The sequence below is a fragment of the Paludisphaera sp. genome, from assembly GCF_037189885.1.
GTDB lineage: Bacteria > Planctomycetota > Planctomycetia > Isosphaerales > Isosphaeraceae > Paludisphaera.
In genome coordinates this window covers 57672-115342 of sequence record NZ_JBBCIR010000030.1, presented here as the reverse complement: position 1 = coordinate 115342, position 57671 = coordinate 57672, and the positions used below count along the sequence as shown (strand labels likewise).

Genomic DNA, 57671 nt, shown 5'->3' with positions numbered 1-57671 from the left:
AAGTTGGCGAGCTGCCTCGCGGTCTCCCCGTCCCTGTGGCGGATGCGCTGGAAGAGCCCGTCGGGCCCGGCGAAGAACCGCGGTGCGTCCTCGTCGGCGTCGTCGCCCCGGGCAGCGGGCGCGACGTCCACGTCAGGGAGGGCCATCAGCTCATCGACCGAGCGGCCCGCGGCCAGGAAATCGTCGAGCCCGACCTTCTGCCCGCCCGGGCCGGCCGCGAGCCCGAGCACGCGGACCGCCGCGCCTCGCGCCTCGAGGCGACGCTTGAGGCGGGCGGCTGCGGCGCGGACCTGGGGATTGAGGGCGACGTCCGAGTCGAAGACGATGCAAGCGGGCCGGCCGTCGAGCGGGATGCGATCCCAGAACTCCTCGTGGGCCTCTTCCTTCGGCCCCCAGACGCCGATCAACCCGAGGCAGCAGAGCCCCCGGCTGATGGCCGAGTCGGCCTTGCGTATGCCCTCGGTGACGAACAGCGGCACCGACGCATCCAGGGCCTCCGCGCGGATGCGGGGCAGCACGTCGATCGCGAGGCGGGAGCCGGCGGGCGTCTCGTACTTGATCGCCTTGCCGTCCTTGTAACGCGGACTATCGGGCCGGACCTGGAAGGTAGGCTTCCCGTCGAGGTCATGGGAAGGCACCAGGAGGGCGGGGGCGAGGAGGCCGCTGAGGTCGCGGCTGAAGCCGAGCCGGCGGAGTTCCGCGGGGCTCTCGACGGTCCGATAGCCCCGCTCCGCGATGACGTCTACGGAGATGGACGATGCTTCGAGCAACCGTCGATGGGCTTCGGAGAGATGAACGGGACGAGACTCGTCGGTGGGCATGAGACTGGTTCCTCCTGTTGCGGACTCGATGCGATGTCGGGGGATGTGGATGCAGCGGGGAGGTCGGACTAGACGCCGGGACGCCGGCGCCTCGAAGATCTCGTGGAACGTGTGAGGGTGGCTCACGAGCCATGGTCGTGCGGGAGCCGGCCGGCCGCCGGTCGTTGCTGGGGCGCGTAGCCCGGCCGCCCGGCGCCGGGTAAGCAGCGATCCGGGAGCGATGACGGGAGCTGGATGTCAGAGGCCGTTGCGCTCAAGCTCACAACGGACTCGGCGACGCCGCTCGGCGAGGTTCGAAGCGGGCGCGGCCGTGGGGGGAGCCGCGTCGCGTCCGGATGTTTCGCCAGGCGAAGCACGCCGGTCGAGCTCGGACATCCGGCGGATGAAGGATTCGAGGCTCGCCATCGACGTGAAACGCTGGTTGCCGATGCGGACGCATCCCAGCACGACGCCCCGATAGCCGGTCGTCCACCAGCGGTGGACGGTCGCGACGTGCAGCTTCCGGCCGCGCCGTCGGCGAGGCAGGATCTCCGTCACGTCGCGTGCGGAGAGGAGCCGATCGGGGGCCGGCGAAGTCCGGGCGTCCGGTTCACGAGGGTCGATGAGCGCGGATAGGGGCGGGGTCCCCGTTTCGGGGATGGGTTCGCTGAACATGGGCGGATTCTCTTCGCGACGCCGGGGGCGGGAAGAGTATCTTGCACGGCGATGGGATGGCCCGATCGGACGCCCCGTCGCGGCAAGACCCTCCCCGCGTCCCCGTTAAGGGGTGGTGGGGGAATTGGGTCATGCCGTGCCAGCGATTGGGGCATCGCCGCGACGCGGCTCCCACTGGGCGACGATCTCGTCGCCCTCGGGCAGCGACCGCCTTGGCAACCGCGTCGATCCGACTCGACGGGATTCCACGCGCGAATCCTCGGGCCGGCCCGGAAGGTCCGTTCCCGACGCGTTACAACGGTCCAGTTGAGAGGTCGATTTGGGAGGATGCCCGCCGAAATCGGGACGAAGGAAAGTTTCCCGTCGACCTCGCCAGTCATCTTCGGGAGGGCCCGTCGATTCGTCAAGCACAAATCCGGATCGGCGTGGTCAGCTGACGTCCCGAGTGGTTCGCTGTCCCGAAGATCAGGATACGGTCGAAGAGCGGAGAGGGGACCCGGCTGGTTTGCCCGCCATGGGGAGCGTCGCCATCGACCGATCGACTACGGGGGGCTGGATGGCAAATCGGGAACGCTCGGCATCCCGGCCTTCCAGGTCCCGCAGCTCGTCGCCTTGGCAGGGGTTTTGAACTACAGGCCGCCGACGGGCTCGGTTCAGCGCATGAATTAGTCAAGAAACATCGCCGATGCCGAATGGGCGTTCGTCGCGCCTTGCCTCCCCCTGCTCCCCGGGTACGCCGCCCCGCGCGTCCTCGGCCTCGGAGACGCCCTCGACGCGGTCCGCTGGATCGTGCGGAGCGGGGTGCCGTGGCGGGCTCTGTCCATCGGATCCCCCCTGGCGTAAGGTCTACCTGAGGACGAGGACGCGGCGCTGGCTGGCAGCCGGCCGCTTCGAGGCGATAATCCACGACCTCCGCGCCCTGCCACGGATGGCCGGAGGCCGCGACGCCGAGCCGACGGCCTAGGAGCGCAAGCGGGAGTCCAAGATCCATGTCGCCCTGGACACGGCGGGGCAGATTCTGGCGCCGCGCGTCTCGCAGGACGACGAGCAGGATCAGCCCACGTCGGCGCGCTTTGCCAGGCGGTCCAGCGGGCGGGCGGCCAGTCGGTGGAGGTCGCGTTCGTCGACCAGGGCCACACCGGGGACGACGCCGAGGCCGACGCGGCGAGCGAGGGGATCCACGTGGAGGTGGTCAAGCTGCCGGAGGCGAAGCGGGGCTTCGTCCTGCTGCCGCGGCGCTGGGTGGTCGAGCGTACGTTCGGCTGGGCCTCGCGGTTCCGCCGCCTGGCGAAGGCTTACGAGCGGCTCCAGTCCGTCCCGGCGGGCATGCACTACGTCGCCTTCGGCCTGCTCATGCTCCAGAAGGCGAAGACGCACCTCCCCTGCATATCACACCATCCTTTAAGTCTCGATCCTTCGATACGAGATAGCACAAATGAAGGCCTGAATTCGGGGGGCATGTGGGGAAGACTCGCGGCACTTCGTCCCCCCGGATGCGAGGCGGTCCTGTTCGCAGTGCCCTCGCGCGATGCGACGCGGGCCGCCAGCTAAGCACACGGGTTCGGAGCCGGGGAAATTACACACACGCCCATCGGCGAGCCAAGACCCATCAACGTCGCCCTGTTATGGTCCCGACTGCAGTCGGCACGGAGGACCTGCCGATAGAAGCATCGAGAGCCTCGAAGTGGTGGCAGTCGCTCGACTGCCGGAGGTTGACGCAACCTCGTCGTCCCTTATGATGAGAGAAGGTCCGGTCTTTCGCGTGGAGAGCCCTGCGTGCGTGCGTTCTTGACAGCGATTCTGGCGTTCGTGATCGCGTCCTGCCCGGTTCTCTGTGGCGCGGACGAGATTGGCCACAGCGCGCACCATGAACGGGCTGCGGATACTTCGAACGATCACGGTTCTCAGGACAGCTGCCCTGATAGCGCCGATAATTGCGTCTGCCGCGGAGCAGTCCAGAGGACCGACGGAAAGCCTGTCGTACCCGACCTCGCCTACGCCGTCCACCTCTTCCACTTTGCGCCCCCGGTCCACCTCCCGCTCTCTCTCTGCAGCCTCACGTCCCAGGGTTCGCCCAACGACCTCGCTAGTTGGGGAGATTCCCTGACCATCCGCGCGCTGCTCCAAAATTTCCGCTGCTAAAGAAACCCCTCCTCACACGGTCCCTGCTGGGTGCCGCTGCGCGCCCGCGGAAGTGATCGCTTGCGCCCGTCATCGGGCCGCCAATCCCGACCACAGATGATATTACGTTCGCAGGGCCGGCTCTCGATGCCGGCCCCCGCGCGCCCATCTCCCGGGTAGGAAGGGGTTACTCTTGAATCGCTTGATCGCGCCTTCTGCGGCCGCCGTCGCCGCTATAGTCATTATCGGCGCGGCCGTGGCCGTGGCCCGTCCCGAGTGGCTGCCATCCGCGCTCCACGGCCAGATCGGGCTCGCTCCCGAGTCGGCCCCGGCGGAGGCGGGGCTCTTCTGCAAGGAGCACGGGGTGCCCGAGAAGTTCTGCACCCTCTGCCACGAGGAGCTCAAGGAGAAGCTCCTCCTCTGCGCGGAGCACGGCGGCATCCCCGAGGACATCTGCACGCTGTGCCACCCGGAGGTGAAGGACGGGCTGAAGATCGTCGTATGCGAAGAGCACGGCCTGCCAGAGTCCTTCTGCGCTCAATGCGGCAGGGGGCCTTCGGCGTCCTCCGACGCCCTCGACGACGGCTGGTGCGCCACGCATAATAAGCCCGAGTCGTTCTGCCTGGAGTGCCAGCTTGACCCGGAGGCTCACTTATCACCCGGTGCGAAGGTTTGTCTTGAGCCGCTCCCGATCGTGAGGCTCGCCTCGGCCGAACTCTCGAGACAAGTCGGGATCGAGACGGCGCTGGCCACCGAGGTCACCCATGCTCACAAGCTGACATTCAACGCCGAAACGGCCTACGATGCGAACCATTACGCAGAGATTGCCCCCCGAGTCGTTGGCTTCTTGCACGACGTGCGCGTTGATCTTGGGCGGGTCGTGAAACAGGGAGAAGTGCTCGCGGTTGTCGACTCGGCCGAGGTGAGCTCCGCGAAGGCCCAACTGATTACCGCCAGGGCTTCCCTCGACCTCGCCCAGGTCACCTACGAACGTACCAAATCGCTCTCTCAAACCGGTGCAATAGCGGTGAAGTCCGAGCTCGAGGCGCGGACGGCGCTCAACCAAGCCAAAGCTTCCTCGCTTGACGCGGAGCAGAAGCTCAGGAATTTCGGTTTCGACGACGAGCGACTCAGCCGGATCGTCGAAGACCAAGATACGAAGTCCCTTCTCGACGTCGTCGCACCGCTCGACGGTCAGGTTGTGATGCGGCACGCCGTGAAGGGCGAGCCTGTCCAGGCTACGGATCCCATTTTTGCCGTAACGGACACTTCGACACTGTGGCTATGGATCGACGTCTACGAGTCCGATCTCGCGGCGCTTAAGCCCGGACAGCCTGTGACCCTCACCGTATCGGGCGGCGACGACGAGACGTTTTCGGGTCGATTGAATTGGATCGGCACCGAAGTCAATCAGCAGACGCGCACCACTCGGGTCCGCGCCGAGCTCGAGAACCGGGGCGAGAAACTCCGCGCCAACCAGTTCGGCCAGGCGGAGATCCAACTCGGCGACGAGCACAAGGCCGTGGTGGTGCCGAAGCTCGCCGTGCAGCGGAAGGACAATGTCGACGTCGTCTTCCTCCCCCAGGAAGAGGGCGGCGTCTACCGCCCGCAACGGGTCACGACGAAGCCCGCCGATAAGCGAGACGCCCTGGAAGTGACCTGGGGACTAAAGGCCGGGCAGCGCGTCGTCACGAAGGGTGCCTTCTTGCTGAAGACCGAGATCATGAAGGGCGCAATCGGCGCCGGGTGCTGCGAATAAACCCGACGCCGCATGGAGGATCCGCGATGCTCACCGCCCTGATCGATTTCAGTTTGAAGAACCGGTTCGTCGTCCTGCTCATGGCGGGCATCCTCGTCACCCTCGGGGTCCGGGCGGCCACGCGCCTGCCGCTCGACGCCTTCCCCGACACGACGCCCGTCCAGGTGCAGGTCAACACGAACGTCCCGGAGCTGTCGCCCGAGGAGGTCGAGCGGCTCATCACCTTTCCCGTCGAATACGCGATGGGGGGGCTGAAGGGCCTCGAAGAGGTCCGCTCGGTCTCGAAGTTCGGGCTCTCGCAGGTCGTCCTCATCTTCTCCGACGACACCGACGTCTACTTCGCCCGCCAGCAGATCAACGAGCGGCTCGGCGAGGTGGAACTCCCCGAGGGGACCGCCCGCCCGACGATGGGCCCGGTCGCCACGGGGCTCGGCGAGGTCTACCACTACCTCCTGTCGAGCGAGAACCCCGAATACGGCCTGACCGAGCTGCGGACCCTGCAGGACTGGGTCATCCGCCCCCGGCTCCGGCGGATCCCGGGGGTCGCCGAGATCAACCCCTGGGGCGGGCTGGCCAAGCAGTTCGAGGTGCTCGCCGATCCCATAAAGCTCGCCAAGTTCGGCCTGACCCTGGACGAACTCGCCCTGGCGCTCCGGGAGAACAACAAGAACGTCGGCGGCGGTTACATCGTTCGGAGCGGCGAGTCGAGCCTCGTGCAGGGCATCGGCCGGACCACGACGCTCGACGAGATCTCCTCGGTCGTCATCAAGGCGGTCGACGGGGTGCCGATCCGCGTCAAGGACGTCGGAGAGGTCGCCGTCGGCCACGTCATCCGCCGGGGCGGCACGACCGCCGACGGCAAGGGCGAGGTGGTACTGGGCCTCGCCTTCATGCGGATGGGTGAGAACTCGCGCGACGTCACCATCGCGCTCGACGAGGCGATGGACGACGTCAAGCGGGCGCTGCCCCCGGGCGTCACGATCGACGTGGCTTACAAGCGGACCGACCTGGTCAATCAGGTCCTCCACACGGTGGAGAAGAATCTCTTCGAAGGCGCCATCCTGGTCATCGCCGTGCTCTTCGCCTTCCTCGGGAACTTCCGGGCCGGGCTGATCGTGGCGAGCGTCATCCCGCTGTCGATGCTGTTCGCGGTGACGATGATGGAAAAGGTAGGCATCGCGGGAAGCCTGATGAGCCTCGGCGCCATCGACTTCGGGCTCGTCGTGGACAGCTCGGTCGTGATGGTCGAGAACTCCGTGCGGCACCTCGCGCACGACCGTAGCGACCGCCCGAAGCTCGACGTCATCCGCGACGCCGCGGTCGAGGTGAGGAAGCCGACGATGTTCGGCGAGCTGATCATCATGATCGTCTACCTGCCGATCCTCACCCTCCAGGGCGTCGAGGGCAAGCTCTTCCGGCCGATGGCGCTCACCGTCGTCTTCGCGCTGCTGGGTTCGATGGTGATGTCGCTGACGCTGATTCCGGTGCTCGCCTCGGTCGGCCTCTCGCGCCGGGAGAAGGACAAGGAGACTTTCATCGACCGGATGGCCCACAAGATTTTCCAGCCGATCCTCCATCTCGGCCTCAAATTCCCGTGGCCGACGCTCGTCGTCGTGGGGGCGATCACCGTCGGCGCGACGATCCTGGGCCTCGGCTTGGGGTCGGAATTCGTCCCCCGGCTCAACGAGGGCTCCATCGTCATCAACACCGTGCGCCTGGCGAGCGTGTCGCTCGAGGAGTCGCTCGAGTACGGGACGCATGTCGAGGCCATCCTGAAGGACGCCTTCCCCGACGAGATCGAGTCGATCTGGAGCCGGACCGGTACCGCGGAAGTCGCGACCGATCCGATGGGTTTCGAAGTCAGCGACGTCTATGTGATGCTGAAACCACGCGAGGGGTCGTACTTGCTCGAAAGGCCGGAGCTCCTAAGCACCCCCGCTGCGTGGTGGCGTTACTGGACCCAGGAGCCGGTCGGCGGCTGGAAGAAGGCCGAGACGCAGGACGAGCTGGTCGCGGAGATGGCGGAGGTCACCGAGAAGCTCCCCGGCATGCGGGCCGTCTACAGCCAGCCGATCGAGCTGCGGATCAACGAGATGGTCGCCGGCATCCGGGCCGACCTCGGGATCAAGATCTTCGGGCCCGACCTCGAGGTCTTGAAGGAGAAGGCGGCCGAGGTCGAGCGGGTCGTGAAGGAAATACGAGGTGCCGCCGACGTCTCGTCGGAGCAGATCACGGGCCTGCCGGTGTTGCGCGTCGTGGTCGACCGCCAGGCGATCTCACGCTACGGCGTCTCGGCCCGCCAGGTGCTCGACGCCGTGTCCGAGGCCGGCGGGATGAAGGTCGGCGAAGTCATCGAGCTCGACCGCCGCTTCCCACTCGCCATCCGCCTCCCGGAGGAGTACCGGGACGACCCTCGCGCGCTGGAGAAGATCCTCTTCACCACGGCCTCCGGACAGCGGCTGCCGCTCACGCGGCTCGCAAGGCTCGAGGAGGTGACCGGCCCGTCGACCATCCAGCGCGAATGGGGGGAGCGCCGCATCATAGTCCAGTCCAACGTCCGCGGCCGAGACATCGGGTCGTTCGTCGACGAGGCGCAGGCCAAGATCGCCGCTCAAGTGAAGCTCGATGGCGAGTATCGCATCGAGTGGGGCGGCCAGTTCGAGAACATGCAGCGGGCCGAGACGCGGCTCCTCATCGTCGTGCCGCTGGCGCTGGCCCTGATCCTGAGCCTGCTCTACCTGACGTTCCACTCCCTCCGCGACGCGCTGATGATCTTCAGCGGCGTCCTCTTCGCCCGGGTCGGCGGCGTCCTGGGCCTGTGGGTCATGGGCCTGCCTTTCACCATCTCGGCGGGGGTCGGGTTCGTGGTGCTGGCCGGAGCGTCGATGCTCGAAGGGCTCATCCTCGTCAGCTACATCCGCGACAAGATGGCCCAGGGCCTGCCCAAGCGCGAGGCCATCGAGGCGGCCCGCCTCGCCCGGCTCCGGCCGGTCCTCATGACGGGCACCGTCGCGTCGCTCGGCTTCGTCCCCATGATGCTCGCGACGGGCATCGGGGCCGAGGTCCAGAGGCCGCTCGCGACCGTCGTCGTCTTCGGCATGGCCTGCGACACGTTCCTGACCATGCTCGCGTTGCCCGTGCTCTATCTCCTCTTCGGGAAAGGCCCTAGCGTCGCGGCCGGTACGCGGGGCGACGACGGTCAAGGCCCCGGGCCCGAGCCTCCGCCGGCCCCGGACGTTTCGCCCGGCACCGTTAAGCGCGGCGAGAACCTTCAGGCACTGGAAACGATACCGGTCTAAGCACCTTTCGCAAGACACGGTGGTCCCGTGAAACGACCAGGAGGGTACCATGCGGTTCACGAGTCAACGCGCGTTGTCGGGAGTCGTTGTGTCGGCCGGGCTGTTACTGACCGGTGCCCAGGCTCGCGGCCAGGGGGCTGCGGCGCTCGCCGACGACATCGTCGCGATCTCCGCGGGCCGTCGAGCCCAGGAGCGGGCTCGCGACAGCACGTTCCTCGGCCCGGTGCACGGCATCGCCGAGCGCCCGTTCCCCAGGATCGCGGGGGCGGACGAGCCCAGGCTGGGCGGGCGCTCCATCTCCCCGAGGCCCATCGACGTCCTCTCGGCGGCATCCAGGCCCGATCTCGCCGGGGGCATCGGCGATCGCCGCCAGGGCATTCTGCCTCCCGCGATCCCGGAGACGTCCTCGGCGACGATTCCGCTCTATGGGCCCCTGGAGCTCCCCGCAGTTGATGATGAGGGCCCCGAAAGCGGTCTGACCCTCGAGCAATCGATCGCGGGAGTCATCAGCTCGAACCCCGAGCTCGCGGTCAAGTTCCAGGAGCTACCGAAGGCCGAGGCCGACATCCTGACCGCAAGCCTCTGGGGAAACCCGCTAGTATTTGCGAGCGCCGACAGCGCCCCGTACGGGAAATACTCGCCCCAGCGGCCCGGCTCAAACAGCTACGGCGTCACAGTCGTCCAACCGTTCGACGTGAACGGGAAGATCAGGGCGCGCACCCGACTCGCCGTGACGGCTAGGAGCGTGCTCGAGGCGCAATACCAGGACGCCGTTCGGCTCGAACTCGAGAAGCTCCACGTCGCGTGGACCGACGCGTTGGCCGCCCGGACTTCGGTTCAGTATTTGAAGACGAGCCTCTTGGGCTACGAGACGCTCCTGCGCACGATCGAGGAGCGGGTCTCCAAGGAGGTCGCGCCGGAAACCGACCTCGACACGGCGATCATTCAGCAGGAGACAGCCACGGTCGCCTACGAGGAGGCCGTCACGCGCTACCGGCAGGCAAAGCGCGCCGTGGCCCTGCTCTTAGGAATTCCCTCCGCCCAGGCCGACCAGATCGAGCTGCGCGGCACGATTCGAGACGTCGCGCCGCCCGCTCCGCCTCCGGAGGAGCTCGTGCACGTGGCGCTCACACACCGGCCCGACGTCGTTGCGACCCGGCTCGGGGTGCGCTCGGCGACGGCGAACGTTGACGTGCAACGTCGCGAGCGATTCCCGGACGTCTTCGCGCTCTACACCCCCTACGGCTTCGACGCGAATAACGACACCCCGGGGGCGAAGGGGGCGACGTCCTGGGGCGCGGGCGTGTTCGCCACCGTGCCGCTCTTCAATCGGAACCAGGGCAACATCCGCCGCGCCGAGCGGAACGTCCACCAGACCCAGCTCGAGCTCTCGGGGCTTGAGAGGCAGGTCGTGGCCGAGGTCGAAGGCGCTTCGCTCGAGTACGAATCTTCCCGGTCAGCCGTAGCCCGCTTCGAGAGGGTCGTCCTCCCGCGGTCGAAACGTCTCCGAGAGGAAAAGTTCCGCCTGTACACGTCCGGCCAGGAGGGCCTCCTCACGTACTTCGAAGCCCAGCGGGAATACAACGAGGCGATCCGTCAGTACCGGGACATCCTCATTCGCCACCGCAAGAGCATGCTCGCGCTCAATACGGCCGTCGGTCGAAGGGTGTTGCCGTGAGGAGGGCGTCGAGTGTCGCGCCCTCCGCATCGTCACTTAAAGAATGGCCGCGTCTCGCGGAATTCGTAGCTAAGGCGATCGGCACTCCCCCAGTAACCCGATGCCGACTTCTCGACGATCGCTTTCAGCGCCACGTGCCGGGCGGCCGAGACATTCCCGACGAAACGCCTCTCGTCGATCCACCCGGCATCGTTCTCGAGCCCTTTTGTGTCCTTTAACGAAGCGGCGATCAGGAGGGGCCCGAACGCGTCTCGGTTCTCACGCGCCTCGCTCGATGGCCTCCGCATCCCGAAATCCCGACCAATACCAGGAGCATAAGAGCGATTCTGCTTTGACCGTGGCGGTCGATCCGCCGGCATCGCCTATGTAAGGGGCTCGGTTTCACAGGTCGGTGCTGCATTATGATCGTCCGTCCATGGTCGTCGGCCAAAGCGATTTCGCCGACGCCGGAGTTGCGGAAGTCCGGCCAAACCGAGAGCCGGATTCCCTCCTTTTCGACTGTTCCGATACGTGACGCCGCTGGCACAGCGGTTCTGACCTTCGTAGCCCACGGAATTGAGCATCCGTATCGTGATGGTCGAGTGCCGATCGAGGTGGTATCTCTTCGAGACTGGATCGCCGCATGAAGACCACGACCATCGACCTGCCCATCCTCCTTCCCGACGTCCCCGACGAACACGACGCGTGCGTCAAGCGCCTCGAGGTTCTCCTACGAGGGTGCCCGGGGGTCGGCCAAGCTCATGTCAGAATGAACGAAGCAGGGAAACCGGTCCTCTGCCTCCACTACGACCCGGACGTCGTTGCGCTCGCGCAGGTCGAGCGACTCGCGAGGACTGCAGGTGCCGACGTGACCGAGCGGGTGGGGCACGTCCTCCTCCCCATTCACCTCGTAGCAGGGGAAGATGCAGCACGCAGAGTCGAGGCCGACCTCCGCCGCCTGGATGGGGTTCTAAGCGCCTCGGTGAGTCTGCCCGCTCAAGTCGCGCGGGTCGAGTTCGATCGTGCGAAGGTCTCTCGGGATAAAATCATCGTCGCACTCGACCAGGTCGTTCGACCCGGTGCAAGTCCCGCTCCAGCACGACTGAACGATGGCTGGTACGCGCGGCACAAAGAACTCGTTTGGAGCCTAATCGCGGGCATCCTGCTCGGCACAGCCTGGGCGGGCGAACGAGGGCTGGGCCTCCCCCACTCGGCGGCACTCGCCCTCTATGTCGCCTCCTATGGCTTTGGGGGCCTTGATCTCCTCGGCCATACGGTGAAGTCGCTCAGAAAAGGCCGCGTCCACCTCGACATCGACCTTCTCATGCTGCTCGCCGCCCTCGGAGCCGCCGCCCTCGGCGAGTGGGCCGAAGGGGCATTCCTCCTCTTCCTCTTCTCGTTCGCACACGCGCTAGAACATTTTGCCCTCGACAGGGCGAGGGGTGCCATTCGCGCGCTCGCTGACCTCGCTCCTCCCCTCGCACGCGTGCTGCATGACGGTATCGAGGCGGAAATTCCTGTTGGAGAGGTGAAAGCCGGAGACATCATAGTTGTACGTCCCGCCGAGCGGATCCCAGTCGATGGCACGATTCACTCCGGCCGGTCGGCCGTCGACCAGGCGCCGATCACGGGCGAGTCGGTGCCGGTCGAGAAGGAGCCCGGGGCCGAAGTCTTTGCAGGGACCATCAACGGACAAGGGGCGCTCGAGATCGAGACCACGCGCGCGGCCGGCGACAGGACGCTCGACCGCGTCATCAAGCTCGTCTCCGAGGCGCAGACGCAGAAGGCCCCGACCCAGCAGTTCACGGAGCGCTTTGAATCGGTTTTCGTCCCGACGGTTCTCGTGAGCGATCTCCTCCTCATCGTGGTTCCTCCGTGGCTCGGACTCTGGGACTGGCACACGAGTTTCTATCGAGGGATGGCGCTCCTAGTCGCGGCATCCCCCTGCGCCCTCGCGCTCGGCACGCCCGCCGCAGTGCTCGCGGCGATCGCACAAGCCGCACGCAAGGGCGTCTTGATAAAGGGCGGGGCGCATCTCGAGAACCTCGGATCGCTGAGGGCCATCGCGTTCGACAAGACGGGCACCCTCACCGAGGGGAGGCCCGAGGTCACCGACCTCGCCCCCGCTGCCGGAGTTGCGGAAAATGAGCTTCTTCGGATCGCGGCGAGCGTCGAGAAGAGGAGCGAGCATCCGCTCGCCCAGGCCGTCGTGCGGTGTGCCGAAGCGGGCAGACTTGAGCTACCCGAGGCCGGCGACCTAGAGAGCGTGACCGCGCGGGGCGTACGCTCGGCGGTTGATGGCGCACGGGTCGAAATCGGGACGCTTCGCTTGTGGGAAGCGGGCGAGGTCCCGAGCGAAATCCGTGAGAAAGTCGACGAGCTTCAGGCGGCGGGTCGGAGCACCATGGCGGTCCGGCACGCCGGGAGGTGGCTCGGAGTCATCGGAGTCGCCGACCGCCCACGGGGGGGCGTTAGGGGGGTCCTACAAAGGCTCCGTGGCAAGGGAATAGGCCCGCTCGTCATGCTCACCGGCGACAACCGCGGCGTCGGAGAAGCGATCGCGAAAGAAGTAGGTCTCGATGAGGTCAGGGCGGACCTGCTCCCTGAGGACAAGCTCACGGCGATACAAGAGATGCTCGCAGCGCACGGCCTGGTCGCCATGGTGGGCGATGGCGTAAACGATGCTCCCGCGCTAGCGTACGCTACCGTCGGCATCGCGATGGGCAGAGCAGGAACCGCGGTGGCGCTCGAGACTGCGGACGTTGCCTTGATGGGTGACGACCTCGAAAAGCTGCCGTTTGCGGTGGGATTGAGTAGGGCCGCGAGGGGCGTGATCCGCCAAAACCTCTACATCTCGCTTGGCGTGATAGCCCTCCTCGTCCTTGCCACCACCACGGGCTACATCGGAATCGGCCCGGCCGTCTTCGCCCACGAGGGTAGCACGCTCGTGGTGCTCGGCAACGCGCTGCGGCTGCTCGCCTACCATGAGTCGTGACGGCTGAGCGAGTTGCTGAGACGACCACGTTCCTCGGCCCGCCCTCGTTCGAGCCCCCTAGAAACAGGTCCTCGCCGCATCTTTCCCGACGCACGCCTTGCCCGTGCCGAAGTTCTGGCAGAAGCCCGACCCTTCATCGTGCTTCCAGGAGTGGCGGTCGGCGTCGCGCCCACGCATGTCCCCGTCCTTGTCGATGGTGGTGTCCCACGTGGGCCCGGCGTTAAATTTACACAATTTGATTCAATTACATGTGTTTTAGCTCTCTTTGAACAGCGTTGACAACCTTTACGCTGCCGGCGCAAGCGCGGCGAAGAGTAACTCGCGGATGGGGGGCGGGAGTTTCTGGATGGACGGGCCATCGGGGCGTGTGCAAAAACCCTTCCAACACAAATCCAGCGTCGGACGGCCGCCAGGGCGTCGGAGAAGGTAGCGACCGTCCTACCCGGCCAGGCTTTGGCAGCCTCGCCCCCTCGACGCGCGGGCGACCCAGGCCGCCGTAGGGCGGCGGGGACTCGAAGACGTTGGCCTTGTGAAGGAGCTTGCTCACCAGCGTCAGCCGCCCGCGGCGGCGATCCGCGAACCGGACCGGTTCGTGCGTCCCACAGGCCGAATCGCCGACGAAGACGAACCGACGGCCGGAGGACGAGTGGAGCATCAACCGCGGCAGCCGATCGCCTGCTGGACCGGCGTGCGATGGCGGCGCTTCGCGCGACGGTCGTCGGCCGGGTCGCGAGACAGGGCGACGAGCACGTGCAAAGCCCAGGGCCTCGCGGCAAACGGGAAGCGCGCCAGGATCGCGAGCACGACCCAATTGTGACCGGAGCGCCAGGCGGTGAAGGCGTGCGACGAGCGGACCGGGTCGCGATGCCGGGCCTCGCCGGAGACGCGCCGCCCCGGCTGGGGAAAGACGGTGTCGTCACCGGCCAGGACGATCTCGGCGTCGGCCGGGAGGAGGGCGACGACACGCCAGGCCAGGGCGCAGGCCAGGCGGAGCGGCGACCACCGGGCTTTCGAGAAGACGCGTCGGTAGCTGGAAGAAGCCCCGGCGGCCAGCGACCCTGCCGTCCGCGGCAGGTCGGCGACCGTGCGGCGGCCGACGGTCAGGATCGCCGACCCGAGCAAGGTCAGGAATCGGCGGAAAGTCGGCCGCGTGAAGATCGGGGCGAAATCGTCCCAAAGCCCGCGGGGAGTCTCGGGCAGGATGGCCACGAGTCCGTCCTCGGCCGGTGGGATCGAGAAGGTTGTTCAACCCCTCATCGTACCGCCCGAGGCGGGCTCAGAAACTGCACAAGCCGAGCTGATCCGCACGGGTCCGAGTTGTCCATTTGTAACTATAGACACATTTTGTCAATTTTCCGTCGCCGTAAGTTGGCAATCCCCAGCCTCCGCCCCCCGGTTCCAAGAGGATGTCATCTCTTTAAAATTCACGGTGGTCGGGCGAGGGCTGGACGGCGTTCACGGGAAGGGAGAGGGGCCGATGAAGGTACGTGAGAGCGGCATGCCGGACGAGACGTACTGGAACACGTTCTTCAACCCCGGCTGCATCCTCGAAAGGTTCGACTGTGCGGGGTCGAGCCGGGGGCTGGTCGAGTTCGGATGCGGCTATGGGCTCTTTACCCTCCCCGCCGCGCGGCTCGTTCAAGGGCAGGTCTTCGCCCTCGACATCGACCCGGAGATGGTGGCGACGACCGAGAAGAAAGCTCGGGACCATGGCCTCACGAACATCGTCGTGGAGCGGAGGGACTTCATCAAGGATGGCTGCGGGCGACCGGATGCGAGCGTCGATTACGCCATGCTCTTCAACATCCTCCACGTCGAAGACCCCGTTGGCCTCCTGCGGGAAGTTTTCCGGGTACTCGCCCCCGGCGGGAAGGCTGGCGTCATCCACTGGAGGTCCGACATCGAGACTCCCCGAGGTCCGTCCCTGGACATACGCCCCCACCCCGAGCAATGCCGAAGCTGGGGGCAGCAGGCCGGGTTGAGCTTCATCCGCTCCGAGGCCCTCGCCTGCTGCTCATACCACTTCGGGCTTCTTCTGGAGCGTCCCATCTCCTGAACGGCGTCGGTGAGGATTAGCGGGAAGACCGCCGGGGGGTCGTTGTCGGGGTTCGCGAACTCGATGGACCACGGACCCATGCCGTGAAGCTGGACGACGGTCTCCCCCTTGACCCAGACGAAGTGTTTAATCCCGGCGGGCCAATGGCCGAAAGTACCGGCGGGCATCGCCCGGCCCGCCTTCTCGTCGGACTTGGCGACCAGGCCGATGTTGAAGGTGACCTAGATGACCGCGACCCGCTCGGTCTCGGGATGGATGTGGGGCAGATTTCGGCAGCCGTCGGGCACCTTGACCCGGAACACGGACGGGCCTTCTTTGCCGAGACCGCCCCCCAACACGGCGATCAAGGCACCCTTCGGCAAGGACGGTGGGCCGACCTTCCATTTGATGTCAGCGGCGGCGAAGAGGTTGACTTCGCCCATTCTTTGGACGACAGCGTCAGGCCACTCATCCTGCAAGAGTCAGTAACAGATGACGCTTGCGGCGAGGACGGTCCAGCCCGCTTGGATGACCAACAGGCGGTCGTAGCGGCCTCGCATCCGTCAGCCAGCCGATGGTCCGCTCGACCACCCAGCGGACCTTCCCCAGGCCGCTGCCGTGCGGCGTCTTACGCCTGGCGATGTGGGGTTCGATCCCCGGCCGACGCAGCAACTCGCGGGTCGTCTCCGAGTCTTAGCCCCGGTCGGCGAACAGATCGTCGGGGAGTTCATCGGGCCGGCCCGGCCTGTCGCCGATCTTGGGATATTCCGAGGACCAGGGGGATGATCTGCCGATGATCGGAGGCGATCGCTCGGGCCGTCCGGACGGGCAGCAGCACGCCCCGGCGGTCGACCATCAAGATGCGCTTCGTCCCCTTTCGGCCGCGGTCGACAGGGCTGGGGCTGGTCGCCTCGCCGCCGCCGAACCCCAGAGCCGTCACGCCGTCGACGACCGTCGAGCGCGAATGCGCCAAGCTGGCCCCCGGGGGCGTCCGCCCAGGCGTCTGGGAGGGGGATGGCGGCGGCATGCGAGGCGACCGGGCTGGTCCCGATCGCCATCGACGGCAAGTCGGCACGGCCAAGCGGAATGCATCCACGGGTCGCCTGCGCGTGGTCGCGGCCTGGGCCGCGGAAAACCGCCTGGTCCTCGGTGCCGTGAGCGTCGCCGACGGCTCCGACGAGGTCGCCGCGATCGCCGAGCTGCTCCGCGCCCTGGACCTGGCCGACGCGTTGGTGACGATCGACGCGGCCGGGTGCCAGGCCGAGAACGCCCGGATCATCCGGGGGCAGAAAGGGCGCTGTCTGCTGGCCGTGAAGGACGATCAGCCGACGTCGCGGGCGGCCGTCGAGGCGGTGATCGGCCGGGCGTGCGAGGCCGACTTCGGGGGAATCCGACGCGACCGGACGGCATCGAGTCGAAGGCGGCCCAGGCTCACGTCGCCGCGTAGGGTAGGATTACAGGGGGACGCGCCACGTCGACGGTTAAATTGCGGGAGGCGAATCATGCGGCTTCGGTGCTCCAAGACTCTTGTGGGTTTCGCGATCGTCGTAAGCTCCCTCGCATGCGCCCCCGGGGCGAAGGCCCAAGACCTCTACTCGAGCGGAGGGACCGTCTACGTGCCGTATGCCGGGGGAGGCGCGGGTTTCCTGCCCTACACCCCGGGCCCGGGGGGCGGGCTCGGAGTCCAGGGTTCCTCATCCCGGCCGCTCGGCCGGCCCTCCGCGCCTCCGAGCGCGCGGAGCATGGCGGGGCCCGTGGACCCCGGCATGGCTTCGGGACTCGGCTCGCTCCGTTCGACGCTCACGCCGCTCACGCCGATCCGCGCCGGCGGAATGGCAAGGGGCATCGGGGGCTCGCTCCTCCGTCGCGAGCCGTCGGGGGGGATGGGGCGGCCGACGCGCCCGCCCGTCGGGAGCTACCCGTTCCGGCAACCCTCGAGCTCCGGACCGGCCGGCGCGGGCATGGGGATGCAGTGATCGCCTTGCCTCACGGCCGATTCGCCTCGGGTCTCGGGGCGTCCGGCAGGGGTTCCGGCTCATCGACGCCGCGGGGGGCCGTTTCGTCCGCCTCGACGCCGCGGCTGAATGGACCCGGCTGGGTCGGGGGGACCGGCTCGGGGATCTCGAGCGGAGTCGCCGAGAGGTCCGCCGGCGGATGCTCGCTCAGGGCGGTCCCCACGGCCCGCTCGAGTGCGGCGATGCTCTTGGCCAGGTCGCTTTCAACCTGGGCCACCTCAAGCCTGACCTGGAGGAGGTTGCGCTGGGCGGTGATGAGGGCGAGCGCGTCGACGTTGCCGGCCGTGAATTCGCTGCCCGTGAGCTTCAGGATCTGCTCGGCGTTCGGCAGGTTGGTCGTGTTGAGGATCCCGAGCACTTCTTGCAGCACCTTCGCCTGGGAGAAGAGCTCCTTGATGTCCCGATGGGCCTGGTCGCGCTCGGCCTCGTACAGCCGGGCGTCGGCGGCAGCCCGCGCCTGGGCCTCCTGGACGCCCGCGGCGAGCTTCTTCCGGTAGATCGGGAGGTTGAAGCCGACGAACATGCCGACGTTGGGCATCCCGCCCGCCATCGGCGACTCGGCGTTGGTGCGTTCCATGATCTGGTAGGCGAAGCCGAGCGTCACGTTCGGATAGTAACGCTTCCTAGCGAGCTCGATCGCCCTTTGGTCGCGAGCGATCGCGGCCAGCCTCGCCCTGAGGTCGGGGCGGCTCGCGGCCGCGAGCTGGTAGAGCCGCTCGATCTGCTCCGGCACCTGGACCGCGCCCTCGGTGAGCAGGGCCGCGAGGTCGGACTCGGGGCTCACGTGGAGCTCTCGGGCGAGCGTCGCCCTGGCCGTCGCCAGGGCCCCGCGCACGGCCGAGAGTTCCCGGTCGATGTCGCTCCGGGCCGTCTCCGCCTGGAGCACGTCGATTTGGCTGGCCGTCGCGGTCCTGGCCCGCTCGCGGGCGAGCAGGAGGAAGTCCTCGGTGAGGTCCCTGTTCTCCAGCAGGAGCGCCTCGGCCTTTTGGTTGAACGCCAGGTCGTAGTAGGCGCGCTTCACGGCCGAGATCGTGTCGAGCTGTGCGGCGGCCAGCTCCATGAGCGCGATCTTGACCTCCTGCTCGGCGGCCTGCCCGCGGACCCGGAGCGTGCCGCACCAGGGGAACTGCTGGGCGATCATGACGTCGTAGGGCATGTAGCCCATGAGCGAGTACTGCGGCGCAACCGAGGGGATGGGGAAGATGGAATTCGAGACGATCGGATCCTCGAGCGAGGTGACCTGCGGGATCCTCGACTCCATCGCCATCACGTTGAACTGGGCGGCACGGACCGTCCGGTTCTCGGCCAGGGCGCGGTGGATGAACGCCTCGACGGGCTGGGGCCCGGAGAAAGGCGACGCGCCCACCTCGGGCTCGACGGCCATGGCCATGTTCGGCCCGCCCGGCGGTATCCCAGGTTCGTGGTGAGACGCCGCCACGACCGCCCCGTCCCTGGCCGTCGGCCAGTGAAGGAGCCGGGACGTCGCGACGGGGGTCGTTTGCGCGCAGCCCGCGGCGGCGAGCAGCAAGGCGGCGGGGAGGAACGCGGTCCGTCGTCGTGACATCCTGGGCCTCGTGAGCTGGAGGCTCCTCCGAGCGGGGCGCGCACCGATGACGCCCCCGGCGGAGCCGTTTCCTAATGAGCCCGGGCGTTAGATCGGTCGTGCGGGATGCGCGGCTCCTGCAAAAAGCAGCCCGCCAACCGCACCCACACCTGGAAGGCGAACAAATTGGTTGCCCGGAGCGTAATAAACCAAGCCTCTTGAAGCGGCGGCGAAAGCTCGGCTTGATGTCAAGGGGCGGTGGGGTATAATTGTATCAGGCGGGCTATTCCGCCCTATCACACCAGGCCAGGGTTCGATTTCACATGTCCTCCAGCATTCCCAAGTTCCGGTTGCCCGTGATCGCCGTCATGGCGGTCGTGGGCGTCGCGTTCCTTGGGCAGGGGACGGCCCAGGCCTGCGGAACAAACCCGGTCGCACAGAAGAAGGCATGCTGCACTGGCGGCCCGACGATGGGTTGCGCCGGCTGCTGCGACGCCGGTCCCGCGCGGTCGAACGACTCGCAGGCTTCTCACGAAGAGACCCTCGACGGACGATTCGCGCCGAACGTCACCGTCCCGGCGAGAAACTGCGAATGCCGTGCGGAAGCCCCGGCCGCGCCTACCTCCAAGCGCGAATCCGAGAATCGCACGAACCGTGGCGATAAAGGCCGGGCGGAACTCGTCTCGCTCGCCTCCATGGACGCACGGCTCGTGCCTCCATCGCCCTGGTTCGATCTGCATTTCCCTCCGCAGCGCACACCTCTCTACTTGCGCGTCTCGCGACTCCTCATCTGAGGCACTCCTTGCGCCGGGCCCATCTCGGGGCCTGACTTGTGGGCGGCTGCTCCGTCGCGTCGGGCGTCTTTACGCCCAGACGCCGGCCACGCACCTCGCCCCATCCGTCATCACCCCGCGTGCGACGGTTCTTGAGTGAGCGCCTGTGACGCGCCGTCTGGCTTGCCGAGCCATGCGGCGCGAGGAGTGTCCGTTATGTCCACCGACGAAGCGAGAAGCCCCGTGGGGCTGGCGAGCGACCGTGCGCCTGGAGAACCCCTGACGCGGCGACAGAAGATCCGGCTGGTCGTGAAGGTCATCGAGCTGCGCCTGCGATTCATCGCGCTCATGGCCGCGACCGGGGCCGTGTTCGCATACTGGGACACGCTCTGGAACTACTACGAGAAGTGGACTCGCCCGCCGGGCGCGGTCCATGTCGCCGCGAGCGAGTTCGAGTTTTTCTGCCCGATGCACCCGACGGTGGTGCAGGGCGAGCCCGGGAGCTGTCCCATCTGCGGCATGCCGCTCTCGAAGCGCAAGAAGGGCGAGAAGGAATCGCTCCCGGAGGGGGTGACTTCGAGGCTCACGCTCTCGAGCGAGCGGATCGCGCAGGCGGGGATCGAGACGGTGGCGGTGGACTACCGGCCGCTCACCGAGACGGTGACGACCGTCGGCTCGGTCGCGTTCGACGAGCGGAGGCTGGCTCGGATCTCATCCAAGACGCGAGGGATGGCGCGGGTCGAGCAGCTCTTCGTGAACTTCACCGGCACCAGGGTCGAGGCCGGCGAGCCCCTCGCGGAACTGTACAGCCCCGAGCTCTACCAGACGATCCGCGAACTCCTGATCGCACAGCAGTCGGCCCAGGAGCGCTCCCGCCTCCAGACCCCCGCGGCGCGCCAACTCCTGAACGGCGGCGACCTCGTCGGCCTCGCCCGCGAGAAGCTCGCCCGTTGGGGGATCACCTCCGAGCAGGTCGACGAGATCCTGGCCAAGGGGAAGGCCGAGTACCGGGTGCCGATCCTCTCGCCCATCTCGGGCGTGGTGGTGCGGAAGAACGTCGTCGAGGGCCAGTACGTGGCCGAGGGCGAGTCGATGTTCGAGGTGGCCGACCTCTCACGCGTCTGGATCCTGGCGAAGGTCTACGAGGATCGGCTGGGGCTCGTCCAGGTCGGGCAGGCCGTCGAGGCGACCGTCAGGGCATACCCGGGCGAGGTCTTCAAGGGCACGGTGGCGTTCAAGGCCCCGGCCCTCGATCCCACCACTCGTACGCTCGACGTCCGCTACGACCTCGACAACCCCGACGGCCGGCTCCGGCCGGGTATGTACGCGACCGTGACGCTCAAGACGCCCGTCGCCGACATGCCGGCGTTCCGCGCGCGGCTGGCCGCCGGGCGATCCCAGGGCGACCTGGGCCGGCTCGCGTCGCTCACGGTCGAGCAGCAGGAGCGGTGCCTGGTGACCAACGCCAAGCTCGGCTCGATGGGCGACCCGCTCCCCGTGAAGGTCGCGGGCAAGGGGCTCTGGATTTGCTGCGCGGGGTGCGAAGCCAAGCTCGAAGGGGACCCGACCAAGTACCTCTCGAAACTCGCCCCCGCGCCCAAGGACGGCGTGCTCACGGTCCCCGAGTCGGCGGTGATCGACACCGGGACGAGGCAGGTCGTCTTCATCGAGGCCGAACCGGGGGTCTACGAAGGGAGAGAGGTCGTGCTCGGCCCCTCTTCCGGGGACCTCTACCCCGTGCTCGAGGGCCTTGCGCCGGGCGACAAGGTCGCCGCGGCCGGGTCGTTCCTGCTCGACGCCGAGACGCGGCTCAAGGCGTCGTCCGGCCCGGAGCCGGCGGCGGAGCCGACCGCGCCGCACGAGGCCGACCGTCCCAGCCCCGTGGCCTCGTCGAGAGCGGTTCCCCACCCAGACGCCGACCACCGGCATGAATGAGGAGGCCCTCCCGTGATCGAATCGATCGTCGAGTGGTCGATCCGCAACCGCTTCCTCGTCATCCTGGCCTCGCTCTTCGTGGGCGTCGTCAGTTTTCGCGCCATGATGACCATGCCGGTGGACGCGATCCCCGACCAGTCCGAGAATCAGGTCATCGTCTTCGCCGACTGGATGGGCAGGAGTCCCCAGGAGATCGAGGACCAGGTCACTTACCGGCTCTCGTCGAGACTTCAGGGCCTCGCCGGGGTGAAGGTGATCCGTTCGTCCTCCGAGTTCAACTTCTCGATGGTGAACATCATCTTCGAGGAGAGCATCGACTATTACTTCGCGAGGCAAAGGGTCCTCGAGCGGCTCGCCACGATCACGCCCGAGATGCCCGAGGGGGTGACGCCGTACCTGGCCCCCGACGCGACGGCCGTCGGCCAGATCTTCTGGTACACGGTCGAGGGCGAGGGGATGGACCTGGGCGAGCTGCGGGCCATCCAGGACTGGTACGTCCGCTACCAGCTCAATTCCGTCCCCGGCGTCGCCGAGGTCGCCTCGGTCGGGGGCGCCCCGCGCGAATATCAGATCGACATCGACCCGAACAGGCTCCGGGCGTACCGGGTCACGCTGGGCGAGATCTACAGCGCCGTCTCGCGTTCGAACTCGGCGGTCGGCGGGCGCGTTATCCACAAGGGGAACGCCGAGTACCTCATCCGATCGGCCGGCTGGATCAAGGGCGTCGAGGACATCGAGAACACCGTGGTCGCCGACCGCGGCGGGGTGCCCATCTACGTGAAGACGGTGGCCACGGTCCAGATGGGGCCGGGCTTCAAGCGGAGCGTGCTCGAGAAGGACGGCAAGGAGGTCGTCGGCGGCGTGGTCCTCATGCGGGTCGGCGAGAACCCGCTGGAGGTCACGCGGAAGGTCAAGGAGAAGATCTCGAGCCTCTCGGCGGGCCTGCCCGAGGGCGTGCGGATCGTGCCGTTCTACGACCGAACCCCCCTCATCCGGAAGGCCATGGAGACCGTCTCCAGCACGGTCAAGGAAGAGATCATCATCGCGACGGCGTTGATCGTCCTCATCATGGGGCATCTGGGGGGGGCGTTCGTCATCTCGATCACGCTGCCGCTCGCCGTGCTCATGAGCTTCCTCCTGATGCAGGCCTTCGGCATCCCGTCGAACATCATGAGCCTGGCGGGGATCGCGATCTCGATCGGGATCCTGGCCGACCAGGCGGTGGTGATGACCGACAATGTGGCGCATCACCTCTACGACCGCTTCGGCAAGCGGCCGGTGCGCGGCGACGTGCTCGACACGATCATCCCCGCGTGCCAGACCGTGGGCCGCCCGATCTTCTTCTCGGTGCTCATCACGATCCTGACGTTCCTGCCCGTCTTCGCGCTGAGCGGCCGATCGGGCAAGCTCTTCCATCCCCTCGCGTGGACCAAGACGTTCGCATTGGTGGCCTCGGGCGTCCTGGCGATCACGCTCGTGCCGGCGCTCATGCCCCTCTTCCTCAGGGGGAGGATCAAGAGCGAGGACGACTCGTGGCTCGTCCGGACGATGATCTCGATCTTCAAGCCGATGCTCTCCTGGCTCATGGATCGGCCGATGCTCGTCTCCTGGCTCTTCGCCTGCATCCTCGGGACGGGGTATCTCGCCTCGACCCGCCTGGGGCACGAGTTCGTCCCGCCGCTCGACGAGGGCTCGATCCTCGACATGCCGACCTCGGTCCCGCGCATCTCGGTGACGCAAGCGACGAAGGACATGAAGGCCAGGAACGCGGTCCTCCGATCGTTCCCCGAGGTCCTGCAGGTCGTGGGCAAGGCGGGCCGCGCCGAGACCCCGACCGACCCGTCGCCGCTCGATATGATCGAGACGATCATCAACCTCCACGACAGGGAGCTATGGCCCAAGCGGCACATGAAGTACGACGACGCGCTCTTCCAGGCCAGGGCGGCGCTCGCGGCGCTCGAACGCCAGGGCGTCATGAAGGCGCCCCCGACCCGGGAGGAGCGAGAATCGCTCCTGAACGAGACGGCGATGGCCGTCTCGACCCAGATCGACGAGGCGCTCCGGGGCCTGGCGCTCGGTCGCCTGGGGGAATTCAAGCCCGAGCTCGGCGAGGCGCTCGTCTCGGAGGCGGTCGAGTCCCTGCTCGCGCGGGTCGATCCGGCGCTGGTCCGCCGCCGGCCCACGGCGGCCGAGCGGGAGGAGCTCGCCCGGACGCTCTCTGCCGAGTACGGCCCGCGGCTCGCCTTCGAGCCCCGGCTCGACGACGTGACCCCGCTCGTCCAGGAGGCCGCCCGGCGGCTCGTGGGGATCGGCGCCCTGGTCGACGATCCGGATCTCTTGTCCTTCAGGCCGAGCCTCTGGGAGCGGACGCGGGACCAGTTCGCGGACCTCCTCGGGACGGGCCGGGACACGGTATTTACCCGCGTCACCGCGCGGCTCGTCGCGACGCATGGAGAGAAGCTCGAAGGGCGGACGAGGTCGCTCAACTGGGAGCTCTTCGACGCGGCCGTCCCCGCGGCCACCGCCACGGCGCTCGAGGAACTCGTCGGCCGCGGCGAGGCGAAGGGGCTCACGGCTCGAGAGGCGACCCCCGAGGAGCTCCGGGGGCTCGCAAGCGCGCTCGAGAAGCCGTTCGGAGACCGGCTCTTCCTCTGGAAAAAGAGCAAGCAGGAGCTCGTCTCGGAGATGGACACGGCGCTCCAGGTCCCCGGCTGGGGGAACATCTTCACTCAACCGATCATCAACCGCATCGAGATGCTGGCGACGGGCGTGAGGACCCCGGTCGCCGCCAAGATCTTCGGGGGCGACCTCCACGAGATCCAGCGCGTGAGCCAGGAGCTGGCGGCCGTCCTGCGGAACATCCCGGGGGCGAGCGGCATCGTGCCCGACCAGATCGTGGGCAAGGGGTACATCGAGATCGACATCGACCGCGAGAAGGCGGCGCGCTACGGGGTCAACGTGGGCGACATCCAGCAGGTGGTCGACGTGGCGATCGGCGGCAGCCCCATCACGACGACCGTCGAGGGCCGCAGGCGCTTCCCCGTCCGCATCCGCTACGCTCGCGACTTCCGCTCGAACGAGGACGACTTGAAGCGCCTGCTCGTCACGGGCCGTGGCTCGGCCGCCGGCGGCATGGAAGACGGGGGCGAGATGGGGGGGCGGGGAGCGGCCTCGCAACCATCCGAGGCCGAGCCGCTCCAGGTCCCGATCGCCGAGGTCGCCACGGTCAAGGTGGTCGAGGGGCCCTCGATGATCAAGAGCGAGAACGGGCTCCTGCGATCCTACGTCTCGGTGACGGTCTCGGGCCGCGACGAGGTGGGCTTCGTCGAGGAGGCCCGGCGCGTCGTGGCCGAGAAGATAAAGCTGCCGCCGGGGATGTACGTGGAGTGGAGCGGGCAGTTCGAGAACGAGGTCCAGACCCGCAAGACCCTCTCGCTCATCTTCCCGGGCGTCATCGCGGTCATCGTGCTCATCCTCTACCTGACCTACAAGAGTTGGATCGACGCGGCGCTCATGATGTCGAGCGTCCTGGGCGCGCTCGCGGGCGGGGCCGTCTTCCAGTGGCTCTTCGGGTTCAACTTCTCGGTCGCCGTCTGGGTGGGCTACATCGCCTGCTTCGGCATGGCGACGCAGAACGGCATCGTCATGCTCATCTACATCCGCGAGGCGATCGACCTGCGCGGGGGCCTGGAGGGGATGCGGTCCGAGGAGGCGATCAAGGAGGCGATCCTCGAGGGGACGATCCACCGGCTCCGCCCGAAGCTCCTGACCGAGGCGACGACCATCCTCTCGATCACCCCGATGCTCTGGTCGACCGGCGTCGGCTCCGAGGTCATCCGGCCGATGGCGGCCCCGCTGCTGGGCGGGCTCCTGATCGCCGACGAGGTCGTCGACGTGTTCCTGCCGGTCCTCTACCTCGCGGTCAAGAAGCGGCAGTGGCGGAGGCTCCACGGCGTGGGGCCCTCGGGAGGCGGCCCGCGCCTCGAAGCGACGCCGCGCGGCGGAACGGCAGCCGTCTCGTGAGGGCCGCGAGAGGGGACGCCATGGACCCGCTCGCCGACGGGGCCCCGCCGAGCCTCGTTGCGGCTCGCGGTGGGACGTCGTCGAGGCCCAGACCCGAAGGTCGCCGAGGCACGGTCCCCGCCCGGCCCTTCGGGCGGCTATCCCATGCCCGCCCATTTGGCGTGAACGCGGTTCGATTCGTTGCCCTCCGCCCCGGCCCGCCGCCCGTCCCCCGACGAACCCCTGATGGGGCCCCTCGTTGCGTATTGAGCCCCGCACGAACGGGCTCCACCTCGGCACAGCCGGGTGCGACGGGCGGCGGACCGGGCCGGAGGGTTGTCCCTGGCCCGAAGGGTATTGTAGGCGATGACGCTCCGCTACAAATTCGTGCTGCCCGTCAACCTGATCCTCCTCGTCGTGCTCCTCTGCTCGTTGGGCTGGGAGTGGCGACGCCAGGAGGCGGCCGGCATGGCGCTCTTGCGCTCGAGGCTCGACGAGGAAGCCCGATTCATCCACGCGGCGGGCCGGACGTTCGGCCCGTCGCCACGGCTCGAGGAGTTCCTCAACGGCTTCTGCCACGCGATGGACCCCTCGGCCTCGCCCGAGCATCAGGTCTCGCTCATCGGCGCGGGCGGCCGGGTCGTCGCGACCGCGTCCGAGCACGCCCGTCGGCCGCTCGACCCGGCCCGATTCGCCGCCGCGGGGGACGGATTCCACTCGCACGTGCGAGACGGAGAGACGTTCCTCGTCCGGGTTTCGTCCGACGGGGAGGAGCGAGTCGTCGTCGCCGAGTCGACCCGCGCGGTCGAGGGCCGCGTGCGGGAGACCCTGCGCCGCCAGGCGGGCTGGTTCCTGGGCGCGGGCGCGCTGCTCCTGGGGGCGGTCAACTTCGTCATCCGCCGCGCGGTGCTCCGACCGATCGGGCGCATCTCGCGCGCGGTCGGCCAGCTCGAGCGGGGGAAGCTCGGCGCCCAGGTCGAGTCCCCCAACGGGGACGAGCTCGGCGCGCTGGCGCGGCGGTTCAATGCCATGTCGCGGGCGCTCGCCGAGCAGGCCGACGCCGAGCGGCGCGAGATGGAGACGGCCCGCCGCGTCCAGGAACACCTCCTGCCGCCGGCGGAGCTCCGGCTCGGCTGCCTCGTCGTCGCGGGCCGCTGCCTGCCCGACGGCCCCGTCGGCGGGGACCTGTACGACGTGCAACCGCTCCCCGGGGGCCGCGTGGGCGTCCTGCTGGTCGACATGTCGGGCCATAACGTGGCCGCGGCCCTCCACACCGCGATGGTCCGGGCGATCGTCTGGCGCGAGGCGGCCGACGCCGCGGGGCCCGGCGAGGTCCTCGCCCGCCTGAACGAGCGTCTCTGCGTCGACCTCCCGGACGAACGCTTCGCGACCGCGTTCCTCGCCTGGTTCGAGCCAGGCTCGCGCACGCTGCGCTACGCGAACGCGGGCCACCCCCCGGCCCTGCTGCGGCACGCCTCCGGTTCGACTTCCGAGCTGGAGCCCACCATGCCGCTCCTCGGCATCTTCGAGGATATGCCCGCGATCGACGCCCAGGCGCCGGTGGAACGCGGCTCGCGCCTGCTCGTGTTCTCCGATGGGCTGATCGAGGTCGCGGACTCCTCGGGCCGGATGTGGGGGGCGGCGGAACTCGGGGAGATCCTCGCGGCGGGCGAGGCCATGGCCCCCGCCCGGATCGTGGACCGTCTCCTCGAGCGTCGGGCAGAGGTGATTTCGCCCGAATCGCCCCGGGACGACGTCACCGTCGTCGTCGCGGATTATGAACCGGCGGCCGTCCGCGACGACCTCGAGCCGACAGGGCACGCGGATGGAGTCCGGTGACGGAGCCGCTCCAGCGTGGCGCCTGGACCAGCCGATCTCGAGCTCCGGGCGAGCCGTGGGCGCGCCCCAGGAGCCGACTCGACTGGTGCTGATGGCGACGCGCACGGCGCAAGATTTGCTGCGATTATCGTCGCCGGTGGGGCAGAGATCTCCTCGACTCAAAGAGGCGATCGGGCTCAAATTGGTCCACCGCCGCCCCCGGAGGGGGTGAACGGTGGCGATCCGCATGTCCGGGTCGCCGAGTACAAACGTCGGACCAAGAGGAGAACGAGCCATGGATCGTCGCGAACTGCTGGGCGTCTTGGGTGTCGGGGCCTTCGGGATCGCGGCCACGGGAGGTACCGCCCGGGCCGACCGCGAGGGCCACGAGCACGACGAGCACGTCGCAATGCTCGGCCGCTGCGCCAAGGTGTGCAACGAAGCGGCCCGCCACTGTCTCGGTGAGTTGAAGAAGGGCGGGGAGCATCAGGACCATCACGCCAAGGCCCACGAGGCGACGATGGACTGCCAGGCGTTCTGCACGCTCGCGGCCGCGCTCACGGCCCGCTCGAGCCGGATGTCGAAGTACGCCTACGCGGCGTGCGCCGATGCGTGTCGCGACTGCGCCGCGGCCTGCGAGGGCCAGCAGGCCGAGATCATGCAGGCGTGCCTGAAGGCTTGCCGCGAGTGCGAGCAGATGTGTCGCCAGCTGATGAAAGAGGGCGACCGCGCGTCCGGCGACCGTTGAACCCACGTCGCCCGCGCGGCGACGGAGGACGAGCGACGAGCGGAGCGGCCCGCGGGCTCCCGGGGGCCTTAGGGGTCGCTCCGTGCGCGAGGCGTCTTCCGGATTGACCCGGCGCGACCCGACCGAGACGGGTCCGCCCGGCAGCAACCAGGAGCGCAGGCGCCCTGGAGCGACCTTCGTGCATCCTCGGCCATATACCCCCTGGGGGTATATGGTCGAGGCATAAAGACCCCTTGGCCGTCGCGGCCTTGAATACGGGCGTTTCCATCCGTCCGCGGCTCGACTCGGGTGGCGGCGCGGCCGCCTTGAGGTCCAGGACGAGCGGGGCGGCGACAGCCCGCCCGATCTGCTGATCGCCTGCCCCGGCGATCGCGTCGATCCGCGCCACCCGGTCGTCGCCGCGCTTGAGCCGCTCCACCAAGTCCGGACCCTCCAGGACCGGTTGGGGGTTCCTGGACTTGCTCAAGGCGATCGGGCCTCGCGATTGGATCTGGACCTAAGCCAGCCGGTCGCGCCAAACCGGCTCCAGATCCGCCAGGATCGCCGGCTTCAGTCCCTTCGTGACGGCCTCGCGGGCCGCCGGCATCTCCTCCCGGCGGCGACCCCGCTCGGCGCCCCCTGCCCCATTGCCATGAGGTCCTCTCCGGTCGCCTCGATGCCCCGCTTCCGCGCGGCCCTCAGGCTCAAGTCCTCCATGGCGACCGGCAACCAAGGCGGGCCATCTTGAAGGCGGGACGAGGCATGGTCGCCAACTCCCAAGAATTGACAAGACGGCGGCACCCGGCCTCGTACGAATGCGTGGACGACCATCTCCACGCAAGCAAGCCGCAAGATTGCTTCGCATTTGGTCGCTCGATCTGGCCCCACGACCAGGACGCATAGAGACAAAATCCGTCGGCTCTCGTAGGACGAGTGTCTGTAAACCCGCGCGGTTGGTAAGGAGGCGTCGCCGGTTCCAGGGTCGAGCGCTAGGCGTCTTCGAGCCCGCAACGGGGTATCGCGCGGTAGCGGAAGAGGGGGCGGGAGTAACGCGATGCCTTGCGTTTCGAGCAATTGTTTCGCGTCTCTATGCAACGGGCGAGAATGCGTGTAAAGTCTTGCCGGCCGGATACCTGGGAAGCTTCTCGGCGCTCAGATGCTCACGCTTCGGGTCCGTGAGGCCGGAGGTTCAAATCCTCTCGCCCCGATTGATTTTTACCTGGCGTAACCCCATTCGGGTTGTCAGGGATCAACTCCGACGAGACGGCGGCGACGCTCGGCATCAGGCCGGTCGTCGCCGTCTTCGCGTTTAGGGCACCACGGCTCGTCGGGCCCTCGTGGCGGCGAATCGGCGGGGATGTCGCGTTGAACGTCGCGCCCTTCCGGCCGAATGAGGGTCGCCGCCCTGCCACCCGGCATGAGAAGCTGGCGGCGAACTTCGTGACCATGGTGAAGCTGGCCATGATCCACCGCCGCTTCCGACTCCTCGATTCACCGGGCAGGACCCAGGCCGGCGGCGAATCGCGCCGGATTTCACGCCCGCGGGCTGATGGCGCGGTCCGGCCGACCGGCTAGGATGAGCGGGTCGCAACCGACGCCCGACCCGAGACTCGAGCCGACCGGGGGACGACCATGCACCGCTGCCGCCTCGCGAACGCTCATCGTTTCGACCGCCGTGGATTCCTCCAGGCCTCGGCCGCCCTGGGAAGCCTGTCGGCCCTGGGGTCGGTCGCCGCGATCGGTGACGACGCCGAGGGGAGCGGCCGCCGCGACGGCCCCGGCCTGCCCGGCGCGCATCCCGGCCGCGTGGTCGAGGTGCGGCACCCGGGTTCCTGTCCGGGAGGCATGCCCGACCCCGAGGCCGTCCGGAGGATGGTCTCTCGCGGGATCACCTCGCTGACGGGCGCCGACGACCCTGTCGAGGCGTGGCGGTCGCTCTTCGCCAGGGGCGAAGTCGTCGGCATTAAGGTCAACCCCGTCGGGCAGCCGCACGCGATCAGCAACCACGCCACGGTCCACGCCATCGTCGAGGGGCTGGAGTCGGCCGGGATCCCGCGCAAGGACGTGGTTGTCTTCGACCGCTACAAGGATCAGTTCATCGAGGCGGGCTACAAGGCCAACCTCCCCGACGGCTGCCGCTGGGACTGGGCGGTCGACAGCTATGACGAGGCCCAGGTGGATATCGCGCGGTACGACCCGGACGAGTTCTCCACGATGGAGATCGTCCACGCCCGGCCCGGCGTCCACGACCCGAAGGACGACCGCACGCGGCGGTCGCACCTGGCGAAGGTGCTGACCCGGGGGGTCGACAAGCTGATCTGCATCCCCGTGCTGAAGGACCACGGCTCCGGCGGCGTGACGCTGGCCCTGAAGAACATGAGCCACGGGCTGGTCAACAACGTGTCGCGTAGCCACGGCACGCCGGACACCAACACCTGCAACCTGTTCATCCCGGCGATCGTGTCGAACCCGGTGATCCGCCGGAAGGCCGTGCTCCAGGTGCTCGACGGCCTGAACGCCGTGTTCCAGGGGGGCCCCGGCTCGCGGAAGGAATACGTCTGGCAGCACGAGACGCTGTTCTTCGCCACCGATCCGGTGGCGATGGACCGGATCGGCTGGGAGGTCGTCGACGCCAGGCGCGGGATTCAAGGGTTGCCGCCGGTCGCCGAGGTCGGAAGGCGGGGCAAGAACCCGACGGGGACCGAGGCGTTCGACTACCGCCAGCCGCAGCACATCGCCGGGGCCGGCGCCCTGGGGCTGGGCGTCTACGACCGGACGAAGATCGACCACCGCGTCGTCAAGCTTGGGTAGCACCCCGCCCCGGATCGCGGCTCCGGCAACCCAGGGCGGCAAGGGAATATCAGTCGCCGCTCACCCCGACTTTCACGACGAAGAGGCCCCTCGACGATGCCGCCGAGGGGCCACTTTTCTTTCGCGCGTGGGCGGGCCCTGAAACAGTCCGGGCCCCCGCGGCGAGGCGGAGACCCGGCGGTTTGTCTGGTACGTCACTCGGGCAACGGCTGGCCCTTGGTCTCCGGGGCGAACGGCAGGATCATCAGCCCCAGGGCGAAGACGGCGCACATCGCGACGCCGGCGTAGCGCATCGGCTCGGGCTTGTCGGCGAAGACGGAGCTGGTCAGGTAGCCAAGGACGAACGGGCCCGAGGCGGCCACGAACCGGCCGACGTTGTAGCAGAACGAGATGCCGGTGCTACGCAGCCGCGTCGGGAACAGCTCCGGGAAGTAGATCGCGTAGCCGCCGAACAGCGCGAGCTGGCAGAAGCCCATGATCGGCACGAAGACGAAGATCTGCCAGAATTCGTCCAGCAGCCAGAACGACAGCGAGGTCGAGACCGCGGCCGCGATGAACGAGATCGCGAACGCCGGCCGGCGTCCCATCCGCTCGGCCAGCTTGGCGTAGCCGTGGATGCCGAAGAACGCGCCGAAGTTGAACATCAGCAGCGTCATGCCGGCCCAGAAGGTGATCTTGCCGGAGATCTCCTGCTCCGACAGCCCCTGCGCGACGAAGTGCTTGCGGAGGACCGACTGGCTCAGGTCGTTGCTGAAGACGCCGATTCCCCACAGGCCGACCACGCCCGAGAACGCCAGGACCATCCCGACGATCGTGTTGCGTCGCCAGCGCGGGTCGGTGAACAGCTCGGTGACCGAACCCAGCTTCTTCGCCCCCGCGCCGTCGCCCTCCTCTTCCTTCCGCGCCGCGGCCTTCCAGCGCTCGGGCTCCTTGAGCCTGAAGAAGATAGGGATGACCAGCAGCGACGGCAGGAGGCCGACGAGGAACATCGCCCGCCACGCGCTGCCGACGGCTCCGGACTGCTCCGCCGCCCCCATCCCCATGCCGATCACCGCCGCCGACATGTTCCCCACGGCCGAGAGGGCCTGGAGCCATCCCAGGGCGTGCGGCCGGGCGCGGTCGGACATGACCTCGGCGACCAAAGATACCCCCACCGCGAATTGCCCGCCGACGCCCAGCCCGGTCAGGAAGCGGTATCCGGCGAACTCCCAGACGTCTCGCGACAGGGCGCTCAGGCCGGTGAACGCGGAGTATGTCAGGATCGTCAGCATCATCGTCTTCGCCCGGCCGAGCTTGTCGCCGAGGATGCCGAAGAAGATTCCGCCGGTGGCCCAGCCGATCATGAAGATGCTGGTCGTGACGCCCGAGTACCAGCCCACGTCGCTCGCCGTGGCCGGGTCGCCGGGCGTCGCGCCGAGCAGCTCGACCACGGCCGGCCTGCGCGCCAGGTTGAAGAGCTGCTGATCCATCGTGTCGAACAGCCAGCCCAGCGTGGCGACCAGGAACACGAACCACTGGTAGCCGTTCAGCTCGCGCCACCAGGCGACGGAATCCGTGGAAGCGGGGGGCGGCGGGACGTCGTCATTGATGTGCATGGGGCTGGCTCCGAGGCGGGGTGGGGCGGCGCGACGTGTCCAGGCGCGGCCGGCCGAGCCACGATAAGACCACGACGGACGTCCCGGGACAACCCGCCGGCGCCCGGCCGCCCATCGCGGGCGCGCCCTGCAATTCCGGTTGAAGGGAGCCGCGCGGTCCGAGAGTCAACGCGTCGGAGATCGTCCTGGGAATTTCAAGATTCCTGAAATCCCGCCGATCCCGTCGCTGACCATATCTGGTGCTTGATGACGGCGCTCTTTGACAATCCGGAAGCAATCGAGATCCGCGGGGCGGCGGTCCACGAGGATCGCCCGGCACCGGCCCGGTCCCGTCCCTTCCCCCGCCACCAGGGAGTAGCCATCCCAGCGACCGGCGCGGGCCGTCGCCGCTGGAGATGCGTCGACCGCGCCGGACGCGCGCCATCGCCGTCGCCGAAACCCGACGGCCCCACGCGGTCCTTCGGGCCACCCGCTCACGGTGAAACTAGGGGACGCGCGTCCCACGCTCGGCGAGCCCGACGACCCGCGAAAACCACTTCGAAAACGACGAACGAAGCCAAGGCATCTTGGCCACAAGCCTATTATCCGGCAACGACTTAACCGCGTTGCGGCGAAAACCGCGGCGCGCGAACGAAGCCAACTCGCGATGTCCGCTCCGTCCCGGAGTTCGTCGCGGGGGACGGGCCGTCGGCGGTCGGCCCGAGGGCGGGTCGCCAAGATCGGTGGGCCCCCCTTCGCAAGCCCCTCGCCACGGTGGCGACACGCCGCTAAGATCGTCGGGATGAAACGGAAGACCGTCCACGCGCTAGGAATTTCCACCTTCCTCGTCGCCGCCCTGCTCATCGGGATCGAGTCGGGAACCCTGCCGACGGGCATCCCCGGCGAGTGGGAATGGCTGCCGGTGAAGGCCTCGCCGTCGATCCCCTGGCTGCTGCTGTCGGCGGCCGGGGCGGCGGCCTACGCCGGGTACGCCGGTTTGGGATTCCGCGCGCTAGGGGTCCCCTCGCGGCGGGGTTACGGCGAGCTCGGCTGGGTCGCCGGCCTGACGGCGTCGGCCGTGGTCGTGCAGGTGCTCATCGCCGTCGGCGCCCCGGACGAGTACGACCTGACCCGATGGGCCTACGTCCATCATTCCGAATGGTCGACCGGATATTTCGAGATCGCGCGCGACCAGGCGGCGGCCGATCCGTGGAAGTTCCTGGCCGAATACCCGACGTGGATCGAGTCGCAGGATCCCTTCCATATCGGCACCCATCCCCCGGGCCTCGTCGCGACGCACGCGGCGCTGCTGGCGTTCGTGGAGCGGAATCCCGGGCTGAGGGACGCGCTGATCGCCGCCACGCCGCCGTCGGTCGCGATGGGATTCCGGCAACTGGAGGCGATGAGCGGGCGACCGATCCCGCACACCGACCGCGCCGAGCTTTTCCTCTTCAGCCTCCTCACCCTGCTGCTCTGCGCGGGGACCGTCGCGCCGATGTACCTGATGGCGCGAGAGGCCCTGCCGCCGCAGCTCGCCTGGTGCGCCGCGGCGCTCTGGCCGATCGCCCCGGCGATGAACCTGTTCCAGCCGCTGGCCGACGCCGCCTTCCCGTTCCTCTCGGCCGGCGCGCTGGCGGCCGGCGCGTGGTCGGCCCGGCTGAACGGGATCCCGGGCGCCGCCGGCTGGCTGGCCGTGGCGACGGGGATCATCTCGGGCGTCGTGATGGGTGTGGGGATGATGTACACCCTGGCATTCCTGCCGATCGGCCTGATGGTCGCGCTGGTCGTCCTGTCGACGCGATCGAACATCTGGTCCCGCCGGCTGAAGAGCATCGCCTGGATCGGCTTCGGCTTCCTGGCGTTCGTGGGCCTGTCCTGGCTGATCACCGGCGCGAACCCGTTCGTGGTCTGGCGGTGGAACCTCCACCATCACGCCCGGTTCTACGACGAATTCCCCCGCTCGTACTGGCCGTGGCTGTTCGCCAACCCGATCGAGACGGCGATCGCGATGGGGATCCCCGCCGCCGTCTGGTGCACGACCGGCGCGGCGGCCGACCGTCGCTACGTCCCGCGCGTGGCGTGGTGCGCCCTGGCCGTGGTCGCGATCGCGAACCTGACCGGACGCAACATGGGGGAGGTCGCGCGGCTCTGGATCCTGTTCCTGCCGCCGCTGATGGCCGCGGCCGGCGTCGGCCTGACGCGGCTCGGCGGCGGGCCCCGGGCCGTCGTCGCGACCGTCGCCCTGACGGCGCTCCAGACCCTGGGCCTCCAGTCGCTCATCCAGGTGGTCTACCCGACCTGAGCGTCACAGGAGGACGGTGGTCACCCGGACGCCCAGCTCGTCGCCGATCAGGACGAGGTCGCCCCGAGCGACCGTCCGGCCGCCCGACGTCACCTCCACGGGCTCCCGGCCGTGGCGATTCAGCTCCAGCACCTCGCCCGGCTTCAGACCGGCGAGGCGCCCCAGGGGGATGCTGATCCGTCCCAGCTCCACGGTCAGCGTGACCGGGGCGTCGAGCGGGTCCACGACCGGCTCCCCGGCGCGGTTCGGCGCGGCGCTCATGGCGTTTCCTCCAGTCGTTCGAGCCCCGCGAAGCATCGGGCCGGTCGCGACCACGCGACGCCCCGACGAACCCGGCTCCGGCTCGACGGCGATTCGGTACTCCTCGTCCCCCGCCGCGCAGACCAGCGCAAACGTCCCGCGGGGCTCGTCCGGGGTCCCCGTCAGGCCCGGCCCGGAGAGCGGCAAGACCGCCCCCACGCGCAGCCGTCGCAGGCCAAGCGGCATCGGCGACGCGCCCGCCACGGCCCGCCAGTCCGAGGCCGAATCGACCGCGCCGGGGGGGATCGCCCGCCGCTCCTCGCGAGTCGCCGACGGCTCGGCCCAGTAAGATGCCAGGCTCGACGGCAGCCACAGCCTCGCGGCCCCCGCGACCTCGCCGACCCGGACGGCCCAGCGGATCGTGACGACATCCCCCAGGCCTTCGATGTCGAACGGGCTGGGGCCGACGCGATCGATCGACAGGTCGAGCGCGTCGCCTTCCGGCCCGCCGCCGAAGCGGAATGGGCTCGCGTCGGCCTTCGCCATCTCTTCCAGGCCGCGGACGATCAGATAAGTCCAGACGCCCCATTCGACGGGCGTGGTCTGGAGCCGGGATTCGGCGAAGGGCCGGTCGTAGCCGAGCAGCCGATCGACGACCGCATGGACGATCGGGATATCGACGCCGATCGCCAGCCGCGTCCCCATCCGAGGCCATCGGAGCTGCGCCACCAAGCCTGGACGCCCCAGGGCGGACGGGCGCGGGTCGACCTCCGGGCGGTCGAAATCGGCGTGGAGGCCGAGCCAGGCGAGCGCCTCGCGGACGGCCACCGACGCCAGCCAGCCCGCCGCCCGGCGCTCCAGCGCGAGCGACCGGCGAGAGAGACGGGGCAGGCCGGCACAGATGTCTGGCGTGTCGACCGCCTCGATGGTCATGGGCGGCCCCCCGGCGGGTGGGGGATCGCGATACGGCCCTCCGAGCGCAGCCGATCCCAGGCCTCGCGGAGGATGCGCGCCTCCAGCCGCGTGACGGCCGGGGCGATCCTCGCCGTCGGCGGCGCGATCGACCGGGCCTGTCGGACGATCGGGTAGGGTATGCGTTGCAGGGCCCGGCGCGCGGCGAACGGCTCGCATTCGGCGAGCAGGCGGAAGGCGGTCGCCAACCCCAGGAGCGCGACCCCGCGGCGGCCGGTCGCGCCGGCGTCGCGCGCGGCCTTCACGTCCCGCCCCGCCAGGTCGCGGACCTCGGGCGAAGGGCCGCCCGCCCCCGCCAGGGCCGACTTGATCCGCCCCACTGCTCGCCAGAGCCGGAACGCCTCGATCGGGGTCGTCCGCGTCAGCCCGACGATCACCGGCGGGTCGTCGTCGCGGTCGGAGCCCCCGACGAGCCTCTCGGTCCAGAGGGCCATGACCCATTCGAGGACCTCGGGATGGGGCGGCCGATCCGGCCGGGGCGGCGGGCCGTCGCCCCGGAGGAGTCGCGCGAGTCCCTCGGGCCCGCGCGTCGCGACGGTCGCGCGGACGGCCGGGGATTCCTCGAGCAACGCCCGCGCCAGCCAGGTGGGGTGGACGCGCGACAGGTCCGCGCGGGCCTCCTCGCGATGGCGACGGCGCAGGCGTTCCAGGGCCGCCGGGTCGGCGAAGGCTCGGGCGATGCGCTCGGCGTCGCTCGCGGTCGTCATCGGTCGGCTCCGGCTCAGGCCCAGCGCTTCACCAGGATCAGTCGGTCGGCGTCGCGGTCGACGGCCGCCTCGTCGAATCGGGCGAAGGAGGCGACGAGGGGGTCGTCCGGCGTCCGCCCGAGGTGATCGAGCCAGCCGAGGCCGTGGAACGTCATCGCGAGGCCATCGCGCGTCAACTCGTAGTCGAGCGAGGCGGGGGGCCCGCCGGGATTGCGGCGCAGCCAGTCCTCGACGCCGACCTCGGCGTCGCGGATGACCTCCCCGAGCGCCACGGCCTCCGCCTCCGGGATGGGGGAGCGGCCGAGCACCAGGTCGCGGAGCTTGGCCAGGTCGCGGGCCGTCGAGCCCTCCTCCGGGTCGCCGAACCGGGCCGTCCCCGCGATCCGGTCCTGCTCGGCCTGCGAGCGGAGCGTCCGGGCGCGGGCGAGGGCGCCGAAGATCTGGTCGGGCGTGTAGGGCTTGGCGACGAACTCGTCGGCGCCGGCGCGGAAGCTGTCGACGCGGCTCCGCGCCGCGATCCGCGCCGAGACGACGACGACCGGCACCAGGCAGGTCTGCCGCGCCGCCTTGACGGCCCGGCAGACCTCGAAGCCGCTCATGTCCGGCAGCATGAGGTCGAGGAACACGACGTCGGGGGAGAACCGGCCGAGCTGCGCCAACGCCTCGCGGCCGTCGTGGGCCGGGGCGGAATTGTAGCCGCGGAGCCTGATCAACATCCCCAGCAGCTTGTTGGCTTCCGGCTCGTCTTCCACGATGAGGGCGGTAGGCATCGGCTCGACTTCTCGGGAGGGCGCCGGCGCGACGCCGGCTTGGATCGCGGCGGCGCGACGGCCTAGGCCTGGGTCGCGGTACCGGACTGGACCGGGGCGGATTCGGCTTGGGGCCCCGCGGCGGGGGGCCGTCGCGGGAGGCGCACCGTCATCCGGGTCCCCCCCTCGGGGAGCTGACCGGGCTCGACGCGCCCGCCGTGCATCTCGACGAACTGCCGGGCGATGCTCAGCCCCAGGCCGAGCCCTCGCTTCTGGAAGCCGAACTCGCCCGACGAATGCCTGCTGGGGTCGAGCTGGGTGAAGAACGGCTGGAACAGATGTTGGAACGACTCCGGGTCGATCCCGACCCCGTGGTCCTCCACCCGGATCTCGGCCCAGTCCGGGCCGTCGGCGCGGGCCCGGAGGGCGAGCTCCCCGCGGTCCGGGGTGAACTTGATGGCGTTGGTCATCAGGTTGACCAGCGCGGCGCCGACCTTGTCGGCGTCCAGCTCGAACTCCCCCAGATCCGGGGGGACGTCCAGGGACAGGGTCAGCCCGCGGGCGTTGATGAACGGGCGGACCCGGCCGACGACGTCCCGGATCAGCTCCGGCAGGTCGACGGGCCGGGGCTCCAGGGCGCGACGGAAGTCCTCGGCCCGCAGCAGGGTCAGCATGTTGGTGACCAGCCGCGAGAGCTGGCGCCCGCTGGAGGAGATCTGGCGGAGGATCTCCTCCTCCTCGGGCTCGCGGTCGGGGCGGGAGAGCCGCAGCAGCTCCGTCAGGCCCAGGACCAGGGTGATCGGGGTGTTGAACTCGTGGCTGGCGACCTCGATGAAGGCGGTCTTCAGGCGGTCGACGCGCGACAGCTCCTCGTTGGCCTCGGTCAGCCGGTCGTTGGCCTCGCGCAGCTCCTCGATCAGGGCCTTCCGCTCGGCCAGCAGGTCGTACTTCTCCGCGGCCTCGCGGATGACGTTCTCCAGCTCGACGGCGTCCCAGGGCTTGAGGATGTAGCGGAAGATGTGGCCTTCGTTGACGGCGTTGATCACCGCCTGGATGTCCGCGAACCCGGTGAACAGCATGCGGATGGCGTCGGGCTGGCGCCGCCTGGCCTCGGCGAGCAGGCAGTCGCCGGTCATCCCGGGCATCCGCTGGTCGGAGAGGATGAGCTGGATCTCGTTCGAGTCCATCAGCTCCAGGGCGTCGCGCGCGTTGGGGGCGGTGAGCACGCGATAGGCGCGGTGGAACTGATGCCGGAGGCTCTCCAGCACGTCCACCTCGTCGTCCACGATCAACAGCGTGTGCCGCCGCTTCATCCGGTTCGCTCCGCCCCCCGGCCGACCTCCCGGCGCGTGGCCGGCCCGCCGGCCCCGCGCCGTCGGTTCACGCCCCCGGCGAGGGGGAGCGATCCGACAGCCGATCCACCATCGATTCCAGGCAGCTCACGCGCCCCTTCAGGCTCTCCACCTCGTCCAGGAGCTTCTCTCGCTCCGCGGCGGCCGTCTCCAGGCGGTCGTACTCGTCGGCGGCCAGGCGGACGGCGTCCAGCAGCTCCTCGGGCTGCCACGGCTTGCGGATGAACTGGAAGACGTGCCCCTGGTTGATCGCCGCGATCACCGACTCCAGGTCGGCGAACCCGGTGAACAGCATCCGGACCGCCTGGGGATACCGCGACTTCAGCCGGGTCAGCAGCTCGACCCCGGTGATCTGCGGCATCCGCTGGTCCGACATCACGATGTGGACCTCCTCCTCCTGCATCAGCCGGTACCCCTCCTGGGCGCTGTGCGCCTTCAGGACGCGATACTCGCGGCGGAGCAGGTCGTGGACCGAGTCGCACACGTTGGGCTCGTCGTCGACGATCAGCAGGCAATGCTTCTTCGTGGCCATGGCCGCCCCCCCGGTATCCGCGTCACCCGGCCCTACTGTACCATCTGGAGGGCCGCCGGGAAGCCCCCGCGGCCGGCCGGTCACGCCGTCGGCGCCCGATCGCGGGCCTGCGGGAGCAGGATGCGGAACCGGGTCCCGCGCCCGGGCTCGGAATCGACCTCGATCCGGCCGCCGTGGCCGGTGATGATCCCGTGGCTGATCGCCAGCCCCAGGCCGGTCCCCTCGCCCACCGGCTTGGTGGTGAAGAACGGGTCGAACAGCCGGTTCATGTCCCCCGGCGCGATGCCGTCGCCGTCGTCGGCGACGCTGATCTCCACCCAGTCCCCCAGGTCCCTCGCCCCGATCTCGATCCGCCCCCCCTCTCCTCGCCCCGCCGCCTCGATCGCCTGGAGCGCGTTGATCACCAGGTTCAGGAGCACCTGCGAGATGTCCGACGGGACGCAGTCGATCCGCTCGACCCCCCCCGTGTCGACGACCATCTCGATGCCGTCCCGGCGCATGCGGTTCCGGGTCATCTCCAGGGCGCTGTCGATCAGCTCGACGATCGACGCCCGCTCCCACCTCGGCCGCGACGTCCGGGCGAGCCCGCGCATCTTCTGCACGATGTTCGCCACCCGGCGCACCCCCTCCAGCGTCCGGTCGATCATCGGCTCCAGGTTCTCGCGGATGTACGGCCAGTCGATCTCCTCGGAGATCTCCCGGAGCCGCGCGACCTCGGCCGGGCGGAGGTCCGCGACCGCCTCGCACGCCCTCTCCCCCTCGATCAGCATCTGCAGCAGGCCCTTCACGTCCCGGCGCAGGACCGCCAGGTTGTTGCCGACGTAGGAGAGCGGGTTGTTGATCTCGTGGGCCACCCCGGCGCTGAGCAGGCCGATGGAGGCCAGCTTGTCCGTGTGGGCCAGCATGGCGCGCATCCGCTGGCGCTCGGCCTGGTCGCGGATCGAGGCGACGTACTCGACGCGGCCCTCGGTCTCGACCGAGCTGAGCGAGATCTCCACCGGGAAGCTCGTCCCGTCGCGGCGACGGCCCGACAGCTCGACCGTCTTGTTCAGGATCTCCGCCAGGTCGAACCCCTCGCTCGGTCCCTCGGCCGAGCCGGGCGCCGTCGTGGGGACCAGCATCGAGAACGGCTGGCCGACCGCCTCCGCCGACTTGTAGCCGAAGACCGCCTCCGCCGCCGGGTTGAACAGGATGACGCGGCCCGCGCCGTCGGCCACCACGATCGCGTCCAGGCTCCCCTCGGTCAGCCGCCGGTAGCGCTCCTCCGACCGCGACAGCTCGCGGTTCTTCTCCTCTAGCGCCTTCGCCGAGAGCATCTGGACCTCGGCGAATCGGCGGCGGGTCCGCTCCAGGGCGACCCGCTCGGTCACGTCGCGGACCGTCGCCAGGACGGCGGTCTGGCCGTCGAAGTCGATCGTCGAGGTCGTGACCTCCACCGGGATCGCCCTCCCCGACTTGCAACGGAACGTCGCCTCGGAGGACGATGGCCCGGCGCTCCTCGCCCGGTCGAGCCGCCCGCGGAAGCCGCCGGCGTCGTCGATCCTGCCGGCGTCCATCCCGACCAGCTCGTCGACCCCGTAGCCCAGCAGCTCGGAGGCGGCGCGATTCGCGTCGAGGATCCGGCCGGTCTCGTCGTGGACGAGGACCGCGTCGTGCATCCCCTCGAACATCGCCCGGACCCGGCGCTCGGAGGCCGCCGCGGCCTCCTCGGCCTGGATCCGCTGGCTGATCTCCGTGACGAACGCGAAGAAGCCGACGACCCGGCCCTCTTCATCGCGCGTCGCGTCGATCAGCAGCTCCACCGGCACGTCCCGCCCGTCCTTGGTGCGATACCGCTTGACGATCGACGCCCGCCCCCCGGCCAGGATCTTCTCGTGCGACTCCAGCGTGGCGTCGCGGAACTCCGGCGCGGTCAGGTCGACGACCGACATCCCCAGCAGCTCCTCGCGCGGGTAGCCGAGCAACTCGCAGAAGGCGTCGTTGACGTAGTCGAGCCGACGATCCATGTCGATCGTGCCGAACGCCTGCGGGCCGTCGGCGAGCATCCGATGATGGAGCCGCAGGAGCGCCTCGTCGGGCTCGCCCCCGGCGTCGGGGCGCGCGGCGCCGGCGGGGGCGGTCCGCCCCCCCGCATCGCCGTCACGATCGGGCGCGTCGAACGTCGAAGCCACGGCAACCCCTCGCCGGCCCGAGATCCCCTCGCATCGGTCCCCACGTCAGTCATACTATATAGGGTAAAGCCCCGAATCCACGACCGTCCTCCCCGCCGTCCGGGGCGGACTCCCCGCCGACAGGCCGCGGCGACGCCCGGAGACGACTCGAACGCATCATGCCCGTATTCACGCACCACATATTCGTCTGCGGGAACGTCCGCGAGCCCGGCCACGCCCGGGGTTGCTGCGATCCGGGGGGGACCCAGGTACTCAAGGAGGCCTTCAAGGCCGAGCTGAGGAGGGCGGGGGTTGGCCGGCTCGCCCGCGCCAACCACGCCGGCTGCCTCGACCAGTGCGAGCACGGGCCGGCCGTGGTGATCTACCCGCTGGGGGTCTGGTACGGCAACGTCCGGGTCGAGGACGTCCCCCGGATCGTGGCGACGACGGTCCTCGGCGGCGAGATCGTGCATGACTTGCAGATCGCCGACGACTGCCTGAACAATCCCAGGTGTCCACATCGCGCTGGCACCCCCGCCCGGCCCGAGGGCTGAGCCGATGCAAGTCGCCGCCACGATCGCCGACGCCCGGCTCGCCGTCGGGCGGGCCCGCGCCGAGGGCCGCCGGATCGGCCTGGTCCCGACCATGGGGGCGCTGCACGCCGGCCACGTCGCGCTGGTCGAGGAGTGCCGGAGGCTCGCCGACTTCACGGTCGTCTCCCTCTTCGTGAACCCCTCGCAATTCGGCCCCAACGAGGACTACGACCGCTACCCGCGGACGCTGGAGGCCGACCTGGCCAAGTGCGAGGCGGCCGGGGTGGACCTGGTGTTCCGGCCGACCGCCGACGTGATGTACCCCCGCGGCGTCCCTTCGGCGACGTTCGTGGAGGTGCCGGGGCTGTCCCACGTGCTGGAGGGGGCGGTCCGGCCCGAGCATTTCCGGGGCGTGGCGACGGTGGTCCTCGGCCTGTTCGAGATCATCCGGCCCGACCTGGCGATCTTCGGCCAGAAGGACTACCAGCAGCAGGCCATCCTGCGCCGGATGGTCGCCGACCTTCACGTCCCCGTCGCGATCGTCACCCACCCCATCGTCCGCGAGCCCGACGGCCTGGCGATGAGCAGCCGCAACATCTACCTGGACCCGGCCCAACGGCAGGGCTCCCGGGCGCTCTGGCGGGGGCTGGAGGCGGCGCGCCGGGCCGTCGCGGGGGGGGAGTCCGACGCCGATCGGGTTCGACAGATCCTCCGGGCCCCGATAGAATCCGAGGGGGAGGCGGCCCTCGACTACGCCGAGGTCGTCGACGCCGAGACCCTCGAGAGGCTCGACCGGATCGCGCCCGGGCGGCCGGCCGTCGCGTTGGTGGCGGCCCGATTCGGCAAGACCCGGCTCATCGACAACGCCCGCCTGACGGAGTGAGACGACCACGCATGCAGCTCAAGGTGCTCAGGAGCAAGCTCCACCTGGCGACCGTCACGCGGAGCGACCTGTATTACCACGGAAGCCTGACCATCGACCCCGACCTGATGGACGCCGTCGGGCTGCTGCCTTACGAGTCGATCCTGATCAGCAACGTGGCGACCGGCGCGCGCGCCGAGACCTACGCGCTGCCCGGCGAGCGCGGCTCCGGCGCGATCGAGCTGAACGGCGCGATGGCCCGCCTGGGCGCCGTGGGCGACCGGATCATCGTGATGGCCTTCGCCCAGGTCGACGCCGCCGAGGTCGAGTCCCACCAGCCCCGCGTCGTCGCCCTGGACTCCCGCAACCGGATCTCCGAGCGCATCGACTACCCGCCGGTGGGCGAGGCCCGCGACGCCCCCTTCCGCAACGGCCGCGAGGCCTGGACCGAGATCGTCTGATCCGCCCGGCCCGGCCCGCCACGCGGCGGCCCGGCCGACGGGGCGAGGAACGCCATGCGCCAGATCCTGTTCACGATCCCGGTCCTCAACCTCCCCATCTACGGCTACGGCGCCATGCTGGTCCTGGCGTTCGCCTCGTCGACGCTCCTGGCCGCCTGGCGCGCGAAGCGGGAGAAGCTGGACCCGGAGCTCGTCTTCGACATGGCCTTCTGGCTGTTCGCCGGAGGGCTCTTCGGCGCGCGGCTGTTCTACGTCGTCCAGTATCGCGACGGCTTCCACTCCCCGCTGGACTTCTTCAAGTTCTGGAACGGCGGGATCGTCTACTACGGCGGCATCTTCGGCGGCGTGGCGGCGTTCTTCATCTACCGGAAGTTCAACCCGTTCCCGATCCGCCCGTACCTCGACGCCCTGGCGCCCTCGATCGCGATCGGCACGCTGTTCGGCCGCCTCGGCTGCTTCCTGAACGGCTGCTGCTTCGGCGACCTCTGCCACACGGCGCTGGGCGTGCGGTTCCCCAAGCCCACCGACCCCTGGGCGAGCCAGGTCCGCAACGGCCTGATCCCCCCCTCGGCCGAGTCCTCGCTCCCCCTCCACCCGACGCAGCTCTACTCCGCGCTCGACGCGCTGGTGCTGCTCGTCCTCCTGAGCGCCTACTTCCCCATGCGGCGCCGCGACGGCGAGGTGATCGGCGTCCTCATGATCGCCTACCCGATCACCCGGTTCCTCATCGAGTACGTCCGCAACGACGAGGGGATCTTCTTCGCCGGGATGACGATCTCGCAGACGATCAGCGTCGGGTTGCTGGCGTGCGCGGGGGCCTACTGGTGGTGGCTCTCCACGCGGCCGATGTCCCGCTACGCCGACCTGCCGCTCGCCCCGGCCGAAGCCCCGGAGCCGGCCGCGTCGGCGTCCTGAGTCGTCAGCCGCCGGCCGAGGCGAGCACGACGGCGCGAAGGTCGAACAGGGCCCCACGCGGTGGGTCGGCCGGGCGGATCTCGATCGTGTGGACTCCGGGGTTGAGGTCGACCTCCGCGACCGGGAAGACGCGGTAATCCGTCCACCCCCCCGTCCCCTCGGCGACCCGTTCGTGAGCTGAGCCGTCCAGGCGTATCTCGTAGCGGTTGCCGGCGTCTCCGTTGCTGTTGGCGTACTCCAGGCACAGGTGGTAACGCCCGGCGGCCTCGGGCTCGACGAGGAACGACCACGAGGCCCGGTCGTCGCCCTCGTGCCAGTAGCCGAGGTTGCCGAACGACCCTTCGAACTTGAGCGAGGATCCCGAGACGACCGCCGAGGCCGCCCCCAGGCGGATCGATCCGTCGGCCTGGATGACCGTCCTGATCGTCAGGTCGGGGTCGTCCCAGGTCGACCTCGGCGAGAACCCCGCGGCGTCGCGCGTCGCCGCGACGCGGACCGCCGCGACGAGGGACGGATCCGAGGCGAGCCACGCGACCAGGACCGTGGCCGCCGCCGACGCGGCGAGCGCCGCCGGCCTGGCCGCGCCCCATCGCCCCCCTTCGGCGGGGCCATCCAGGAACCGCCGCAGATCCTCCGCCAGCTCCCGCGCCCCGGGGTAGCGGTCCTCCGGGCGCCCGCGCAGGCATCGCAGCGCGACGCGGTCCAGCTCGCGCGGGACGCCGGGCGCGACGCGGCTCGGCGGGAGGCTCACCGCATCGCGGCGCGTCGCCGAGGCGCCATCCAGTTCCTGGGGGACGCGGCCGGCGAGCATCTCATGGAGGATGACCCCCAGGGTGTAGACATCGGTCGCCGGGCCGACCTCCCCCGGACCGCCGGCCTGCTCCGGGGCCATGTACCGCGGGGTGCCACGTCGCCCCCCCTCCTCGCCCCAGTGGGCGTCGGACTCGGTCCATTTGGCGACGCCGAAGTCGGCGATCTTGGGGACCCCGTCGCGCGTCATCAGGATGTTCGACGGCTTCAGGTCGCAATGGATGATCCCGTGGCGGTGGGCGTGGTCCACGGCCTCGGCCACGATCAGGATCGTCTCGGCCGCCGCCCGTGGGGGCCACGGCTCGCCGGTCATCCGGTCGGCGAGCGAGCCGCCGTCCACCAGCTCCAGCGCCAAGAACGGGCGGTCGCCGTGGGTGCCGATGTCGTAGATCTGGACGATGTAGGGATGCTGGAGCTGGGCGACGGCCCGCGCCTCGATCTCGAACAGTCGCGCGACGACGTCGGGGCGGCGCGCGACCATCTTCAGCGCCGCCGGGCGGCCGAGCTTCACGTGCCGCGCCTTGTAGATCAGCCCCGTGCCGCCGACGCCGATCGGCGGCCCCTCGACGACGTAGTCGGCGAGGATCGGCGGCTCGCGGTCGAGCGGCCCGGCGGCGTCGCGGCCCGGCGCGCGTCCCGCCAGCGAGCGCCTCAGCTCGTCCAGGACGTGGTCCGTATGGCGGTCCAGCGCCTCCGCGCGGGACTCGCAGCGGGCGCACGAGTCGAGGTGGCGTCGGACGGCCTCGATCCCGGCCTCGGGGAGATCGCCCAGGGCGAAAGCCCGCAGGACGTCGTCGTCCAGGCATGGTGGGGTGGGAACTTGCGGCTCCACGACGGGCTCCGGTACCATGGCGCGGAAGCCGGCCGGCGTCGGCCCTCCCGCTCGCACCCTCCTCGTCCCGAGCGACCGCCGTCATGGTATCGCGGCGCGACCCCAACGGGAAGCGCCGAGCCGATCGCGAGGACGCCGCGATGGAACGCCCTTCGGCCCCCTCACGCCCCCGTCGCGTCGCCGGCGACGCGGCGGGCGAGACGTCGCTCACGCTGCTGGAGAGCGTCCGACGCCGCGAGGGGGACGCCTGGCGGCGGCTGCTGGACCTCTACACGCCCCTGCTGCGGCACTGGATCCGCCGCTGGGGCGTGCGTCCCGAGGACATGGACGACGTCACCCAGGACGTCTTCCAGGCCGTCGCGACCAGCCTGGACGGGTTCCGTCGCGAACGCGAACGCGACTCGTTCCGCGGCTGGCTCCACGGCGTCGCCCGGCACAAGGCGCTCGCCCACCTGCGCAAGTCGGGCGGGAGCGGTCCCGTCGCCGCGGGGCTCCACGAGGCGGCCATGAAGGCCGCCGCCCCCGACGAGCCGCCCGACGACGAGGAGCGTTCGCTCCTGAGCGACCTCTACCGCGACGCCCTGGAGGCCGCCCGCGCCGAGTTCGAGGAGCGCACCTGGCACGCCTTCTGGCTATCCGCCGTCGAGGGCCGCGCCCCGGCGGCCATCGCCCAGGAGCTGGGGGTCTCCCCGGCCGCCGTCCGCCAGTCCAAGTCGCGCGTCCTGCGACGGCTCAAGGATCTGATCGGCGAGCCCCCCCGGTCGCTCGCCGTCGGGCCGACGGGCTGAAGGTCGACGGCGTCGAAACCGTCGAAGCCCGCGGCCGTTTCGCCGATTTCGAAACTGCTGTCACACCAGGCGCGATGTACTGGCGGTGGGCGATCCGGCGCGCCCTCTTGGCTCGCCCGGTCGCATCCGGCCTGATACCTCTCCGTTCGTCCTTGATGGAGACACGCCATGCCGCGTAGGCGCCCCGGCTTCACGCTGATCGAGCTTTTGGTGGTGATCGCGATCATCGCCGTCCTGATCGCGCTACTGCTCCCGGCCGTCCAGGCCGCCCGCGAGGCCGCCAGGCGCTCGCAGTGCACGAACAACCTGAAGCAGATCGCCCTGGCGATGCACAACTACCAGTCGGCCCTGAACACCCTGCCGCCGGGCAAGAAGGGGGACGCCTGGGGGAGCTGGATGGTCTTCATGCTCCCCTACATCGAGGCCGTCAGCGCCTACAACGCCTGGAACTATTACGGCAACAATTCCGGCGACCCGGGCACCATCGACTTCGACTTCCGGTACAACGGCGCCGCCAACATCACCGTGACCTCGGCCCGGATCTCGGCGTTCATGTGCCCCAGCGACGGCGGCAGTCAGACGCTCAGCGGCATCGGCATCACGGTCAACGGCGTGACGAAGCTGGTCACGTCGCAGAACTACGTCGTGAACTTCGGCAACACGATGATGCAGCAGCGCCCCCTGGAAGGGGTCACGTTCGGCGGCGCGCCGTTCACCTGCATCGGGTCGCCCTTCGTGGACATCGCCGGCTATCGCGAGCGCGAGCAGGCCGGGATCCCGAACACCTGCTACTCCTTCGCCGCGATCTCGGACGGGCTGAGCAACACGATGATGGTCTCCGAGCTGCTGGTCGGCCAGCCGACCAACGGGTTGGACCTGCGCGGCTTCTCGTGGTGCGGCCCCCTGGGGACGTACACCGCGTGGACCGGCCCCAACAGCCGCGCGGCCGACGTCCTGTGGCCGGGGCTGTGCAACTCCCCCGTGGGCAGCGGGACCAACCCTCCCTGCGTCAACGCCGACGTCACCTGGTACAACGCGGCCAGGAGCAAGCACCCCGGCGGCGTCAACGTCGCGATGTGCGACGGCAGCGTCCGGTTCATCAAGGACGCCATCAGCCTCCCCACCTGGCGGGCGATCAGCACCACCCAGGGCGGCGAGGTCGTCAGCGCCGACTCGTTCTGACCACTCCTCCCGACCCGAACTTGCTCGACCCACCCCACCCCCGGCGCGGCCGTCGCCCGACGGCCGCGCCCTGGAGCCGAACTTGATGAATGGACGATGTGGCGCGGTCCTCGCCGCGATGGGGATCTGCCTCGGGATCGCCGGCTGCAACGAATCCGGCGATGGGCGGAATCGCGTGGCCGTTTCCGGTAAAGTGACCGTGGAAGGCGAGCCGCTGGCCAAGGGGTCCGTGACCTTCCGCCCCGAAGGGGACGGCGCCGAGGCGACCGGCGTGGTCGAGAACGGCGCGTTCACGATCTCCGCGGCCGACGGCCCCACGCCCGGCAAGTACAAGGTCTCCGCCATCGAGGCGACCGAGCGCGCCGAGGGCGACAAGCTCAACAACTTCAGCATCCAGCCCCAGGAGAAGCCCTCCCGCACGACGATCGGCGGCCCGCTGGACGCCGAAGTCAAGGCGGAGGGCGAGAACGTCTTCCCGCTGGACTTCCCGCGGGTGGACACCTCCAAGGGGACGAAGGGCAGGTCCCGATGAACAGATTCCCGAGATTCGGCGTCCGCCTGGCGGCCGGCCTCGCGCTGGCCTGCTCGGCCGGGCTCGTCCCGTCGCGGTCCCAGGAGGTCGACGTGGGCGTCGCCCGCGTCGACGTCTCCCCCGACGGCCCCATCCGGCTCCACGGCTACCTCGCCCGTTCGACCGAGTCGACGGAAGTCGGCAACCCGATCTTCGCCAAGGCGCTGGCGATCGGCTCCGACGAGCAGGGCCCCGCGATCCTGGTCTCCGTCGACAGCCTGGGCGTCTCCGCCGCCCTCGCCGACGAGATCTCCGCGCGGCTGGAGGAGAAGGCCGGAATCCCCCGCGAGCGGTTCGCCGTGGGGGCCTCGCACACCCACTCGGCGCCCCTGCTGACGGGGGTCGCCCCCAACATCTTCGGCCAGCCGATCCCCCCGGACCAGCAGGCGCGCATCGACGCCTACACCCGCGCGTTCGTCGACAAGCTGGAGAAGGTCTGCCTGGAGGCCCTGGCCGACCGCGCTCCGGCGAAGCTCTCCTGGGCGCAGGGCAAGGTCGGCTTCGCGGCCAACCGCCGCACGGCCGGCGGGCCCGTCGACCACGCCCTCCCCGTCCTCAAGGTCGAGTCGCCCGACGGCAAGGTCCGCGCGATCCTGACCAACTACGCCTGCCACTGCACCACCATCGACCCGGCCGAGAACAAGGCCGACGGCGACTGGGCGGGCGCGGCCCAGCGCGGAATCGAGGCCGACAACCCCGGCTGCGTCGCGCTGACGGTCGTCGGCTGCGGGGCCGACTCGAACCCCAACCCGCGCCGCAACTCCGCCGACGCCGAGACCCACGGCCGCGCCCTGGCCGACGAGGTCGCGCGGCTGATGCGAGGGCCGTGGAAGCCGCTGGTCGGCCCCCCCTCCGCGGCGATGGAGCGGATCGAGCTCCCCTTCGCCCCCCTGCCGACGAAGGAAGACCTGGAGAAGCTCGCCGCGGCCGGCGGCCCGCCGGGCTTCAACGCCTCGGTGCAGCTCGCGAGGCTGGAGCGCGACGGCAAGCTCCCGGAGGCCCTCCCCTACTCCGTCCAGGCGTGGAAGTTCGGCGACGGCCTGATGATGGCCTTCCTCCCCGGCGAGGTGGTCGTCGACTACGTCCTGCGGATCAAGAAGGAGTTCGACCCCTCGCGGACGTGGGTCACGGCCTACGCCAACGACGCCCCCTGCTACATCCCCTCGGAGCGCATTCTCAAGGAAGGCGGCTACGAGGGGGGCGGGGCGATGGTCTACTACGCCCAGCCGACCGCGCTCGCGCCGGGGGTGGAGCAGATCATCATCGACGCCCTCCACCGCGTCGTCGGCGACGGCTTCGCGGCCCCGGCCGCCGCCGCCCCCGGCGAGGCGCATGACGACGACAACCCTCCGGCGAAATCGCCGGAGGAGTCGCGCCAGACGATCCGCGTGAAGGACGGGCTGAAGGTGGAGCTGGTGGCCGCCGAGCCGCTGATCGAGAGCCCGGTCGCCGTGGACTTCGGCGGCGACGGCAAGCTCTGGGTCTGCGAGATGCTGGACTACCCCACCGGCATGGACGGCAAGTACAAGCCCGGCGGCCGGGTCCGCGTCCTGGAGGATCGCGACGGCGACGGCCGTTACGAGACCTCCACCCTGTTCATCGAGGACCTCGCCTTCCCGACCGGCGTCCTCGCCTGGCGCAAGGGCGTGCTCATCTGCGCCGCGCCCGAGATTATCTACGCCGAGGACACCGACGGCGACGGCAAGGCCGACGTCCGCAAGACCCTCTACGAGGGCTTCGCCACCGAGAACTACCAGGCCCGCGTCAACGGCCTGAGCTACAACTCCGACGGCTGGGTCTACGGCGCCAACGGGCTGATCGGCGGCCGGATTCGCGGCACGTTCTCCGGCAAGGACATCGACGTGGGCGGCCGCGACTTCCGCTTCAAGCCCGACACCGGCGAGTTCGAGCCCGCCACCGGCCTGACCCAGCAGGGCCGCGTCCACGACGACTGGGGGAACCAGTTCGGCGGCAACAACAGCATCCTGCTGCAGCACTATCCGCTCCCCGACCACTACGTCCGCCGCAACCCCCGCGCCCCCTCCCCCGCGCCGTCCGTGATCCCCCCCGGCGACGCCGACCCCGGCAAGCTGTTCCCCGCCAGCCGCACGCTCACGCGATACAACGAGCCCTGGGCCGCCAACCGCGTCACCAGCGCGTGCAGCCCGCTCGTCCACCGCGACCCGCTGCTGGGCGAGGAGTATTACGGCGACGGCTTCGCCTGCGAGAGCGTCCACAACCTCGTCCGTCGGATCGTCCTGGAGCCCGAAGGGGCGACCTTCACCGGGCGTCGCGCCGACGACGAGCAGGACCGCGAATTCCTCGCCTCCACCGACTCCTGGTTCCGCCCCGTCCAGGTCCGCACCGGCCCCGACGGCGCCTTGTGGGTCGTGGACATGTACCGCTTCGTCATCGAACACCCCCGCTGGATCAGCCCCGAGGCCCTGAAGACCCTGGACGTCCGCGCCGGCGCCGAGATGGGCCGCGTCTACCGCGTCGTCCCCGAGGGTCGCCCCCTGCGCCCGGTCGCGAACCTCGCCGCGATGGCCACGCCGGATCTCGCCGCCGCGATCGACACGCCCAACGGCACCGTCCGCGACACCGCCCAGCGCCTGCTGGACCACCGCCGCGACCCGGCCGCGAAGGCCCCGCTGGCGAAGGTCGCCCGCGAGAGCGAGCACCCGGCCGCCCGCGCGCAGGCCGTCGCCGCGCTCGACGTGCTGGGCCTTCTCGACGCCGACGTCCTCGCCGCCGCCCTGGCCGACGAACATGCCGGCGTCCGTCGCGAGGCCACTCGCGTCGCCGAGTCCCGGCTCGCGGGCGACGCCGCGATCGCCGCGGCAGTCCTGAAGCTGGCCGACGACGAGGACGCCCGCGTCCGCTATCAGGTCGCCCTGAGCCTCGGCGAGTGGGAGGCCCCCGAGGCCGGCGCGGCGCTCGGCGCGATCGCCGCCCGCGACGGCGGCGACCCCTGGCTCCGCGCCGCGGTCCTCAGCTCGGCCACCCCCCACGCCCGCGCGGTGATCGAGCGACTCGTGGCCGAGGCCGGCGCGGAAGGCCCGCGCTCGGACCTGGTCGAGCCCCTGATCGCCACCGCCGTCGGCACGCTCGACCGCGAGGGCCTGGCCGCCACCGTCGCCCTCATCGCCGGCGGGGTGGATAGGCCAGAGCGCTGGCGGTTGGGCGCGACGGCGGAGCTGCTGGACGCGGCCCGCGACGAAGCCCTGGCGAGCGACCCGGCCGTCCTGAAGCTGGCCGCCGCCGCCCGCTCCGTCGCGGCCGACGCCTCCGCCCCCGGCGCCGACCGCGTGGCCGCGCTGCGCCTCCTGGGCCGCTCGGCCGAGTCCCGCGACGCCGACCGCGAGGCGATCGCCGATCGGCTCGACCCCGCCGAGCCCGGCGACGTCCAGTCGGCCGCCATCCGGGCCCTGGCCCGCATGGGGGACGCCGAGTCGGCCGAGGCCGTGCTGGCCCGCTGGTCCCGCCTGGGCCCCGCCGCCCAGATCGAGGCGCTCGACGCCCTGATCGCCCGCGAGGAGTCCGTGGCCGCGCTGCTCGCGGCCGTCGAATCCGGCCGGGTGAAGCCCTCCCAGATCGGCGCCCAGCACCGCGAGCGTCTCCTGAAGTCCGGCGCCGAGGTGTCTCGCGAGCGGGCCAACGCCGCCTTCGGGGCGCTGGCCATCGGGTCGCGAGACGACGTCCTGGATCGCTACGCCGAGGTGAAGACGACCCCCGGCGACGCCACCCGCGGCCGCGCCGTCTTCCAGCGCGCCTGCGCCTCCTGCCACAAGCTCGACGACATCGGCGTCGAGGTCGGCCCGGACCTGGCCGCGCTGACCGACGTGTCGGCCGACTCGCTCCTGGTCGCGATCCTGGATCCCAACCGCGAGGTCGACGCCCGCTACGTCGCCTACGACGCCGCGCTGCAGGACGGGCGGACCCTCTCCGGCCTGATCGCCGCCGAGACCGCCAGCTCCATCACCCTGAAGCGCCAGGACGGCACCGCCGACGTCGTGCTCCGCGACGACCTGGACGAGCTGGTCTCCTCGGGCCGCTCGCTCATGCCCGAGGGGCTGGAGAACGACATGACGCCGACCGACGTGGCCGACGTGGTCGCGTTCCTGGCGCGTCGCTCGGCTCGCCCCAAGGCCCAGGAGGGGAACACGCCGACCACGGTCGAGCCCGGCCCCGACGGCGTCATCCGGCTCACGGCCGAGAACGCCGAGATCTACGGGCCGAACCTCGTGTACGAGGGGGAGCACGGCAACCTCGGCTACTGGCACGCGCCGGCCGATTACGCCGCGTGGACCTTCAGGGTCCCGCACGGCACCATGTTCGACGTGGCGATCGAGTGGGCCTGCGCCGACGACTCGGCCGGCAACGCCTACACGCTGTCCCTCGGCCGCCAGAAGTACCGGGGCGTGGTCCCCGGGACCGGCGGATGGGACCAGTACGATCGCGCCTCGCTGACGCATCAGGTCTTCCACCAGGCGGTCCACCGCGTCGAGATGCGGGCCGACGGCCCCATCAACAACGCGCTGGCGGACGTCCGCGCCATCGTCCTCACCCCCGCCGAGACCGGGGCGCGGGCCGTCGCGCCCGCGGCCCCCGAGGCCGTGGCCGACGCGCCCCCGACGCCCGCCCAGGCGGCCGGCGCGATCCTCGACCCGAAGACGCCCGACGCCCGCCGCGGCAAGCTGATCGAGGAGCTTTCCGACTGCTCGGCCGAGCTGATCGCGGCCCTCGTGGACGGGCTGGACACGGACGACGAGGCCGAGCAGTACCGCCGCATCCCCTGGATCTGGCGCGTCGCCATCGCCGCCGGCAAGCGCGACGACGCCGACGAGATGCGGAAAATCCTCGACGTCTCCCTCCCCGCCGACGCCCCCGACGCGAAGCTGGAGGATTGGCAGTCCGTCGTGATCGGCGGCGGCCTCATCAACGGCGTCAGCATGACCGGCCCCATGCCGGCCGCCCGCTTCGCCGAGGTGATCGGCGAGGACGCCGCGCTCAAGGCCCGCTGGGATCGCTCGATCGAGCTGGCCTCCAAGATGACCGACGACGAGAAGATCCGCGCGGGCACCCGCTACGACGCCCTCCGCATGCTGGGGGTCGCCCCGTGGGAGGCCCACGGCGATCAACTCGTCCGCTACCTGGCCGCCGGGGTCGACCCCGAGCTGCACCAGGGGGCCGTCTGCGGCCTGGCGGACGTCCCCTCGCCCAACGTCGTCCCCGCGCTGGTGGAAGCCCTCCCCCGGCTCACCCCCGGCAACAAGGCCTTCGCCGTGGCCGCGCTGGTCCGCGACGCCGACCGCCGCGAGGCCGTCGTCGACGCCCTCGAAGCCGGCCAGCTGAAGCCCGAGGACCTCGACGATGACGCCCGCGCCGCGCTGACCGACCCGGCGAAAACGAAGTCGGCCGAGCGCGCCCGCCGCGTCCTGAACCCCTCGGGCGCGGCGACCCTGCTGCCGTTCGACGCCCTCCAGGCCCAACTGGGCGACCCGAAGCTGCGGCTGCTGGACGCCCGGCCGAAGGCCGAATATGACGAGGCCCACATCCCGGGCGCCGTCTGGGTGGACGTCAAGAAGGCCGAGGCCATCGCCGCGGCGCCCGGAGGCCTCAAAAATCCCGACGCCTGGTCTGACTGGGTCGCCGGCCTGGGGATCGAGCCCGGCTCCCAGGTCGTCGTCTACGACGCGAAGCGCCAGCTCGACGCCGCCCGCCTCTGGTGGCTGCTGAGCTACCTCGGCGTCGACAACGTCGCGCTGATCGACGGCGGCTTCCCGCTCTGGAGGTCCGAGGGCCGGCCAACTTCCGCCGAGCCCGTCGCGCCCGAGGCGAAGCCGTTCCCGATCGCCCTCCGCGAGGACCGCCACGCGACCCGCGAGCAGGTGCTCGGCCTGCTGGAGAGCCGGGCCGCGAAGATCGTCGACGCCCGGACGGAAGGGGAGCACACGGGGGCCGAGGCCAGGAGCAAGCGAGGGGGCCGCATCCCCGGGGCGTGCCCGGTCGAGTGGGCCGGCCTCGTGGACGACCAGGGACGATTCCTCCCCCTGGACCAGCTCCGCGCGAAGTTCGAAGCCGCCGGGCTCAAGCCGGGCGAGGCGGCCGTCGCCCATTGCCAGGGGGGCGGCCGGGCCTCGGTCGACGCCTTCGTCCTGGAGCGCCTCGGCCACCCCACGCGCAACTACTACCTGGGGTGGTCGGAATGGGGCAACGCCGACGACACCCCGATCGAGACCGGCGAGCCGGCCGCCAGGTAATGAACCCGCGGCGAGCGGATCGGCCGACGGCCACGCGAACGGTCTCGCCACCTGGTCGGGGAAGCTAGACGCCGAAGGAGTCGGATGGGGGAGATCGCCCGCAAGGCGCAAGAGCTCGCGACCAGTGCCCAGGCCGACGGCCGAGGAAGGCCATACCGAACTCCAATGCCCGTCGTGCTCGTTCTCCCCTCATCCGACCCTTCTGGACACCTTCCCCCTCCGGGGGGAAGGCCATCATTGACCATCGCGCGGGAGCCGGCGCGACCGAGGCGAGGCACCTGGCGCTCCACCCGTGGTCGATCGAAACGTCGCCGCTCGATCACCCCTCCCGGCGGGCCAGGGCGAACAAGGACGTTCCCGTCGTGAGTAGCCCCCGCGCCGCCAGGGGGTGCTCCGCCGCGTAGGCCGCGCGGAGGACCAGGGGCCCCGGCCAGGGGGGGAGGGCCAGGTGGCGCAGGTAGATCTCGGCCGGGTCGTCGCCGGGCCGCGCGCGGTCGCGGCCCAGGCGTCGGCGCAGGATCGGGACCATCCACGCCCCCCACCACAGGATCGCCGGCGGGGCCAGCCCGGAGCCCTCGAACGCCCGCGCGAGCGACTCCGGGTCGTATCGCCGGCGATGCCCCTGGATGGCGTCGAATTCCGAGAAAAATTCGGGCCGCGCCGGGACGCTCAGGAGCAGCGCGCCCCCCGGCGCGACCATTTCGGCCAACGTCGCGACGGCGCCCCGGTCGTCGTCGAGGTGCTCGATCACGTCGAGCGCGAGCACGGCGTCGAACTCCTCGCGGGCGTCCCAATCGGCCGTCGTCCGCGAGAGGTCGGCCTCGATCAGGTCGCGCCCGGGCCGGTCCAGGCGGGCGAGGATCCGCGGCGAGACGTCGAGCCCGGCCGCGCGGTACCCGGCGGCCTCGAGCGCCTCCAGGGTCACTCCCCAGCCGCAGCCGGCGTCGAGGACGCGCGCGGGGGGGCGGATCCCCAGCCGACGCAACAGCGTCAGGGTCAGCCGCGCGCGGGCCGACCACCAGGGATGCCGGCGCACGGCGTCGCCGGTGCGGACCAGGATCTCCTCCGCCATGTGGCCATCCGCGACGCCGCGCGACCATCTCCGGATCATGCTCCCGCTCCGAGTCCCCGGGGTCGAGGCCCCAGACTAACCGATCACGCCGCGACCGCGATCCCCGATTTCCGCTGACTCCCGACCCCCTCCCCGGCCGATCGAAAGGGAGTCGGCGGTGCCTCCCGGCTTCCCTGGCGGGGGGTTTGATTTCCGAAGGAATCCGTTAGAATGTCGCAGGGGTCCGAAGCGGCCTGGGGCCGGCGGGCCTCGCGTCCGTCCCTGGAACGATTGAGGCGCGCGGCGACGAAGTCCGCGCCGGGAAATACTCCCCCTCAAGGGGCCCGCGGCGCATATCTTTTCGGGCGCGGGTTCGGCGATAATGGCCCTGGCGGTTTGCGAGCGAGGCGTGCGGACGTCGGTCCCCCCAATCGTTGAAGACCGATAAGGTCGGGACGGTTTTCATGAAAGTTCAGCTCATCGTGGTCCGGGGCAAGCCCGAGGGTAAGGTCATCCCCCTCACGGGCTCGAAATTCAAGATCGGGCGGGGCGAGACCTGCCACCTGCGGCCCAACAGCGAGCAGGTCAGCCGCGAGCACGCCGAATTCTCGATCGCCGACGGCGTCGTCACCGTCGCCGACCTGGGGAGCCGCAACGGGACGCTCGTCAACGGCAAGGCCCTGACCGAGCCCTGCGTCCTCAAGGACGGCAACCTCGTGCAGGTCGGCCCGCTCACCTTCGCCGTGCAGATCACCGGCGCGCCCGCGACCCCCGCCGCCGCCAAGCCGGCCCCCGCCAAGCCCGCCGCCGCGGCCCCCTCGCCGGCGGCCGCCAAGCCCGAGTCCCGCTCCGCCCCCGAGGACGTCCTCAACGAGGACATCGACGCCTGGCTGGTCGGCGAAGCGACCGGCGGCAGCTCCGACGTGCCGGCGCAGGTCTACGGCGGCGAGACCATCACCATCGCCGCCTTCAAGGACGGCGAGGCCCCGGCTCCCAAGCCGGCCCCCGCGGCGGAAGAAGAAGAGAGCGAACCAGAAGAGGAAGAAGAGGACGAGATCGAGGACTCGCTCGGAGAGGACGAGGAGGACGAAGACGAGGAGGAAGAGGAAGAAGAGGAGGACGACGAGCCGGTCGAGGACTTCATGGACGAATCGAACCCCTTCTACGCCGCCAAGAAGGCACAGAAGGACGCCGAGAAGGCCGCCAAGTCCGGCCCCGCCGCGACGGGCGCCGGCCCCAACCAGCAATTCAAGGACACCAGCGACGCCGCCTCGGAAATCCTGCGCAAGCTCCGCGAGCGTCGCCGCGAGTCCAAGTGACGGCCGCCCGTCGCGACCGCGAGTCCGAGGGGGGGAGGGTGCCTTGTCCCCTCCCCCCTCCCGGGCCGAGGGGGGGGCTGCCGGCCTTCCCCATGACGCTCGGACCCCGGTCGGAAAGTCGCGTCCTCGTCGCCGTTCTCCGGCGAAGGACGGCCCGCCCCCGATACTCGGCGAACCGCCCCTCATGTCGACCCCCGACCCCGCCTCGCCCGACCTCGCCTTCGAAGACGCGTATCGCAGCCTCGACGAACTGGTCGGCCGCCTGGAAACCGTGGTGGTCGGGCAGAAGCCGCTGATCGAGAAGCTGATCGTCGCGCTCCTTGCCGGGGGGCACGTCCTGGTGGAAGGGGTGCCGGGGCTGGCCAAGACCCGCGTCGTCCGCGAGCTGGCGCGGGCGCTCGACCTGCCCTTTCGCCGCGTCCAGTTCACCCCGGATTTGCTCCCGGCCGACCTCACCGGCACGCAGATCTACCGCCCCTCGACCGGGACGTTCGACGTCCGCCCCGGGCCGATCGTCACCAGCGTCCTCCTCGCCGACGAG

Annotated in this window: 38 protein-coding genes and 1 pseudogene (2 of these 39 cut by a window edge); 23 read left to right on the top strand and 16 right to left on the bottom strand. The window is 70.0% G+C overall.

Annotation, left to right across the window (positions count from 1 at the left end):
* Together WG209_RS11025 and WG209_RS11020 are read right to left on the bottom strand one after the other, a co-directional pair.
* On the bottom strand, nt 1-770 hold the 5' portion of the coding sequence (locus tag WG209_RS11025; protein ID WP_337175092.1) for a DUF3854 domain-containing protein. The gene continues 2014 nt to the left of window position 1, outside the view; only the first 770 of its 2784 coding nucleotides appear in the window; it begins with the start codon at nt 768-770; its stop codon lies beyond the left edge, outside the window.
* 288 nt (nt 771-1058) lie between these two features.
* Nucleotides 1059-1475 carry a DUF1580 domain-containing protein gene (locus WG209_RS11020; RefSeq protein WP_337175091.1) on the bottom strand — a complete coding sequence of 139 codons (417 nt, stop codon included), beginning with the start codon at nt 1473-1475 and terminating at the stop codon, nt 1059-1061.
* Between the two features lie 678 nt (nt 1476-2153).
* Here WG209_RS11020 and WG209_RS11015 point away from each other — a divergent pair.
* From WG209_RS11015 to WG209_RS11000, 4 genes and pseudogenes are all read left to right on the top strand, one after another.
* A pseudogene (locus tag WG209_RS11015) lies at nt 2154-2840 on the top strand (transposase); the annotation flags it as partial.
* Nucleotides 2841-3789: 949 nt separating this feature from the next.
* The gene (locus WG209_RS11010) at nt 3790-5355 is read left to right on the top strand and encodes an efflux RND transporter periplasmic adaptor subunit (protein WP_337175090.1); all 1566 of its coding nucleotides are present in this window, start codon (nt 3790-3792) and stop codon (nt 5353-5355) included.
* A gap of 26 nt (nt 5356-5381) precedes the next feature.
* A complete protein-coding gene (locus tag WG209_RS11005; protein WP_337175089.1) occupies nt 5382-8654 on the top strand; it encodes a CusA/CzcA family heavy metal efflux RND transporter in 3273 nt (1090 codons plus the stop codon).
* A 49-nt stretch (nt 8655-8703) separates the two neighbouring features.
* Nucleotides 8704-10332: a TolC family protein gene (locus tag WG209_RS11000; RefSeq protein WP_337175088.1), complete on the top strand. Its 1629-nt coding sequence runs from the start codon at nt 8704-8706 to the stop codon at nt 10330-10332.
* Nucleotides 10333-10364: 32 nt separating this feature from the next.
* On the opposite strand, the gene WG209_RS10995 is transcribed toward WG209_RS11000, so the two are convergent.
* The gene (locus tag WG209_RS10995; protein ID WP_337175087.1) at nt 10365-10619 is read right to left on the bottom strand and encodes a hypothetical protein; all 255 of its coding nucleotides are present in this window, start codon (nt 10617-10619) and stop codon (nt 10365-10367) included.
* A gap of 335 nt (nt 10620-10954) precedes the next feature.
* On the opposite strand from WG209_RS10995, the gene WG209_RS10990 reads away from it, so the two are divergent.
* A complete protein-coding gene (locus WG209_RS10990) occupies nt 10955-13306 on the top strand; it encodes a heavy metal translocating P-type ATPase (protein WP_337175086.1) in 2352 nt (783 codons plus the stop codon).
* A gap of 654 nt (nt 13307-13960) precedes the next feature.
* Here WG209_RS10990 and WG209_RS10985 read toward each other — a convergent pair.
* A complete protein-coding gene (locus WG209_RS10985; RefSeq protein ID WP_337175085.1) occupies nt 13961-14515 on the bottom strand; it encodes a transposase in 555 nt (184 codons plus the stop codon).
* 268 nt (nt 14516-14783) lie between these two features.
* Between WG209_RS10985 and WG209_RS10980 the strand changes: the two genes are divergently transcribed.
* Nucleotides 14784-15362, top strand: coding sequence for a class I SAM-dependent methyltransferase (locus tag WG209_RS10980; RefSeq protein ID WP_337175084.1), 579 nt, complete (start codon nt 14784-14786; stop codon nt 15360-15362).
* A 221-nt stretch (nt 15363-15583) separates the two neighbouring features.
* Here WG209_RS10980 and WG209_RS10975 read toward each other — a convergent pair whose 3' ends face one another.
* The 3 genes from WG209_RS10975 to WG209_RS10965 all read right to left on the bottom strand — a co-directional run bounded on the left by WG209_RS10975 (nt 15584) and on the right by WG209_RS10965 (nt 18920).
* Nucleotides 15584-15784 (bottom strand): hypothetical protein, encoded by a 201-nt coding sequence (locus WG209_RS10975; RefSeq protein WP_337175083.1) that lies wholly within the window; start codon nt 15782-15784, stop codon nt 15584-15586.
* Nucleotides 15785-16068: 284 nt separating this feature from the next.
* Nucleotides 16069-16314 carry a hypothetical protein gene (locus WG209_RS10970; RefSeq protein ID WP_337175082.1) on the bottom strand — a complete coding sequence of 82 codons (246 nt, stop codon included), beginning with the start codon at nt 16312-16314 and terminating at the stop codon, nt 16069-16071.
* Nucleotides 16315-17327: 1013 nt separating this feature from the next.
* Nucleotides 17328-18920 (bottom strand): TolC family protein, encoded by a 1593-nt coding sequence (locus tag WG209_RS10965; RefSeq protein WP_337175081.1) that lies wholly within the window; start codon nt 18918-18920, stop codon nt 17328-17330.
* Between the two features lie 302 nt (nt 18921-19222).
* Between WG209_RS10965 and WG209_RS10960 the strand changes: the two genes are divergently transcribed.
* From WG209_RS10960 to WG209_RS10935, 6 genes are all read left to right on the top strand, one after another.
* A complete protein-coding gene (locus WG209_RS10960) occupies nt 19223-19693 on the top strand; it encodes a hypothetical protein (protein WP_337175080.1) in 471 nt (156 codons plus the stop codon).
* Between the two features lie 195 nt (nt 19694-19888).
* The gene (locus tag WG209_RS10955) at nt 19889-21607 is read left to right on the top strand and encodes an efflux RND transporter periplasmic adaptor subunit (protein ID WP_337175079.1); all 1719 of its coding nucleotides are present in this window, start codon (nt 19889-19891) and stop codon (nt 21605-21607) included.
* A 12-nt stretch (nt 21608-21619) separates the two neighbouring features.
* Entirely contained in the window at nt 21620-25630 is a 4011-nt protein-coding gene (locus WG209_RS10950) for an efflux RND transporter permease subunit (RefSeq protein WP_337175078.1), read from the top strand.
* Between the two features lie 345 nt (nt 25631-25975).
* Complete coding sequence (locus WG209_RS10945; protein WP_337175077.1) at nt 25976-27448, top strand: SpoIIE family protein phosphatase; 1473 nt, start codon at nt 25976-25978, stop codon at nt 27446-27448.
* Nucleotides 27449-27722: 274 nt separating this feature from the next.
* Nucleotides 27723-28175 (top strand): four-helix bundle copper-binding protein, encoded by a 453-nt coding sequence (locus tag WG209_RS10940; protein WP_337175076.1) that lies wholly within the window; start codon nt 27723-27725, stop codon nt 28173-28175.
* Between the two features lie 1611 nt (nt 28176-29786).
* A complete protein-coding gene (locus WG209_RS10935; RefSeq protein ID WP_337175075.1) occupies nt 29787-30965 on the top strand; it encodes a DUF362 domain-containing protein in 1179 nt (392 codons plus the stop codon).
* 194 nt (nt 30966-31159) lie between these two features.
* Here WG209_RS10935 and WG209_RS10930 read toward each other — a convergent pair whose 3' ends face one another.
* A complete protein-coding gene (locus tag WG209_RS10930; RefSeq protein ID WP_337175074.1) occupies nt 31160-32560 on the bottom strand; it encodes an MFS transporter in 1401 nt (466 codons plus the stop codon).
* Between the two features lie 781 nt (nt 32561-33341).
* On the opposite strand from WG209_RS10930, the gene WG209_RS10925 reads away from it, so the two are divergent.
* Nucleotides 33342-34841 carry a hypothetical protein gene (locus WG209_RS10925; RefSeq protein ID WP_337175073.1) on the top strand — a complete coding sequence of 500 codons (1500 nt, stop codon included), beginning with the start codon at nt 33342-33344 and terminating at the stop codon, nt 34839-34841.
* 3 nt (nt 34842-34844) lie between these two features.
* On the opposite strand, the gene WG209_RS10920 is transcribed toward WG209_RS10925, so the two are convergent.
* The 6 genes from WG209_RS10920 to WG209_RS10895 form a co-directional block, all read right to left on the bottom strand.
* A complete protein-coding gene (locus WG209_RS10920; protein WP_337175072.1) occupies nt 34845-36014 on the bottom strand; it encodes a FliM/FliN family flagellar motor switch protein in 1170 nt (389 codons plus the stop codon).
* Nucleotides 36011-36760: a hypothetical protein gene (locus WG209_RS10915; RefSeq protein WP_337175071.1), complete on the bottom strand. Its 750-nt coding sequence runs from the start codon at nt 36758-36760 to the stop codon at nt 36011-36013. The genes WG209_RS10920 and WG209_RS10915 overlap by 4 nt, the downstream gene beginning before the upstream one ends.
* Nucleotides 36761-36774: 14 nt before the next feature.
* A complete protein-coding gene (locus tag WG209_RS10910) occupies nt 36775-37530 on the bottom strand; it encodes a response regulator (protein WP_337175070.1) in 756 nt (251 codons plus the stop codon).
* A gap of 62 nt (nt 37531-37592) precedes the next feature.
* Nucleotides 37593-38822 (bottom strand): hybrid sensor histidine kinase/response regulator, encoded by a 1230-nt coding sequence (locus tag WG209_RS10905; protein ID WP_337175069.1) that lies wholly within the window; start codon nt 38820-38822, stop codon nt 37593-37595.
* A 67-nt stretch (nt 38823-38889) separates the two neighbouring features.
* On the bottom strand, nt 38890-39393 hold the full coding sequence (locus WG209_RS10900; RefSeq protein ID WP_337175068.1) for a response regulator: 504 nt from the start codon (nt 39391-39393) through the stop codon (nt 38890-38892).
* Nucleotides 39394-39473: 80 nt separating this feature from the next.
* Nucleotides 39474-41564, bottom strand: a complete 2091-nt coding sequence (locus tag WG209_RS10895; RefSeq protein ID WP_337175067.1) for a PAS domain S-box protein — start codon at nt 41562-41564, stop codon at nt 39474-39476.
* A gap of 158 nt (nt 41565-41722) precedes the next feature.
* On the opposite strand from WG209_RS10895, the gene WG209_RS10890 reads away from it, so the two are divergent.
* The 4 genes from WG209_RS10890 to lgt are packed head-to-tail and all read left to right on the top strand — an operon-like array spanning nt 41723 to nt 44314.
* Nucleotides 41723-42097 carry a (2Fe-2S) ferredoxin domain-containing protein gene (locus WG209_RS10890; RefSeq protein WP_337175066.1) on the top strand — a complete coding sequence of 125 codons (375 nt, stop codon included), beginning with the start codon at nt 41723-41725 and terminating at the stop codon, nt 42095-42097.
* A gap of 4 nt (nt 42098-42101) precedes the next feature.
* Nucleotides 42102-42959, top strand: coding sequence for a pantoate--beta-alanine ligase (gene panC, locus WG209_RS10885; RefSeq protein ID WP_337175065.1), 858 nt, complete (start codon nt 42102-42104; stop codon nt 42957-42959).
* A gap of 11 nt (nt 42960-42970) precedes the next feature.
* Nucleotides 42971-43399: an aspartate 1-decarboxylase gene (gene panD, locus WG209_RS10880; protein WP_337175064.1), complete on the top strand. Its 429-nt coding sequence runs from the start codon at nt 42971-42973 to the stop codon at nt 43397-43399.
* A gap of 54 nt (nt 43400-43453) precedes the next feature.
* Nucleotides 43454-44314, top strand: coding sequence for a prolipoprotein diacylglyceryl transferase (lgt, locus tag WG209_RS10875; protein ID WP_337175063.1), 861 nt, complete (start codon nt 43454-43456; stop codon nt 44312-44314).
* 4 nt (nt 44315-44318) lie between these two features.
* Here lgt and WG209_RS10870 read toward each other — a convergent pair whose 3' ends face one another.
* On the bottom strand, nt 44319-45956 hold the full coding sequence (locus WG209_RS10870; RefSeq protein ID WP_337175062.1) for a protein kinase: 1638 nt from the start codon (nt 45954-45956) through the stop codon (nt 44319-44321).
* Between the two features lie 140 nt (nt 45957-46096).
* Between WG209_RS10870 and WG209_RS10865 the strand changes: the two genes are divergently transcribed.
* From WG209_RS10865 to WG209_RS10850, 4 genes are all read left to right on the top strand, one after another.
* Nucleotides 46097-46744 carry a sigma-70 family RNA polymerase sigma factor gene (locus WG209_RS10865; protein ID WP_337175061.1) on the top strand — a complete coding sequence of 216 codons (648 nt, stop codon included), beginning with the start codon at nt 46097-46099 and terminating at the stop codon, nt 46742-46744.
* A gap of 168 nt (nt 46745-46912) precedes the next feature.
* Nucleotides 46913-47926: a DUF1559 domain-containing protein gene (locus WG209_RS10860; RefSeq protein ID WP_337175060.1), complete on the top strand. Its 1014-nt coding sequence runs from the start codon at nt 46913-46915 to the stop codon at nt 47924-47926.
* Between the two features lie 85 nt (nt 47927-48011).
* Nucleotides 48012-48458 (top strand): hypothetical protein, encoded by a 447-nt coding sequence (locus tag WG209_RS10855; RefSeq protein WP_337175059.1) that lies wholly within the window; start codon nt 48012-48014, stop codon nt 48456-48458.
* Nucleotides 48455-54760, top strand: coding sequence for a PVC-type heme-binding CxxCH protein (locus WG209_RS10850; protein WP_337175058.1), 6306 nt, complete (start codon nt 48455-48457; stop codon nt 54758-54760). The genes WG209_RS10855 and WG209_RS10850 overlap by 4 nt, the downstream gene beginning before the upstream one ends.
* A 319-nt stretch (nt 54761-55079) precedes the next feature.
* Here the strand turns inward: WG209_RS10850 and WG209_RS10845 are convergent, their stop codons facing one another.
* The gene (locus WG209_RS10845) at nt 55080-55871 is read right to left on the bottom strand and encodes a class I SAM-dependent methyltransferase (protein ID WP_337175057.1); all 792 of its coding nucleotides are present in this window, start codon (nt 55869-55871) and stop codon (nt 55080-55082) included.
* Nucleotides 55872-56275: 404 nt separating this feature from the next.
* On the opposite strand from WG209_RS10845, the gene WG209_RS10840 reads away from it, so the two are divergent.
* Together WG209_RS10840 and WG209_RS10835 are read left to right on the top strand one after the other, a co-directional pair.
* Nucleotides 56276-57130: an FHA domain-containing protein gene (locus WG209_RS10840; protein ID WP_337175056.1), complete on the top strand. Its 855-nt coding sequence runs from the start codon at nt 56276-56278 to the stop codon at nt 57128-57130.
* 184 nt (nt 57131-57314) lie between these two features.
* On the top strand, nt 57315-57671 hold the beginning of the coding sequence (locus WG209_RS10835) for a MoxR family ATPase (RefSeq protein WP_337175055.1). 654 nt of this gene lie beyond the right edge of the window; only the first 357 of its 1011 coding nucleotides appear in the window; it begins with the start codon at nt 57315-57317; the stop codon falls past the right edge of the window.

Bases quoted from the DNA above. Each gene is read 5' to 3' on its own strand.
- panC (WP_337175065.1), top strand. From the start codon at position 42,102: ATGCAAGTCGCCGCCACGATCGCCGACGCCCGGCTCGCCGTCGGGCGG.
- WG209_RS10920 (WP_337175072.1), bottom strand. From the start codon at position 36,014: ATGACCATCGAGGCGGTCGACACGCCAGACATCTGTGCCGGCCTGCCC.
- WG209_RS11005 (WP_337175089.1), top strand. From the start codon at position 5,382: ATGCTCACCGCCCTGATCGATTTCAGTTTGAAGAACCGGTTCGTCGTC.
- WG209_RS10855 (WP_337175059.1), top strand. From the start codon at position 48,012: ATGAATGGACGATGTGGCGCGGTCCTCGCCGCGATGGGGATCTGCCTC.
- WG209_RS10890 (WP_337175066.1), top strand. From the start codon at position 41,723: ATGCCCGTATTCACGCACCACATATTCGTCTGCGGGAACGTCCGCGAG.
- WG209_RS10865 (WP_337175061.1), top strand. From the start codon at position 46,097: ATGGAACGCCCTTCGGCCCCCTCACGCCCCCGTCGCGTCGCCGGCGAC.
- WG209_RS10840 (WP_337175056.1), top strand. From the start codon at position 56,276: ATGAAAGTTCAGCTCATCGTGGTCCGGGGCAAGCCCGAGGGTAAGGTC.
- WG209_RS10845 (WP_337175057.1), bottom strand. From the start codon at position 55,871: ATGATCCGGAGATGGTCGCGCGGCGTCGCGGATGGCCACATGGCGGAG.
- WG209_RS10945 (WP_337175077.1), top strand. From the start codon at position 25,976: ATGACGCTCCGCTACAAATTCGTGCTGCCCGTCAACCTGATCCTCCTC.
- WG209_RS10910 (WP_337175070.1), bottom strand. From the start codon at position 37,530: ATGCCTACCGCCCTCATCGTGGAAGACGAGCCGGAAGCCAACAAGCTG.
- WG209_RS10905 (WP_337175069.1), bottom strand. From the start codon at position 38,822: ATGAAGCGGCGGCACACGCTGTTGATCGTGGACGACGAGGTGGACGTG.
- WG209_RS11020 (WP_337175091.1), bottom strand. From the start codon at position 1,475: ATGTTCAGCGAACCCATCCCCGAAACGGGGACCCCGCCCCTATCCGCG.
- lgt (WP_337175063.1), top strand. From the start codon at position 43,454: ATGCGCCAGATCCTGTTCACGATCCCGGTCCTCAACCTCCCCATCTAC.
- WG209_RS10900 (WP_337175068.1), bottom strand. From the start codon at position 39,393: ATGGCCACGAAGAAGCATTGCCTGCTGATCGTCGACGACGAGCCCAAC.
- WG209_RS10940 (WP_337175076.1), top strand. From the start codon at position 27,723: ATGGATCGTCGCGAACTGCTGGGCGTCTTGGGTGTCGGGGCCTTCGGG.
- WG209_RS10990 (WP_337175086.1), top strand. From the start codon at position 10,955: ATGAAGACCACGACCATCGACCTGCCCATCCTCCTTCCCGACGTCCCC.
- WG209_RS10995 (WP_337175087.1), bottom strand. From the start codon at position 10,619: ATGCGGAGGCCATCGAGCGAGGCGCGTGAGAACCGAGACGCGTTCGGG.
- WG209_RS10980 (WP_337175084.1), top strand. From the start codon at position 14,784: ATGAAGGTACGTGAGAGCGGCATGCCGGACGAGACGTACTGGAACACG.
- WG209_RS10915 (WP_337175071.1), bottom strand. From the start codon at position 36,760: ATGACGACCGCGAGCGACGCCGAGCGCATCGCCCGAGCCTTCGCCGAC.
- WG209_RS10925 (WP_337175073.1), top strand. From the start codon at position 33,342: ATGAAACGGAAGACCGTCCACGCGCTAGGAATTTCCACCTTCCTCGTC.
- WG209_RS10860 (WP_337175060.1), top strand. From the start codon at position 46,913: ATGCCGCGTAGGCGCCCCGGCTTCACGCTGATCGAGCTTTTGGTGGTG.
- WG209_RS10850 (WP_337175058.1), top strand. From the start codon at position 48,455: ATGAACAGATTCCCGAGATTCGGCGTCCGCCTGGCGGCCGGCCTCGCG.
- WG209_RS10955 (WP_337175079.1), top strand. From the start codon at position 19,889: ATGTCCACCGACGAAGCGAGAAGCCCCGTGGGGCTGGCGAGCGACCGT.
- WG209_RS10930 (WP_337175074.1), bottom strand. From the start codon at position 32,560: ATGCACATCAATGACGACGTCCCGCCGCCCCCCGCTTCCACGGATTCC.
- WG209_RS10935 (WP_337175075.1), top strand. From the start codon at position 29,787: ATGCACCGCTGCCGCCTCGCGAACGCTCATCGTTTCGACCGCCGTGGA.
- WG209_RS10965 (WP_337175081.1), bottom strand. From the start codon at position 18,920: ATGTCACGACGACGGACCGCGTTCCTCCCCGCCGCCTTGCTGCTCGCC.
- WG209_RS10975 (WP_337175083.1), bottom strand. From the start codon at position 15,784: ATGGGCGAAGTCAACCTCTTCGCCGCCGCTGACATCAAATGGAAGGTC.
- panD (WP_337175064.1), top strand. From the start codon at position 42,971: ATGCAGCTCAAGGTGCTCAGGAGCAAGCTCCACCTGGCGACCGTCACG.
- WG209_RS11000 (WP_337175088.1), top strand. From the start codon at position 8,704: ATGCGGTTCACGAGTCAACGCGCGTTGTCGGGAGTCGTTGTGTCGGCC.
- WG209_RS10960 (WP_337175080.1), top strand. From the start codon at position 19,223: ATGTCCTCCAGCATTCCCAAGTTCCGGTTGCCCGTGATCGCCGTCATG.